Annotated in this window: 57 protein-coding genes and 1 tRNA gene (1 of these 58 only partly in view); 32 read left to right on the top strand and 26 right to left on the bottom strand. The window is 56.0% G+C overall.

Annotated elements, in window-relative coordinates; all coding sequences use genetic code 11:
• Positions 1–133: 133 nt before the first annotated feature.
• The 5 genes from cyoA to cyoE are packed head-to-tail and all read left to right on the top strand — an operon-like array spanning position 134 to position 4,982.
• Entirely contained in the window at positions 134–1,078 is a 945-nt protein-coding gene (cyoA, locus tag AC3ISI_RS23855; protein ID WP_489334087.1) for a ubiquinol oxidase subunit II, read from the top strand.
• A gap of 3 nt (positions 1,079–1,081) precedes the next feature.
• The gene (gene cyoB / locus AC3ISI_RS23850) at positions 1,082–3,112 is read left to right on the top strand and encodes a cytochrome o ubiquinol oxidase subunit I (protein WP_489334086.1); all 2,031 of its coding nucleotides are present in this window, start codon (positions 1,082–1,084) and stop codon (positions 3,110–3,112) included.
• Positions 3,113–3,115: 3 nt separating this feature from the next.
• Positions 3,116–3,742: a cytochrome o ubiquinol oxidase subunit III gene (locus tag AC3ISI_RS23845; protein ID WP_027922711.1), complete on the top strand. Its 627-nt coding sequence runs from the start codon at positions 3,116–3,118 to the stop codon at positions 3,740–3,742.
• Positions 3,742–4,083, top strand: a complete 342-nt coding sequence (cyoD, locus tag AC3ISI_RS23840) for a cytochrome o ubiquinol oxidase subunit IV (protein ID WP_027922712.1) — start codon at positions 3,742–3,744, stop codon at positions 4,081–4,083. Before AC3ISI_RS23845 ends, cyoD begins: the two co-directional genes overlap by 1 nt.
• 11 nt (positions 4,084–4,094) lie before the next feature.
• On the top strand, positions 4,095–4,982 hold the full coding sequence (cyoE, locus tag AC3ISI_RS23835) for a heme o synthase (RefSeq protein ID WP_477794725.1): 888 nt from the start codon (positions 4,095–4,097) through the stop codon (positions 4,980–4,982).
• A 195-nt stretch (positions 4,983–5,177) separates the two neighbouring features.
• Here cyoE and AC3ISI_RS23830 read toward each other — a convergent pair whose 3' ends face one another.
• A complete protein-coding gene (locus AC3ISI_RS23830) occupies positions 5,178–6,587 on the bottom strand; it encodes an aminotransferase-like domain-containing protein (RefSeq protein WP_489334085.1) in 1,410 nt (469 codons plus the stop codon).
• A gap of 122 nt (positions 6,588–6,709) precedes the next feature.
• Between AC3ISI_RS23830 and AC3ISI_RS23825 the strand changes: the two genes are divergently transcribed.
• The gene (locus tag AC3ISI_RS23825; protein WP_489334084.1) at positions 6,710–7,204 is read left to right on the top strand and encodes a RidA family protein; all 495 of its coding nucleotides are present in this window, start codon (positions 6,710–6,712) and stop codon (positions 7,202–7,204) included.
• A gap of 55 nt (positions 7,205–7,259) precedes the next feature.
• On the opposite strand, the gene AC3ISI_RS23820 is transcribed toward AC3ISI_RS23825, so the two are convergent.
• The 3 genes from AC3ISI_RS23820 to AC3ISI_RS23810 all read right to left on the bottom strand — a co-directional run bounded on the left by AC3ISI_RS23820 (position 7,260) and on the right by AC3ISI_RS23810 (position 10,362).
• Positions 7,260–7,964: a hypothetical protein gene (locus AC3ISI_RS23820; protein ID WP_489334083.1), complete on the bottom strand. Its 705-nt coding sequence runs from the start codon at positions 7,962–7,964 to the stop codon at positions 7,260–7,262.
• 167 nt (positions 7,965–8,131) lie between these two features.
• Complete coding sequence (locus AC3ISI_RS23815; RefSeq protein WP_489334082.1) at positions 8,132–9,649, bottom strand: sensor histidine kinase; 1,518 nt, start codon at positions 9,647–9,649, stop codon at positions 8,132–8,134.
• Positions 9,646–10,362 carry a response regulator transcription factor gene (locus AC3ISI_RS23810; protein WP_489334081.1) on the bottom strand — a complete coding sequence of 239 codons (717 nt, stop codon included), beginning with the start codon at positions 10,360–10,362 and terminating at the stop codon, positions 9,646–9,648. Before AC3ISI_RS23810 ends, AC3ISI_RS23815 begins: the two co-directional genes overlap by 4 nt.
• Before the next feature lie 152 nt (positions 10,363–10,514).
• On the opposite strand from AC3ISI_RS23810, the gene msrB reads away from it, so the two are divergent.
• Genes msrB through msrA form a run of 3 tightly spaced genes read left to right on the top strand, consistent with a single transcriptional unit; the run spans position 10,515 to position 13,577 of the window.
• On the top strand, positions 10,515–11,033 hold the full coding sequence (gene msrB, locus AC3ISI_RS23805; RefSeq protein ID WP_489334080.1) for a peptide-methionine (R)-S-oxide reductase MsrB: 519 nt from the start codon (positions 10,515–10,517) through the stop codon (positions 11,031–11,033).
• 44 nt (positions 11,034–11,077) lie between these two features.
• Entirely contained in the window at positions 11,078–12,841 is a 1,764-nt protein-coding gene (locus AC3ISI_RS23800; RefSeq protein WP_489334079.1) for a cytochrome c biogenesis protein DipZ, read from the top strand.
• A 31-nt stretch (positions 12,842–12,872) separates the two neighbouring features.
• Positions 12,873–13,577 carry a peptide-methionine (S)-S-oxide reductase MsrA gene (gene msrA, locus AC3ISI_RS23795; protein ID WP_489337779.1) on the top strand — a complete coding sequence of 235 codons (705 nt, stop codon included), beginning with the start codon at positions 12,873–12,875 and terminating at the stop codon, positions 13,575–13,577.
• Positions 13,578–13,601: 24 nt separating this feature from the next.
• On the opposite strand, the gene AC3ISI_RS23790 is transcribed toward msrA, so the two are convergent.
• Together AC3ISI_RS23790 and AC3ISI_RS23785 are read right to left on the bottom strand one after the other, a co-directional pair.
• The gene (locus AC3ISI_RS23790; RefSeq protein ID WP_489334078.1) at positions 13,602–14,615 is read right to left on the bottom strand and encodes a sensor domain-containing diguanylate cyclase; all 1,014 of its coding nucleotides are present in this window, start codon (positions 14,613–14,615) and stop codon (positions 13,602–13,604) included.
• 74 nt (positions 14,616–14,689) lie between these two features.
• Positions 14,690–15,595 (bottom strand): LysR family transcriptional regulator, encoded by a 906-nt coding sequence (locus tag AC3ISI_RS23785; RefSeq protein ID WP_489334077.1) that lies wholly within the window; start codon positions 15,593–15,595, stop codon positions 14,690–14,692.
• Positions 15,596–15,697: 102 nt separating this feature from the next.
• Here AC3ISI_RS23785 and AC3ISI_RS23780 point away from each other — a divergent pair, with 102 nt between their 5' ends.
• On the top strand, positions 15,698–16,873 hold the full coding sequence (locus AC3ISI_RS23780) for an aspartate aminotransferase family protein (protein WP_489334076.1): 1,176 nt from the start codon (positions 15,698–15,700) through the stop codon (positions 16,871–16,873).
• Positions 16,874–16,881: 8 nt separating this feature from the next.
• On the opposite strand, the gene AC3ISI_RS23775 is transcribed toward AC3ISI_RS23780, so the two are convergent.
• The 9 genes from AC3ISI_RS23775 to AC3ISI_RS23735 form a co-directional block, all read right to left on the bottom strand.
• The gene (locus AC3ISI_RS23775) at positions 16,882–17,136 is read right to left on the bottom strand and encodes a Txe/YoeB family addiction module toxin (RefSeq protein ID WP_489334075.1); all 255 of its coding nucleotides are present in this window, start codon (positions 17,134–17,136) and stop codon (positions 16,882–16,884) included.
• Positions 17,133–17,387: a type II toxin-antitoxin system prevent-host-death family antitoxin gene (locus AC3ISI_RS23770; RefSeq protein WP_489334073.1), complete on the bottom strand. Its 255-nt coding sequence runs from the start codon at positions 17,385–17,387 to the stop codon at positions 17,133–17,135. Before AC3ISI_RS23770 ends, AC3ISI_RS23775 begins: the two co-directional genes overlap by 4 nt.
• Before the next feature lie 182 nt (positions 17,388–17,569).
• A complete protein-coding gene (locus tag AC3ISI_RS23765; protein WP_489334072.1) occupies positions 17,570–17,986 on the bottom strand; it encodes a bleomycin resistance protein in 417 nt (138 codons plus the stop codon).
• 11 nt (positions 17,987–17,997) lie between these two features.
• Entirely contained in the window at positions 17,998–18,495 is a 498-nt protein-coding gene (locus AC3ISI_RS23760) for a P-loop NTPase family protein (protein WP_489334071.1), read from the bottom strand.
• A gap of 14 nt (positions 18,496–18,509) precedes the next feature.
• Entirely contained in the window at positions 18,510–20,432 is a 1,923-nt protein-coding gene (locus tag AC3ISI_RS23755; protein WP_489334070.1) for an alkaline phosphatase D family protein, read from the bottom strand.
• 115 nt (positions 20,433–20,547) lie between these two features.
• On the bottom strand, positions 20,548–20,769 hold the full coding sequence (locus tag AC3ISI_RS23750; RefSeq protein ID WP_489334069.1) for a formate dehydrogenase subunit delta: 222 nt from the start codon (positions 20,767–20,769) through the stop codon (positions 20,548–20,550).
• Entirely contained in the window at positions 20,766–23,654 is a 2,889-nt protein-coding gene (gene fdhF / locus AC3ISI_RS23745; RefSeq protein ID WP_489334068.1) for a formate dehydrogenase subunit alpha, read from the bottom strand. Before fdhF ends, AC3ISI_RS23750 begins: the two co-directional genes overlap by 4 nt.
• A complete protein-coding gene (locus AC3ISI_RS23740; protein ID WP_489334067.1) occupies positions 23,651–25,183 on the bottom strand; it encodes a formate dehydrogenase beta subunit in 1,533 nt (510 codons plus the stop codon). Before AC3ISI_RS23740 ends, fdhF begins: the two co-directional genes overlap by 4 nt.
• Positions 25,180–25,656, bottom strand: coding sequence for a formate dehydrogenase subunit gamma (locus tag AC3ISI_RS23735; protein ID WP_489334066.1), 477 nt, complete (start codon positions 25,654–25,656; stop codon positions 25,180–25,182). The genes AC3ISI_RS23740 and AC3ISI_RS23735 overlap by 4 nt, the downstream gene beginning before the upstream one ends.
• 331 nt (positions 25,657–25,987) lie before the next feature.
• Here AC3ISI_RS23735 and AC3ISI_RS23730 point away from each other — a divergent pair, with 331 nt between their 5' ends.
• Entirely contained in the window at positions 25,988–26,356 is a 369-nt protein-coding gene (locus AC3ISI_RS23730) for a PH domain-containing protein (RefSeq protein WP_310336493.1), read from the top strand.
• Positions 26,357–26,760: 404 nt separating this feature from the next.
• Here the strand turns inward: AC3ISI_RS23730 and AC3ISI_RS23725 are convergent, their stop codons facing one another.
• The 6 genes from AC3ISI_RS23725 to AC3ISI_RS23700 form a co-directional block, all read right to left on the bottom strand.
• Positions 26,761–26,991 carry a DUF7683 domain-containing protein gene (locus AC3ISI_RS23725; protein ID WP_150782434.1) on the bottom strand — a complete coding sequence of 77 codons (231 nt, stop codon included), beginning with the start codon at positions 26,989–26,991 and terminating at the stop codon, positions 26,761–26,763.
• A gap of 20 nt (positions 26,992–27,011) precedes the next feature.
• Entirely contained in the window at positions 27,012–28,133 is a 1,122-nt protein-coding gene (locus AC3ISI_RS23720) for an S-type pyocin domain-containing protein (protein ID WP_489334065.1), read from the bottom strand.
• 269 nt (positions 28,134–28,402) lie between these two features.
• A complete protein-coding gene (locus AC3ISI_RS23715) occupies positions 28,403–28,711 on the bottom strand; it encodes a DUF3077 domain-containing protein (RefSeq protein WP_483842887.1) in 309 nt (102 codons plus the stop codon).
• Positions 28,712–29,218: 507 nt separating this feature from the next.
• Complete coding sequence (locus AC3ISI_RS23710; RefSeq protein WP_489334064.1) at positions 29,219–30,370, bottom strand: PIN domain-containing protein; 1,152 nt, start codon at positions 30,368–30,370, stop codon at positions 29,219–29,221.
• Between the two features lie 124 nt (positions 30,371–30,494).
• Entirely contained in the window at positions 30,495–31,217 is a 723-nt protein-coding gene (locus AC3ISI_RS23705; RefSeq protein ID WP_489334063.1) for a hypothetical protein, read from the bottom strand.
• Positions 31,218–31,499: 282 nt separating this feature from the next.
• Positions 31,500–33,287 (bottom strand): AAA family ATPase, encoded by a 1,788-nt coding sequence (locus tag AC3ISI_RS23700; RefSeq protein ID WP_489334062.1) that lies wholly within the window; start codon positions 33,285–33,287, stop codon positions 31,500–31,502.
• A gap of 55 nt (positions 33,288–33,342) precedes the next feature.
• On the opposite strand from AC3ISI_RS23700, the gene tnpB reads away from it, so the two are divergent.
• Positions 33,343–33,702, top strand: coding sequence for an IS66 family insertion sequence element accessory protein TnpB (gene tnpB, locus AC3ISI_RS23695; RefSeq protein ID WP_489332793.1), 360 nt, complete (start codon positions 33,343–33,345; stop codon positions 33,700–33,702).
• A 17-nt stretch (positions 33,703–33,719) separates the two neighbouring features.
• Positions 33,720–35,273, top strand: a complete 1,554-nt coding sequence (gene tnpC / locus AC3ISI_RS23690; protein WP_489332794.1) for an IS66 family transposase — start codon at positions 33,720–33,722, stop codon at positions 35,271–35,273.
• A gap of 66 nt (positions 35,274–35,339) precedes the next feature.
• On the opposite strand, the gene AC3ISI_RS23685 is transcribed toward tnpC, so the two are convergent.
• The 4 genes from AC3ISI_RS23685 to AC3ISI_RS23670 all read right to left on the bottom strand — a co-directional run bounded on the left by AC3ISI_RS23685 (position 35,340) and on the right by AC3ISI_RS23670 (position 38,901).
• Entirely contained in the window at positions 35,340–35,819 is a 480-nt protein-coding gene (locus AC3ISI_RS23685; RefSeq protein WP_489334061.1) for a hypothetical protein, read from the bottom strand.
• Positions 35,816–37,006 carry a dsDNA nuclease domain-containing protein gene (locus tag AC3ISI_RS23680; protein ID WP_489334059.1) on the bottom strand — a complete coding sequence of 397 codons (1,191 nt, stop codon included), beginning with the start codon at positions 37,004–37,006 and terminating at the stop codon, positions 35,816–35,818. The genes AC3ISI_RS23685 and AC3ISI_RS23680 overlap by 4 nt, the downstream gene beginning before the upstream one ends.
• Before the next feature lie 1,316 nt (positions 37,007–38,322).
• Positions 38,323–38,652 (bottom strand): hypothetical protein, encoded by a 330-nt coding sequence (locus tag AC3ISI_RS23675; RefSeq protein ID WP_489334057.1) that lies wholly within the window; start codon positions 38,650–38,652, stop codon positions 38,323–38,325.
• A gap of 164 nt (positions 38,653–38,816) precedes the next feature.
• Positions 38,817–38,901, bottom strand: a tRNA-Leu gene (locus tag AC3ISI_RS23670).
• A gap of 105 nt (positions 38,902–39,006) precedes the next feature.
• On the opposite strand from AC3ISI_RS23670, the gene queA reads away from it, so the two are divergent.
• The 6 genes from queA (at position 39,007) to AC3ISI_RS23640 (ending at position 45,089) form a co-directional block, all read left to right on the top strand.
• Complete coding sequence (gene queA, locus AC3ISI_RS23665; protein WP_140668445.1) at positions 39,007–40,056, top strand: tRNA preQ1(34) S-adenosylmethionine ribosyltransferase-isomerase QueA; 1,050 nt, start codon at positions 39,007–39,009, stop codon at positions 40,054–40,056.
• A gap of 14 nt (positions 40,057–40,070) precedes the next feature.
• A complete protein-coding gene (gene tgt / locus AC3ISI_RS23660) occupies positions 40,071–41,186 on the top strand; it encodes a tRNA guanosine(34) transglycosylase Tgt (protein ID WP_489337777.1) in 1,116 nt (371 codons plus the stop codon).
• A 43-nt stretch (positions 41,187–41,229) separates the two neighbouring features.
• Complete coding sequence (gene yajC, locus AC3ISI_RS23655) at positions 41,230–41,565, top strand: preprotein translocase subunit YajC (protein WP_007982729.1); 336 nt, start codon at positions 41,230–41,232, stop codon at positions 41,563–41,565.
• 64 nt (positions 41,566–41,629) lie between these two features.
• Positions 41,630–43,498: a protein translocase subunit SecD gene (secD, locus tag AC3ISI_RS23650; RefSeq protein WP_489334055.1), complete on the top strand. Its 1,869-nt coding sequence runs from the start codon at positions 41,630–41,632 to the stop codon at positions 43,496–43,498.
• Between the two features lie 9 nt (positions 43,499–43,507).
• Positions 43,508–44,422 carry a protein translocase subunit SecF gene (gene secF, locus AC3ISI_RS23645; protein ID WP_489334054.1) on the top strand — a complete coding sequence of 305 codons (915 nt, stop codon included), beginning with the start codon at positions 43,508–43,510 and terminating at the stop codon, positions 44,420–44,422.
• Positions 44,423–44,540: 118 nt separating this feature from the next.
• The gene (locus AC3ISI_RS23640) at positions 44,541–45,089 is read left to right on the top strand and encodes a glycine zipper 2TM domain-containing protein (RefSeq protein WP_489334053.1); all 549 of its coding nucleotides are present in this window, start codon (positions 44,541–44,543) and stop codon (positions 45,087–45,089) included.
• A 252-nt stretch (positions 45,090–45,341) separates the two neighbouring features.
• Here the strand turns inward: AC3ISI_RS23640 and suhB are convergent, their stop codons facing one another.
• Entirely contained in the window at positions 45,342–46,160 is an 819-nt protein-coding gene (gene suhB / locus AC3ISI_RS23635; protein WP_007948182.1) for a type III secretion system regulator SuhB, read from the bottom strand.
• 145 nt (positions 46,161–46,305) lie between these two features.
• Here suhB and trmJ point away from each other — a divergent pair, with 145 nt between their 5' ends.
• From trmJ to pilW, 13 genes are all read left to right on the top strand, one after another.
• Positions 46,306–47,076 (top strand): tRNA (cytosine(32)/uridine(32)-2'-O)-methyltransferase TrmJ, encoded by a 771-nt coding sequence (gene trmJ / locus AC3ISI_RS23630; RefSeq protein WP_140668441.1) that lies wholly within the window; start codon positions 46,306–46,308, stop codon positions 47,074–47,076.
• 2 nt (positions 47,077–47,078) lie between these two features.
• Positions 47,079–47,855: a serine O-acetyltransferase gene (gene cysE / locus AC3ISI_RS23625; protein WP_007948179.1), complete on the top strand. Its 777-nt coding sequence runs from the start codon at positions 47,079–47,081 to the stop codon at positions 47,853–47,855.
• A gap of 238 nt (positions 47,856–48,093) precedes the next feature.
• Entirely contained in the window at positions 48,094–48,585 is a 492-nt protein-coding gene (iscR, locus tag AC3ISI_RS23620; protein WP_007948177.1) for a Fe-S cluster assembly transcriptional regulator IscR, read from the top strand.
• Between the two features lie 50 nt (positions 48,586–48,635).
• Complete coding sequence (locus AC3ISI_RS23615; RefSeq protein WP_489334052.1) at positions 48,636–49,850, top strand: IscS subfamily cysteine desulfurase; 1,215 nt, start codon at positions 48,636–48,638, stop codon at positions 49,848–49,850.
• 85 nt (positions 49,851–49,935) lie between these two features.
• The gene (gene iscU, locus AC3ISI_RS23610) at positions 49,936–50,322 is read left to right on the top strand and encodes a Fe-S cluster assembly scaffold IscU (RefSeq protein WP_003443374.1); all 387 of its coding nucleotides are present in this window, start codon (positions 49,936–49,938) and stop codon (positions 50,320–50,322) included.
• 34 nt (positions 50,323–50,356) lie between these two features.
• Complete coding sequence (iscA, locus tag AC3ISI_RS23605) at positions 50,357–50,680, top strand: iron-sulfur cluster assembly protein IscA (protein WP_027922750.1); 324 nt, start codon at positions 50,357–50,359, stop codon at positions 50,678–50,680.
• A gap of 8 nt (positions 50,681–50,688) precedes the next feature.
• Positions 50,689–51,210 (top strand): co-chaperone HscB, encoded by a 522-nt coding sequence (gene hscB / locus AC3ISI_RS23600; RefSeq protein ID WP_489334051.1) that lies wholly within the window; start codon positions 50,689–50,691, stop codon positions 51,208–51,210.
• A gap of 51 nt (positions 51,211–51,261) precedes the next feature.
• Entirely contained in the window at positions 51,262–53,124 is a 1,863-nt protein-coding gene (gene hscA / locus AC3ISI_RS23595) for a Fe-S protein assembly chaperone HscA (protein ID WP_489334050.1), read from the top strand.
• Positions 53,125–53,126: 2 nt separating this feature from the next.
• Complete coding sequence (gene fdx, locus AC3ISI_RS23590; protein ID WP_131059381.1) at positions 53,127–53,468, top strand: ISC system 2Fe-2S type ferredoxin; 342 nt, start codon at positions 53,127–53,129, stop codon at positions 53,466–53,468.
• A gap of 14 nt (positions 53,469–53,482) precedes the next feature.
• Positions 53,483–53,683 (top strand): Fe-S cluster assembly protein IscX, encoded by a 201-nt coding sequence (gene iscX, locus AC3ISI_RS23585; RefSeq protein WP_007903597.1) that lies wholly within the window; start codon positions 53,483–53,485, stop codon positions 53,681–53,683.
• 92 nt (positions 53,684–53,775) lie between these two features.
• Complete coding sequence (ndk, locus tag AC3ISI_RS23580; RefSeq protein ID WP_007916882.1) at positions 53,776–54,201, top strand: nucleoside-diphosphate kinase; 426 nt, start codon at positions 53,776–53,778, stop codon at positions 54,199–54,201.
• 27 nt (positions 54,202–54,228) lie between these two features.
• A complete protein-coding gene (gene rlmN / locus AC3ISI_RS23575; protein WP_489334049.1) occupies positions 54,229–55,371 on the top strand; it encodes a dual-specificity RNA methyltransferase RlmN in 1,143 nt (380 codons plus the stop codon).
• Positions 55,372–55,388: 17 nt separating this feature from the next.
• Positions 55,389–55,717 carry the 5' portion of a type IV pilus biogenesis/stability protein PilW gene (gene pilW / locus AC3ISI_RS23570; protein ID WP_489334048.1) on the top strand. 430 nt of this gene lie beyond the right edge of the window, so 329 of the gene's 759 nt are visible here — the first part of the coding sequence; the start codon lies at positions 55,389–55,391; its stop codon lies off the right edge, out of view.

The following is a 55,717-nucleotide window of genomic DNA, read 5'->3' as shown; positions in this document are numbered from 1 at the left end:
ATTTGTCGAGCAGCGTCTGACGCGCGACGGGCGGCCCCTTATTCAATCCAAGAAAAATGCCAACCCTTGGCAGGGTGAAGTGTTGGCGATCAAAACCCAACTGCATTGCGCAAGCTGCTTTAGAGGTCGTGAGATGAGTAAAAACAGGTACCCCAGACTACTAGGCTTATTGCCGCTGATTGGCACGTTGTTGCTGTCAGGCTGCAACATGACCTTGCTCGATCCCAAGGGCCAGGTTGGCCTGGACGAGCGAAACCTGATCATCACCGCAACGCTGCTGATGCTTCTTGTCGTGGTACCGGTCATCGTCATGACCTTCCTGTTCGCCTGGAAATATCGCGCCTCCAACACCAACGCCGTCTACACGCCGAAGTGGTCGCACTCCACCAAGATTGAAATCGCGGTGTGGTTGATTCCAGTGCTGATCATCATTGCCCTGGGTTATGTCACCTACAAGTCGACCCACGCGCTGGACCCGTACAAGCCCCTGGAATCCGACGTCAAGCCGGTCACCATTCAAGTGGTATCGATGGACTGGAAGTGGCTGTTCATCTACCCGGAACAAGGCATTGCCACGGTCAACAAGATCGTCTTCCCGGCCAACACGCCGATTAACTTCCAGATCACCTCCGACACCGTGATGAACTCGTTCTTCATTCCGGGTCTGGGCGGCCAGATCTATGCGATGGCGGGCATGCAGACCAAGCTGCACCTGATCGCCAACCAGAACGCTGAATTCGACGGGATCTCCGCCAACTACAGCGGCGCGGGTTTCACCGGCATGAAGTTCAAAGCAATCGCCACCTCTCAGGCGGACTTCGATGCCTGGGTCAGTGATGTCAAGAAGGCACCTAAACAGCTTGAAAAAGCTGAATACGAAGCCCTTTCCAAGCCAAGCCAGAACAATCCAGTAGAGCTCTACTCCTCGTTCACGCCGAACCTGTTCCAGACCATCGTCGACAAGTACGAAGGCATGAAACCGGGTCCGAAAGTGGACCACGAGAAGAAAGAGAAAGAAGTGGCCCAGATGGAAGGGATGGACATGAGTTCGCATTCAGCTGCCGGGGCAGAGGAGTAAACGATGTTTGGTAAATTAAGTTGGGAAGCGGTCCCGTTCCACGAGCCGATCGTGATGGTGACCATCGCCATGATCGCGCTCGGCGGTCTGGGCGTATTCGCTGCAATCACCTATTTCAAGAAGTGGACCTACCTGTGGTCCGAGTGGCTGACTTCGGTCGACCACAAGAAAATCGGCGTGATGTACATCATCGTCGCCATGGTCATGCTGCTGCGCGGTTTTGCCGACGCCATCATGATGCGTACCCAGTTGGCCATGTCCACTGAGGGTTCGCCTGGCTACCTGCCGCCTGAACACTATGACCAGATCTTCACCGCTCACGGTGTGATCATGATCATCTTCATGGCGATGCCATTCTTCACCGGCCTGATGAACCTTGCAGTGCCGCTGCAGATCGGCGCGCGTGACGTGGCCTATCCGTTCCTGAACTCCCTGAGCTTCTGGCTGCTGATGTCTGGCGTCGTGCTGGTCAACGTGTCCCTGGGTGTCGGCGAGTTCGCCCGTACTGGTTGGGTTGCGTATCCACCGCTGTCGGAACTTGGCTACAGCCCTGGCGTGGGTGTGGACTACTACATCTGGGCGCTACAGCTATCGGGTCTGGGTACGACGCTGACGGGGGTCAACTTCCTGGCCACCGTGCTGAAAATGCGTACACCGGGCATGAAACTGATGGACATGCCGATCTTCACCTGGACCTGTACCTGGGCCAACGTTCTGATCGTCGCTTCCTTCCCGATCCTGACTGCTACCCTGGCTCTGCTGACGCTTGACCGTTACATGGATTTCCACATTTTCACCAATGAACTTGGTGGCAATCCGATGATGTACGTCAACCTGTTCTGGGCCTGGGGTCACCCCGAGGTTTACATCCTGATTCTTCCGGCGTTCGGGATCTTCTCCGAAGTCATCTCGGCGTTCTCCGGCAAGAAGCTGTTCGGTCACCACTCGATGATCTACGCCTCGGGCGCGATCTCGATCCTGGGCTTCATGGTCTGGCTGCACCACTTCTTCACCATGGGTTCGGGTGCCAACGTCAACGCCTTCTTCGGTCTGGCGACGATGCTGATCTCGATCCCGACGGGGGTGAAGCTATTCAACTGGCTGTTCACCATCTACCAGGGCCGTCTGCGCATGACCAGCCAGGTTCTGTGGACCCTGGGCTTCATGGTGACCTTCGCCATCGGCGGCATGACCGGCGTACTGCTGGCCATTCCGGGTGCTGACTTTGTCCTGCACAACAGCCTGTTCGTCATTGCTCACTTCCACAACGTGATCATCGGCGGCGCCGTGTTCGGCTACATCGCCGGCTTCGGCTTCTACTTCCCTAAAGCGTTCGGCTTCAAGCTGCACGAAGGTTGGGGCAAGGCAGCGTTCTGGTTCTGGATCTCGGGCTTCTTCGTCGCGTTCATGCCGCTCTATGCACTGGGCTTCATGGGCATGACCCGTCGTCTGAACGCTACCACCAACCCTGAGTGGGTTCCGTACCTGTACGTTGCAATGTTCGGCGCGGTCATGATCGCGGTCGGTATTGCCTGCCAGTTGATCCAGCTCTACGTCAGTGTCCGTGACCGTAAGAAGCCGGAAAACATGTGCGAGCACGGCGACCCGTGGAATGCCCACACGCTGGAATGGTCGACCTCGTCGCCACCACCGTTCTACAACTTTGCCGTACTGCCAAAAGCCGACTGCATCGACCCGTTCACTGAAGCCAAGGAAGACGGTACTGCGTACCAGACTCCGGTCAAGTACGAGCCGATCCACATGCCAAACAACACCGCGACCGGCCTGGTCATGGGTGCTCTGTTGACCGTGTTCGGTTTCGCGATGATCTGGCACATCTGGTGGATGGCCATCTTCGGCCTCGCCGGCGCCGTGATCTACTTCGTGATCCACGCTGCCCGTGATGACCAGGGCTACATGGTGCCGGTCGACGTGATCGAGCGCACCGAAGCCGAGCAGCGCAAACGTCTGGTAGCCGCAGGGAAAATCCCGGCCACTGCCACCCGTGTTGAAACCTCGTTGGAACAGGCTTAAACCATGTCGAACTTAGTGACCAATGCTGGACACACCCATGTCGATGGACATGGGCACGATGACCATCACCACGACTCGGGCGAGATGACCGTATTCGGTTTCTGGCTCTACCTGATGACCGACTGCATTTTGTTTGCGTCGATCTTCGCGGTGTACGCGGTACTGGTTAACAACGTAGCGGGTGGCCCGTCGGGCCACGACATTTTCGAACTGCCATACGTGCTGGGCGAAACCGCCTGCCTGTTGTTCAGTTCGATCACCTACGGCTTCGCCATGCTGGCGTTGTTCAAAGGCAACAAGAAGGCGGTATTGGGCTGGTTGGCCATCACCTTCCTGTTCGGCCTGGGCTTCATCGGCATGGAGATCAACGAGTTCCACATGCTGATCTCCGAAGGCTACGGTCCTAACCGCAGCGGCTTCCTGTCCGGGTTCTTCACCCTGGTTGGTACCCACGGTCTGCACGTGACCAGCGGTCTGATCTGGATGGCGATCATGATGTATCAGGTGCAGAAAAACGGCCTGACGGCGACCAACAAGACCCGTCTGAGCTGCCTGAGCCTGTTCTGGCACTTCCTGGACGTGGTGTGGATCTGCGTATTCACCGTTGTTTACCTGATGGGGACCCTGTAATGGCTAATGCACACTCCCACGATGGCCACGGCCACGACGATAGCCACGGCAGCGTCAAGTCCTACGCCATCGGTTTCATCCTGTCGGTGATCCTGACGATCATTCCTTTTGGCCTGGTGATGTACCCGTCGCTGCCAAAAGCCATGACCCTGTGGATCGTACTGGCCTTCGCAGTGATCCAGGTGCTCGTGCACCTGGTGTACTTCCTCCACCTGGACCGCTCCGCTGCCCAGCGTAACAACGTGATTGCGTTTGTCTTCGCTGCATTGGTGATCGTTCTGTTGGTTGGCTTGTCGCTGTGGATCATGTTCAGCATCCACACCGTCATGATGGCGCACTGAGGAAAGTCCGGATGTCCTTTAAGCACTTTATCCAAATCACCAAACCGGGGATCATTTTCGGTAACGTGCTTTCTGTGGCGGGCGGATTTTTCCTGGCCTCGAAAGGGCATGTCGATCTGGCCATATTCCTGGCCGCGATGATCGGCACGTCTCTGGTGGTGGCTTCCGGTTGCGTGTTCAACAACTGCATCGACCGCGACATTGACCTGAAGATGGAACGCACCAAGAACCGGGTGCTGGTCCAGGGCTTGATCTCCCTGAAACTGGCCCTGGCCTTTGCGACCGTCCTGGGTGTTGCCGGCGTTGCGTTGTTGTACAAGGTGGCAAACCCGCTGGCCGCGCTGTTCGCGGTGATCGGTTTCGTCATCTACGTCGGCTTCTACAGCCTGTACCTCAAGCGCAAGTCGGTTCACGGCACGCTGGTGGGCAGTCTGTCAGGCGCCATGCCGCCGGTGATTGGCTACGTTGCTGTGACCAACAGCTTCGACATGGCCGCACTGACCTTGCTGGTGATGTTCAGCCTGTGGCAGATGCCGCATTCCTACGCCATCGCGATTTTCCGCTTCAACGATTATCTGGCTGCATCAATTCCGGTGCTGCCAGTGAAGCGCGGCATCGAAGTGGCCAAGAAGCACATCCTGCTCTACATTCTGGCGTTCCTCGTGGCGACCTTGATGCTGACCTTCAGCGGTTACGTCGGCATGAGCTACCTCGCCGTCGCTGCGGCCATGGGCATGTACTGGTTGTACATGGCCTGGACCGGTTACAAGGCAGTGGATGACACGGTCTGGGCACGCAAGCTGTTCGTGTTCTCGATCTTCACCATTACCGCGTTGAGCGTGATGATGTCCCTGGACTTCAAAGTGCCGACCGAGCTGCTGCTGACGTACGCGCCTTAAGCGTCGGATGCTGTAAACAAAAGCCCCGCCTTCGAGAGAAGTGCGGGGCTTTTTGTTGGGGGCTTTCTGGTGGACCGTGTGCCCCCTTCGCGAGCAGGCTCGCTCCCACATTGGACCGCATTTCTCCAGTTGGAATGCGGTCGAGTGTGGGAGCGAGCCTGCTCGCGAAGGCCGCACCTCGGTCTGTCAGGAGCCTCATCTATCAAGCAACCGGAAAAACCGCTCCCGCACCTGCGGATCATCGCTATGCGCGACATTGAAGCGCAGAAAGTTATTGGCGTCGGCAGCTTTACTCAACATGGTACCTGGCGTGAGCACTAGGTCATTTTTGAGGCCTTTGTCGGCGAGGGCTTCGGCGTGAAAACCGTTGGGCAAACGGGTCCAGATGAACAGACCTTCGCCCGGTACCGACGACACCGAGCACCCCGCCTCCACCAGCCAGCGCGCCACACGACTGTTCGATTCATACAAGCGATCCACCGTGCGCCGGATGTGTTTGGTGTAGCTGCCGTTGCTGAGCATCGTGCAGATGATCTGCTCCGCCAATTCCGAGGTCACGCCGCCGATGCTCATCTTCAGGCTGATCATTCGGGCGGCCAGTTGCGGTGACAGCACGGCGTAGCTGACCCGGCTGTTAGCCGTCAGGGTCTTGGAGAAACCGGACACGTAGCTGACCGTATCCAGCCCGCTCGCGGCCAAGCGTGGGGTGCGTCGTTGCTGGAGATCTCCGTACAGATCGTCTTCAACAATGTGGAAGCCGTATCGGTGACTCAACTCCAGCAGGCGATAAACTTGCGCTGCGGAAAACGAGTGCCCGGTCGGGTTATGCAGGGTGCTGTTGGTCATGTAGAGCACGGGGCGATGGGCGATCAGCAATTGCTCGAAAGCCTCCAGGTCCAGACCATTGCAATCGCGGGGTAGGGTGATAATCCTGGCACCGTGCAACGCCAGGTTGGTGTGCAGGTTGAAGTAGCACGGATCGTCGAGCAGCACCGTATCGCCGGGCTTTATCAACAGGCGCATCAGCTGGTCGATGGCCTGCATGGTGTTAGCGGTGGTGATGATTTGCTCCACCGGCACTTCGATACCGAAGCCCGACAACTTCACCCGCAACGCCTCACGCAGCGGCCGGTAACCACCGACCTCGCCGTATTCGCCCATGCGCAAAGACGTCGCACGAAGAGTACCGCGTACCGCTTTGAGCAGTTCTTCGGCGGGTAACCACGAGCCAGGCAAAAATCCGCAGCCGGGCCGCAGCGCGCCGTTGTCCAGCAGCACTGCACGGCGGACCCGGCTGAGGGTGTCTTGCGGTTGCAGATCCGGGCCAGCAGCGGCTGGGTTTTGCAGGCTCGCCCGGTGGACGTAATGCCCCGAGCCTTGGCGCGAGACCACCAATCCCTTGGCACGCAATCGGTCGAGAGCGTCGACCACGGTGGACTTACCGACGTTCATCAATTCAGAGAGTTCGCGAATCGGCGGCAACTTGGCCCCGTGCGGCAGGCCCCCCTGGCTGATCGCCACGGACAGCTGATCGACAATCTGCTGCACCAACGGTGCTCCCGGCTGGAACTCGATGGCGGCGATCACGGCGCGCTGAGCCTGCATTTTACTGGTCTCCCTGGCAGTAAACTTCGCTGGATTCTATACGAACTTGCCCTGATCAGGAGAAGCGTCTGTCTCTACCATCAAGGACGCAGTTCGCATGATGGATCAGGAGAGCTCAGTAGATGATTACGCAAATAACCCGCGACGAACGTTTTCTCGCGATGGCCAAAGAACTCGGCTTCGATATCTACGATGAAAACCCGGCTGGTGGGCATTACGCGCCGCTGCTTCGGCATGACGATGAGGTGTATCTCAGTGGCTTGGTGCCAAGAATGAACGGCAAAATCCAGTACCCCGGCCGAGTGGGGCTGGAACTCAATTTGGCGGACGCTCAAGAAGCCGCGAGCATCAGCGCCATACGCGGTCTGGCGCTGATCCGCGAGGCCATCGGTTCACTGGATAACGTCAAGGCACTGCTTCGCGTCACCGTGTACGTGAAATCCACCTTCGACTTCGTCGACCTCAGTGAGGTGGCCAACGGTGCGTCGGATGTCTTTACCCATGTGTTGGGCGACGCCGGTAAACATACGCGAACGACGGTTGGTGTTTATCAGTTGCCGAAAAACGCGCCGGTAGAAGTGGACATGATCGTGGCTCTGAATCCCTCGACGGTCTGATTCGTGCAGGCAATAAAAAGCCCCGCTGCAAGGGCGGGGCGTTCGGTGGTGCGTGTTACTGCGCGGCGATGCTGTAGCCGTCGAACGCGGTTTGTTGCTGCAGTGCGGTGATGATGTTCTTGCGGTTGACCGCTTGTTCGACGCCTGCGTTATCGAGGAACGTCTCGCTTTCAATCACTGCGTCATCGCCTTCGCCGACGAAGGCAAAGCCGAGGAACTCCAGCGCTTGGCGGTCAACGTTCAGGCTAGAACGCGGAGTGCGCAGCGGCAGGGTGACACTCATGCCGTCCTTGCTGATGGTGAACACTTCGAGATCTTTCTTGGCGCGAGCCACTTTGCTTTTGCCACTGCTCGGGTTGCTGATGGCTTGATGCGTCTGGTTCAGCACTTTCAGCGCCAGGCCGTAGACGATTTCCTGAAACGCCGGGTCATCCTTGAAGCTGGAGAGAATCCGGCCAATCGAGAATTTGCTGCTCAGGTCTTCCAGAGCCGCAATGTCGGCCGCTTCCGCGTCCTTGAGTTGCTTGAGTTCGCCCATCAGTTCATAGGCTTTATCGTCGTCGAAGCTGTCATGAGCCTGGCGAATCGCGGCGCGTAGCTCGCGGATCTGGTCGCTTTCCCGGGTGGATTGAAAAGCGTCCAGGACCATCTCGCTGATGATCTTGGCCTGAGGCACATGCTGTGAAAGATTGATGGAGTTTTCGTATTCCGCTTTGGACGACAAGGTGATTACGGATTCAGCGGTGTTGGAATCGGACATTGAAATTTCACTACTTCTTTTAACTTGAATTGAGGCGAGAAAGCACGGGGCCTTTTCAGGTCGCCTAATCTATTGGACCACGGCAGTGTTGTCACGGATGAACAGGCAGTTGGTCATGTTTTTTGCGAGTGGGTATTTGTGGGCATTGCCGGAACGTGTGCTGCGGGCTAATTCCCCATCGAATTCAGGTTCATCGAGTGAACCGCCCATTGTTCCGCCGTTTGCTGATCCACCGGCAAGGAGAAGCGAAAGGTCGCGCCCCGCCCCGGAAGATCGATCAGCTGGATCTCGCGACCATGCAATTGCAGGATCCGATGCACGATACGCAGTCCCAGTCCGCCATCGCGCCGTGCACCGCCAATGTTGAAGGGGCGCAGGAACAGACCTTCGCGCAACGGCGCAGCAATGCCTGGGCCGGTATCGCTGACAGTGACTTCGATAAACGGTCCTTGGGGGCGCAGGCTCAGTTCGATCTCTCCACCTTGAGGGGTATCACGCAGGGCATTGTCGAACAGGTTGGTCAACACCCGCTCGATCAGCCCCAGGTCGGCGCAGGCCGCAGAAACATTGGGGGCGAAGGTGGCTTTCAGCTCAATCTGGCGCGCTTCGGCGGTCAATTCGAATTTCTGAAAAATATCCTGCACCAGATCAGTCAGGGAGAAGCGTTCCAGCACCGGCTGGACGAAACCATGTTCCAGCCTGACCAGCTCCAGCAGCGATTGCGCCAACCCACCCACCTTGCGGCTTTGATCCAGGGCGATGCCCAGATAGCGACGCCGGTCGGCGGGGGATAGCGTGGCGTCCTTGAGCGACAGGGTTTCCAGGTACCCGTGCAGCGAGGCCAAGGGCGTTCGCAGGTCGTGGGAAATGTTCGCCACGAGTTCGCGACGCTCCTGGTCCTGACGCGTCAGCGAGCGCCACTGCTCATTGAGGCGGGTTTGCATCTGCCGGAAGGCGGCGTCCAGCACTGCAATTTCATCGTGACTGGCGGCTTTTTCTACCGGTTCCGAGGCCGGCGGTGTGGAGGGCATGCCATCGATGTCGAACTGACTGACCCTTTCGGTCAAGCGCCGCAACGGCCGGGTAATCAGGGCAAAGGCCGTGAGACCGGCGATCAGGCACAACAAGGCCACCAGACCGATGGATAACAGCGCGGTATTGAGCGCGGCGCTGGTGGCCCCGCGTTCGGCGAAGCGGTCGTGTTCTTCGCTGAGCAGTACTACGTAGAGATAACCGGCCGGCTGACCGTTGACCCGCAATGGCGCGGCGCTGAACACCTTGCGGCCATCGACGCTGCGCGGGTCATCGCCGAGAATCGGCAGGGCATCGCCTTTGAGCAAACGCTGGATGGGGGCCAGATCGATCCGCTCCCGGTGTATCCGGCCTTCCGGTGCGGCACTGCCGACAATCTTGCCCTCGGTGTCCAGCAGATAGACCTCAACGCTGGGATTGACCTGCATGAGTTTGCTGAACAATTCACGGATGGCATCGGGCATCAGGCCGCTGCTGTCCATCAGCACTGTGTCATGGGCGATGTGTTGCGCCAGATCGCGCGACAGCCCCTGAACCACTTCCAGTTCATGCATTTTGTTGGAGCGCACTTGCATCCATGCCGATGTGCCACAGCACACCAGCAATAGAATGGCGAACACCAGGGACAGGCGTTGTGTCAGGGTCAGCCTCATGGCTGCTCCTCCTTGACGGCGAATTTGTAACCCCGCCCCCACACCGTGAGGATGCGCACGGGTAGCGCCGGATCGGCTTCGATCTTGGCCCGCAGACGGTTGATGTGGGTGTTCACCGTGTGTTCGTAACCTTCATGGCTGTAACCCCAGACCGCGTTGAGCAAATCCATGCGCGAGAAAACTTTGCCGGGTTGGCGGACGAAGAAATACAGCAGGTCGAATTCCCGTGGCGTCAGGTCCAGGCGCCGACCGTCGAGCGAGACATCGCGGGTGATCGGGTCGATCGACAGGCCGTCCGTCATCAGGCTGCCCGAGTCCATCTTCAGATTGCGGGCCATGGCGTCGACCCGGCGCAGCAGGGCTTTGACCCGCGCGACCAGTTCCAGCATCGAAAAGGGTTTGGCGAGGTAATCGTCTGCGCCGAGTTCCAACCCAAGGATCCGGTGCATTTCGCTGGAGCGCGCACTGGTGATGATGATCGGGGTGTAGCGGGTCATCGCCCGCGCACGGCGGCAGATTTCCAGGCCGTCGACACCCGGCAGCATCAGGTCGAGGATCAAGGCGTCCCAGCTTCCTTGCTGCAACAGGCGCATGCCTTCATCACCGTCGGCGCAGTGCACCACCTCGAACTGCTCATCGCGAAGATGAAGGCAGATAAGGTCGGCGATGTGCAGGTCGTCCTCGACTACCAGGACGCGTTTGGTCTGTTCCATAAAGCTCAATCCTTTGTAGCGCAATGGGCACATTGTGCGGGTTTTCCTCAGTCCGAGTTATCACGAATTGTTTAACTGCTCGTGAGGATTTGGCGATCAACCCAAGCCTAGGCTGTGTTCCATATCAGGCACCTGGAATTTTGGAGAAGGCCATGTTTTCACGGCGACAGTTTCTTGTAGCGGGCGGCGGGCTGGGCGTTGCAGCCTTGGTGATTGGTGTGTTGCCAAAATTTGCCGCCAGTAGCGCACTGGTCAGTGACGCCGGCGCGGCGGAGGTGTTCGAGGTGACCCACAGCGACAGCGAATGGCACGCCATGCTCAGCGACGAACAGTACGAAATCCTGCGTGAAGAGGGCACGGAGCGGGCCTACAGTAGCCCGTTGAACAATGAACATCGCGCAGGTGTTTTCGCTTGTGCAGGGTGTGATTTGCCGCTGTTTTCATCCGACACCAAGTTTGACAGCCGCACCGGCTGGCCCAGCTTCTGGGCACCCCTGGACAAAGCGGTGGCCACTCGTCAGGACCGCTCCTATGGTGTGTTGCGTGAAGAAGTCCACTGCCGGCGATGTGGCGGTCATCTGGGCCATGTCTTCGACGATGGGCCCAAACCCACCGGTCTGCGTTACTGCATGAACGGTCTGGCGCTGAAGTTCGAGCCGCAGGCGGCTTGATCCATGGGGCATATCCTTTCACTCATTTGATGCAGGTCGACGCTATGTGGCTTTTGGTTCTCGCTTATCTCGGTGGTGTGCTGACGATTGTCAGCCCCTGCATTCTGCCGGTGCTGCCCTTTGTCTTCGCGCGAACCGGGCAGCCGTTTATGAAAAGTGGCTTGCCGCTGTTGGCGGGGATGGCGTTGACCTTCGCCCTGGTCGCCACGTTGGCGGCGGTGGGCGGCGGTTGGGTGGTGCAAGTCAATCAGTACGGTCGCTGGCTCGCGTTGCTGTTCGTTGCACTGTTCGGGCTGACGCTGTTGCTGCCTCGATTGGCCGAGCGACTGACGCGGCCATTAGTGGCGGCCGGCAGCCGATTGTCGGAAGCCGCTGGCGCCGATGCCCGGCCGCGTCCTGGCGCTTCGTTCCTGATCGGCGTTGCTACGGGCCTGCTCTGGGCACCGTGCGCCGGTCCGATTCTGGGCCTGTTGCTGACAGGGGCCGCGCTGCAAGGGGCAAGCATCGAAACCACGTTATTGCTGCTGGCTTACGCGGCAGGTGCCGCCACTTCGCTTGCCGTGGCGCTGCTGCTCGGCGGTAAAGTTTTCGCGGCGATGAAGCGTTCGATTGGCGCTGGCGAATGGGTCCGACGCGGTCTGGGGGCGGCGATGCTGGCGGGTGTCGCGGCGATTGCCCTGGGGCTGGATACGGGGATTCTGGCGCGGGTTTCGACCGCATCCACCGGCGGGATCGAGCAAGCCTTGGTGGGCCGGTTGGCCGGCAAGTCGCCGAACAACAGCGGGGCGATGATGACCGCGGGTGGCGCGATGAAAGCGAGTGACAAGGCATCGGGCGCGTTGCCGATTGAAGGCAATCTCCCACCGCTGGATGGCGCGGTGCAATGGCTCAATTCCCCACCTCTGACCGTGCAGGCCTTGAAGGGTAAAGTCGTGTTGGTGGATTTCTGGACTTACTCCTGCATCAACTGCCTGCGCACCTTGCCGTATGTGAAAGCCTGGGCTGAAAAGTATCGCGATCAGGGATTGGTGGTGATTGGCGTCCATGCACCCGAATTCGCCTTCGAACGGGATGTCGGCAATGTCACCAAAGCCATGAAAGACCTGGGCATCAACTACCCGGTGGCCATCGATAACGACTACAAAATCTGGCGTGCCTTCAACAATGAATACTGGCCGGCCCATTATTTTGCGGACGCACAGGGGCGCATTCGTTATCACCACTTTGGTGAGGGCGAGTACGCCGAATCGGAAAGGGTCATTCAGCAACTGCTGCATGAAGCAGGAGCGGTGAAGGTCGCGGATGGTCTGATCAGCGCTGATGCGACAGGGGTTCAACTTGCGCCGGACATGAACGAAGTGCAATCACCGGAAACCTATGTCGGCTTCCAGCGTGCCGAGCATTTCGTCCCCGAAACCGGCCTTGTGCCTGACAAAGTGGCCGCGTACAGCCCTCCCGCCGAACTGGCCCTCAACGATTGGAGCCTGGAGGGAAATTGGAATGTCGGTTCAGAGCGTGCGATTTCCAGCGCGCCCGCCAGTCGCATCCTCTATCGCTTCCATGCACGCGATTTGCACTTGGTGCTGGGTCCCGGTGCCGACGGTAAACCGGTGCGATTCAAAGTGCTCATTGACGGCAAAGCCCCTGGCGATGCCCATGGCACCGATGTGGCACCCGATGGCAGTGGCAGTGTGAACTCACAGCGTTTGTATCAATTGATACGACAGAGCGGCAGCGTGACGGACCGGACGTTCAGCATCGAGTTTCTCGATCCGGGTGTGTCTGCGTATGCGTTTACGTTTGGTTGAAATCATTCAATTGGTTGAGGAGTCTTACCTGATGAAAACCCTGTTCTCCTGGCGCCGTACCCTATTGGGAATGGCCGCTGCCGGCCTCATTGGTCAGTGCTGGGCATTCTCGTTCGGTACCGAAGACGCAGTCGTTATCCCGCCGCCGGCTCTGGATGAAACGACCCAGGCCCATAGCGAAAAAGTGGTGTTTGCCGGCGGATGTTTTTGGGGCGTCCAAGGTGTTTTTCAGCACGTTAAAGGCGTGAAAAAAGCGGTCTCCGGTTACGCCGGCGGTGCGGCCAACACTGCCCACTATGAACGGGTGAGCGAGGGCGATACCGGCCATGCGGAATCCGTCGAGGTCACTTACGATCCGGCTCAGGTCAGTTACGGGACGTTGCTGCAGATCTATTTTTCGGTGGCCCATAACCCCACTGAACTGAACCGACAGGGCCCCGACAGCGGCACTCAATACCGGTCGGCGATTTTCACTGAAAATACCGAGCAGCAACGTATAGCCCAGGCTTACATTGCCCAGCTTGACGCTGCTCATTCGTTCAATAAGCCGATTGTGACCAAGCTGGAAACCTATAACGGTTTCTACCCAGCGGAGGAGGAACACCAGGATTTTCTGACCGAGCATCCAAACTATCCGTACATCGTTATTAACGATCTACCGAAAGTGGCGCAGTTGAAGCGGTTGTATCCCGATCGGTATCAGGAGAAACCGGTGTTGGTGAAGGCTGGGATGTGAATGGCAGTTGATGGGGTGGTTTGTTCACCCTGAAATCAAATTCTTGCCGGCCACCTTCGATCGATACAGCGCCTGGTCGGCCCGGGCCAGCAATCCGGTCTGTTGTTCTTCTTCGAAGCGCTGGACCACGCCGAAACTCATGGTCACTTGAAACGCACCCACTGGTGGCAAGCTCAACAGACCATCGCGGATTTTTTTGGCGAGGAGCCTGGCATCAGCCAACGAGGTATCTGGGAGGATCATGATGAATTCGTCACCCCCCCATCGCGCGAGCAGATCACCTTCGCGCACAAACTGCTTCACGCCCTCGACCACCTGGACCAATGCCGCATCACCCAGGGCATGGCCATAGTGATCGTTGATGATCTTGAAGTCGTCGATGTCCATGGCGATCAGGGACAGGGGGCGTCGAAAGCGTTGGGCTCGTTCGCACTCCTGAGGCAGGTTTTTTTCCATCAGGTAGCGATTGGCGATGGAGGTGAGCGTATCGGTTTCCGCCAGTTTGCGGTTCTCTTCGAGTTGAGCCTGAAGCTGCTGGTTGACCCGGGACAACTCCCGAGTGCGCTCTTCAACGGTCGTTTCAAGGGAGTGAGTGCGCCGCTCCAACTCTTCGAGCAGACGTCGTTTATCGTCAATGCTGCGGTGCGCACCGACCATCCGCGCTACCGTTCCGTCGGCGTTGCGGGACAGCACATAGCCGCGGTCTTCGATCCAGGTGTAGCTGCCGTCCAGCATGCGGCAGCGATACTCGGCTTGATAGGTGGGTGCGCGCTGTTTCAGGTAGTCATCAAACACGGCCATGACGCCGGGGTAATCGTCAGGGTGGATAAGGTTTTCCCAAGTCAACGCGGTGTTGTCCAGGGAGTGAGGCTCGTAGCCGAGCATCTTGTACCAACCGGGGTTGCGGTAAACAAAACCTGTGTTGGCGTTCCAGTCCCAAATGCCATCGCTGACCAGTTCCAGAATGGTATGGAGCAGGTCTTCGCTAAAATCTGACACATTGAATTTCAACGGCGTGATATTTGACGCTTCCCCCATCACCACTCTCCCTGACGCACAGATATCAATTGATTCGCCTGGCGTCGAGATTAGTGCATGGCGCATTGCCACGGCTAGTGTTTGCCCCACAACTGCATGGCAAAGTCGACGAAGTGGCGTAATTTCGGCAGCCGGTAGCGGTCTTGGGCGTACACCAGGTGCATTGGCCGGCTCGGCAATTGATAGTTCTGCATTAACGCCACCAGTTTTCCGTTGAGCAGGTCCTGTTCGACAAGTGCATCGGGCAACATCACGATGCCCATTCCGGTTCGAGCAGCCTGATGCAATCCTGCCGAGCTATTGATCAGCATCGGACCACTGACAGCCACCATCACCTCGCCTTCCGGCCCGCTCAAACGCCATTGTTTTGCGACCGACTGCCAGTCATCCCCGACCGGGTAGGCAAAGGACAAGCAATCGTGATGTTGCAAGTCTTCGGGGTTTTCCGGCGTTGTGCGGCGTGCCAGGTACTCCGGTGATGCGCACATGGTCAGGGTGTAGTCGATCAGCGGGCGGGCGATCAGGTTGGACGGTTCAATGGTGCCCAATCGAAATGCCACATCGAGGCCGTTTTCGAGCAGATCGGGACGCCCGTTAGTGAGCACCACGTCCAATTTGACCTGCGGACATTGCAGGGAAAACTCGCTGAGTGCTGGCGCAAGCTTTTCGGTGCCGAAGGTCAGCGGTGCCGTGATGCGTAAGATTCCACTCGGCGCATCCTGACTCTGTTCCGCCAGTCGTTCAGAATCGGCCACCAACCCCAGCACTTCAAGGCAGCTCTGGTAATAGGCAGAACCAAATTCCGTCAGGCGCTGGCGCCGTGTCGTGCGGTTGAGCAAGCGCACACCCAGGCGTTGCTCCAGTGCGCGCAAGTGATTGCCGACCATGGTCGTGGACATTTCACACTGCTGCGCGGCGGCCGTCATGCTGCCGGCTTCCACCACACGTACGTAAACGGTCATTGCGTGGAATAAATCCATTATCAAGCTCTGCTTTAAGATGATTGAAGTATTACAGTGTTTATCCAGCCTGGGTGGCTAACCATACTGCAAAAACACCGACCATTGATGGAGCTTTATGCCATGACCGCCGCCTGCCTGATGAGCACTTACCAACCGTTGGCCCTGAGTTTCAGCAAAGGGTTGGGTACGCGCCTTTGGGACGAGGCGGGTCGTGAATACCTGGACGCGGTGGCGGGCGTGGCGGTGACCAACGTCGGCCACTCCCACCCTCGAATCGTCTCGGCGATCAGCGAACAGGCCGGTTTGCTGTTGCACACGTCCAACCTCTACAACATCGATTGGCAACAGCGGTTGGCGCAGAAGCTGACGCAATTGGCGGGTATGGAACGGGCGTTCTTCAACAACTCCGGTGCCGAAGCCAATGAAACCGCGCTGAAACTCGCACGGCTTTATGGTTGGCATAAAGGCGTCGAGCAACCGCTGGTGGTGGTCATGGAGAACGCTTTTCATGGGCGGACGCTGGGCACGTTATCTGCCAGCGATGGTCCGGCCGTGCGCCTGGGGTTCAATGAACTACCGGGGGATTTTGTCAAAGTACCGTTCGGTGACCTCAGTGCACTGGATACCGTGCAGCACGCCTACGGCCAACGAATCGTGGCGATCCTGATGGAACCGATCCAGGGCGAAAGCGGCGTCCAGCTGGCGCCTCCCGGCTATCTCAAAGCGGTGCGCGAACTGTGCAACAAGCGTTCGTGGTTGATGATGCTCGACGAAATCCAGACCGGCATCGGCCGTACCGGCCAATGGTTCGCTTTTCAGCACGAGGGCATTGTCCCGGACGTCATGACCCTGGCCAAAGGTCTGGGCAACGGCATCCCCATCGGCGCTAGTCTGGCCCGAGGCAAAGCCGCCGATCTGTTCACACCGGGCAGTCATGGCAGCACGTTCGGCGGTAATCCATTGGCCTGCCGTGTCGGTTGCACCGTGCTGGATATCATTGAAGAACAGGGCTTGCTGGAGAACGCCAGGCTTCAGGGCGAACGTCTGTTAGCCAGATTACGTAGTGAACTGGCGGACAATCCGAACGTCCTGGCAATCCGTGGCCAAGGCTTGATGATCGGCATCGAACTCAAGCAACCGATCCGCGACCTGACCCTGATCGCCGCGCGGGATCACGGTCTGTTGATCAACGTGACACGGGGCAAGACTATTCGCCTGCTGCCACCGCTGACGATTGATGAGGGGGAAGTGGAGATGATTGTCAGAGGGGTTGGTCGAATAGTGAGAGCGACCTGAAGGGAGGCTCAGTAGTGATACCTGCACATCACGACGCATATCGCACCTTCTTCGACCGCGTAGACCAATCGATGCTCAGCAGTAATTCGGCGTGACCAAAAACCGCTCAAATTGTGTTTGAGCGGTTCAGGTTTTCCGAGTCCGTCAAAGGGTTCACGTTGGATCGCCTCAATCACCAGGTTGATTCGTTTGAGCCCGGCCTTGTCGTTTTGTTGGAACCAAAGATAGTCGTCCCAACCTTCAGGGGTGAACTCGATATTCATTCTTCGAAGAGTTTCCTGGCTTTGGTTTTCCCTGCTCGCAGGCTGCCGATTGATTTGATCAGGCGCTCGGCGTTGGCAGGTGAACGCAGCAGATAGGCGGTCTCTTCGAGTGCGTTGTACTCCGCGAGAGACATCATCACAACGGGTTCGCCTTTTTGGCGGGTCACCAATAATGGAGCACGGTCTTCGTTGACCCTATCCATGGTTTCCGCCAGATGTGCCCGCGCGGTGGTGTAGTTAATGGTTTGCATGGCGTAGTCCTCGCTTGATGCAAAGAACGTACAGAAATGAGTACAGGATGGCAAGGTAATACCTCTGAGTGGTCGTTGCATAGACGCGGTCTCTGCGCTTGCACTCAGTATCGCCGAAGCTACTTCAAGACGTTTCGGTGAGCGATGTAGGCCCTGTCCGAATTACGTGTCATCCCTGCCTACTATCGCTCACCTAAACTTTCCACGAACCGAACCAGATATCCATCCGGATCCTGTACCAGAAATTCTCGTTGCCCGACTTCCACCGCATCAGCGCGATACCAGGCATCGGCGCACGGTCGAAACAGCGGCCATTCAACTTCCGACAATCGCTCAAGTATCGGATCGACGAGATCGACAGTGATCTGAAAGTTAATGCCTCGGCCAAACGGTGCTTCCAATGCGCCAGTCACCCACTGTCCGTCACCCGGAGCGTATTGCTCCAGCATGATCTGCACGCCGTTTTTGTCGAGGTAGGTGAAACCCGCTTCCGGGCGTTCGTAGGCAATCTTGAAACCGATTAATGTGGTCCAGAAATGAAGGCTGTTCTTGATGTCGGTGACGATCAGTTCGGGGACCAACTTGCTCCGTGCAAACATACATATCCTTGTTAAACAATGTGAGAGGAATCGGCGAAAGCGCTGATTTCACTTCGATCCATGAGTTTGATTTTTGAGCCGTTGAACGCTTCGAACAATTGCCGGTGTGCGGCAAATCCACTGGCGTCCTCGCGCATCCGATAACTGGCGGCCCATTCCAGCAACGCCATCAGCCACTCGTCATTGTCCGGTCTTTGTTCTCGCTGACGGATATTGGCAACACAGCTGTCGTCATCAACACACAACCAGATCAGCGCCGTTGCCCTGTGGATAAGTTCACTGACGATCCAGCCATAAACGCCTTCGATCACCCACTGTTCTTCATCGGCCGCAACCCGCGCTATGTCCAGTACTGCGGCATATGGGCGGGCGATGCTGTGTTCGTCCGAGATCCAGTGAATCTTGTCGAGATCGATCCATGGCACCTTGAGTTGTGCTGCCAATCGTTTAGCCAGCCAGCTTTTGCCTGAACCAGAGTTGCCGATGATCAGCGTGCGGGTGAGGTTCATGGTCATTCGCCGTTTCAGTCGTCATGTTCAGGCGCAACCATTCGGGTCTTGGGCGAGCCGTTTGAGTTGTGCTGATAAATGTCCTGGGGTTGTCCTTTCTCATTGAAGAATACCTGGCCGATGCCCGCCGAGTTCCATAGCCGCTCGCCGGCCTCGGCATGTTCGGGGATGTGCGGGACGATGCGCATGCGTCGGCGTTTGGTCAGCCAGTTCAGCGGCGAACGCGGTGAATAGAGCCAGCGATTGAGGCGGTCGAACCATTCGAGCAGCCTGGGCGGGAATTCGTTTTTGATGCCGCTGCTGGTGATCTGCCAGATTCTCGGGCCGCCTTTGCGGTGTCGGATAAACACTTCGTAGACGAAGGAATAATGCACATCACCGGACAGCACCACGTAGTTACCCGGTGTGCGCGAGTGTCGGAAAATGTTCAGGATCACTTGGGCTGCGCCGCGATGCGCCATCCAGTTTTCGGCGTCCACCAGCAGTGGATAACCGAACCAGCTGAAGACTTTCTGCACGGTTTCGATCAGTTTGACGCCGAAGATCGGTGCGGGGGAAACGATGATCGCCGACGGATGATCGAGCAGTTCCTGTTGCAGTTCGCTTAGGGCTTCCCAGTCCAGCAGTCCCGACGGTTGCTTGAGGTTCATCTCGCTGCGCCAGCGGCGGGTGCGGGTATCGATCACCACCAGTGCGGGCGTGGTGGGCAGCACGTAATGCCACTGTTGAAAGCTCAACAGCGCATCAATCAAATCATCCTGCACCGGACTGTCGAGGTAACGGTCGCCTCCGGTGGCGCTGAGCAAGCGGGTTTTTTCCAATACGTCGCCAAACGCATCCGGGTTGTTGCCCCAGCCCTGGCACAGCATGTAGGCGATCAAGGCGTTGCCGATGATGCGCTTGGAGAATGGATGGCCGTAGGCCGTTTCCTCCCACTGTGCCGACAGATTCCAGTCGTCAGTAATGTCGTGGTCGTCGAAGATCATCAGGCAGGGCAGATGCGCCATTGCCCGCGCGGCACCGCCCAGGCCTGAGATGAAGTCATCGATATGAGTTTGTTCAACGGCATACAGTTTGTGTCTGGCGAGCGTCAGCGCCGGCGGTTGCGGATTGATCAGTGTCCAGGGCGTCGGCGACCAGACCAGCAGGTACATGGCCATCACCTCGGCAAGGGTCATCAGGTGATTATCGGCATTGCTGCTGGTGAAAATCGGCTTGCTCGCGCCGCCGAAAAATCGATCACGCAGGGTTTCGTTGCTCTTGAGCGCCGGTAACAAATCCGCGCGGTGGTAGTAACTGGCCGGGTGTTCGTAGAGTTTGGCGCTGTCGCTGACCACGGCGCCTTCCAGGTGTTCTTCAAACAGACCCAGCCGTTCGATCAAGGCATGGATCGCCCGCAACATCGGGCCCGCGACATCGTCGGCGTAAATCTGATCACCGCTCATCATCAACAACGCTGGCCGCTGCGAGGCGTCCTGTTCCTCGGCCAACACGCGGTCGACACAGAGCAACCCATCGGTGGCCGGGTGATGTGGTTTACGGCAAGAGCCATGCAGTAATTGATCAATGCGCGAGCGCAGGACAAAGTTCGGGCAGCGCGTTTCACCGTAGAGCAAATGCGGGGCCCACTCGGCGATGCCCGTCATCGCGTCGTCGATCAACAGGTCGTATTCAATCACGGTGTCGCAGGGCAGGGCAGCCGCCAGCGGCACATCGATCAAGTGGATAAACGCGTGCGTGCCGATCGGGATGACGGTGCACTGTCCGGCATCCAGTCGGATGTCGTCGCAGTTTTGCAGGCGCAACGTCAGCGACAGCGCCCGGGATCCGACGAGCCATATGACCAGTCGTGCAGGTTCCAGCCGCCGCAACAGCGGGCCGACCAGCACCGGCGGCAGTGAGTTGCAATCGTCAGGCAATGGCAGAGATACGGACATCCGGGTTCAAGGCTCTTGGCACACAGGTCGGCGATGATAGCTCAAGTGGTCGCCTTTTCCTGTTAAGTGGGAGCCGCGATTCCTCACGACTCCACGCCCAAGGGTTCCTGTGACCCTACGCCTCCCAGCCCGCCCCACTAACGGCTGCCTGCGCCAGTGGGTGCAAGTCGGCCCCCTGATGCTCCGTCTGCCAGGCCAGCAACTCCTTGCGCATGCCGGGCGTCCAGTACATTTTCAGGTGATTACGCACGCCGAGCACGGCCTGTTGTTGGTCCGGTTCGCTGGCGAAGTACTGGGCGATCTGGTTGGCCATTTTGATCAGGTTTTCAGTGCTCATCGGCGCACCTCGGCGGTGGTTCCGGCGGTGCGCGCCTGACGGCGTTCGTCGAGCAGACGGTGTTGTTCGTCACTGAATGCCTGATAGCGTTTTTGCCACTCCGAAGGGTGGTAGACGCGGCTGACTTCCACGGCGGTGACCTTGTACTCCGGACAGTTGGTGGCCCAGTCGGAGTTGTCGGTGGTGATGACGTTGGCCCCCGATTCAGGGAAGTGGAAGGTGGTGTACACCACGCCAGGGGCGACCCGTTCGGTGACCCGTGCGCGCAGGACGGTCTGCCCGGCGCGGCTGCCGATGCCGACCCAGTCACCCTCGTTGATACCACGGCTCTCGGCGTCGGTCGGATGGATTTCCAGGCGGTCTTCATCGTGCCAGGCGACGTTTTCGGTACGTCGGGTCTGGGCGCCGACGTTGTACTGGCTGAGGATGCGCCCGGTGGTCAGCAGCAGGGGATAGCGATTGTTGACCTTTTCCTCGGTGGGCACGTAGCCGGTGAGCATGAAACGCCCCTTGCCGCGCACGAACTCCTCGATGTGCATGGTCGGCGTGCCGTCCGGTGCCTCGGCGTTGCATGGCCATTGCAGGCTGCCGTGGCGATCCAGTTCGGTGTAGCTGACGTTGGTGAAGGTCGGCGTCAGGCTGGCGATTTCATCCATGATTTCAGACGGGTGCTGGTAATTCATCGGGTAGCCCAGCGCGTTGGCCAAGGCCACGGTGCCTTCCCAGTCAGCCTTGCCGCCCAGCGGATCCATGACCTTGCGTACCCGCGAAATGCGGCGCTCGGCGTTGGTGAAAGTGCCGTCCTTCTCCAGGAACGAAGCGCCCGGCAGGAACACATGGGCGAACTTGGCCGTTTCGTTGAGGAAAATGTCCTGCACCACCACGCATTCCATGGCCGACAGGGCCGCGGTGACGTGCTGGGTATTCGGGTCGCTTTGAGCGATGTCCTCGCCTTGGCAATACAAGCCCTTGAAACTACCGGCCAGTGCAGATTCGAACATGTTCGGAATACGCAGGCCCGGATCGGGTTGCAGGGTGACGTTCCACGCCTGTTCGAATTGCGCTCGCACCACCTCGTTGGAGATGTGCCGGTAACCGGGCAGCTCGTGGGGGAAAGAGCCCATGTCGCAGGAGCCCTGAACGTTATTTTGCCCACGCAGCGGGTTCACGCCCACGCCTTCGCGGCCAATGTTGCCAGTGGCCATGGCCAGGTTGGCGATGCCCATGACTGCGGTGCTGCCCTGACTGTGTTCGGTGACGCCGAGGCCGTAGTAGATCGCCGCATTGCCGCCGGTGGCATACAGGCGGGCGGCGGCACGAATGTCGGCAGGGTCTACGCCGCAGATGGTGCCAAGCACTTCTGGCGAGTTTTCCGCGCGGCTGACGAACTCGCTCCAACGAGCGAAATCGCTGCCCTCGCAACGGGCGTCGATAAAGGCTTGATCGAGCAGCCCTTCGGTGACGATGACGTGGGCCAGGGCGTTAAGCATGGCGACGTTGGTGCCGGGGCGCAGGGCCAAATGAAATTCAGCACGGGCATGCACCGAGTCCACCAGATCAATGCGTCGTGGGTCGATGACAATCAGCCGCGCGCCTTCACGCAGGCGGCGTTTGAGCTGGGAGGCGAACACCGGGTGGGCATCGCTGGGGTTGGCGCCCATCACCAGGATTACGTCGGCCTGCATCACCGAGTCGAAACTCTGGGTGCCGGCGGACTCGCCCAGGGTTTGTTTCAGGCCATAGCCGGTCGGCGAGTGGCAGACCCGCGCACAGGTGTCGACGTTATTGTTGCCAAACGCGGCGCGCACCAGTTTTTGCACCAGGTAGGTTTCTTCGTTGGTGCAGCGGCTGGAGGTGATGCCACCAATAGAGTCGCGGCCATATTTTTGCTGCAAGCGGCGGAATTCGCTGGCGGCGTAGGTCACCGCCTCATCCCAGCTGACTTCCTGCCAAGGGTCGTTGATATGTTTGCGGATCATCGGTTTGGTGATGCGATCCGGGTGTGTCGCGTAGCCCCAGGCAAAGCGCCCTTTGACGCAGGAGTGGCCGTGGTTGGCCTGACCGTTCTTGTCCGGAACCATGCGCACCAGCTGGTCACCTTTCATCTCGGCGCGGAACGAGCAGCCCACGCCGCAATAGGCACAGGTGGTGATCACACTGCGTTCAGGCTGACCCAGTTCGACCACGCTTTTTTCCATCAGGGTCGCGGTCGGGCAGGCCTGCACACAGGCGCCGCAGGACACACATTCCGAGTCGAGGAAGTTATCGCCACCGGCAGCGGACACTCGGGATTCGAAGCCGCGCCCTGTAATGGTCAGGGCAAAGGTGCCCTGGGTTTCTTCGCAGGCGCGCACGCAGCGGTTGCAGACGATGCACTTGCTCGGGTCGTAGTCGAAGTAGGGGTTGGACGTGTCCTTCACATCGGCCAGATGGTTGTCGCCTTCGTAGCCGTAACGCACTTCCCGCAGACCGACCTGACCGGCGACGGTTTGCAGCTCGCAGTTGCCGTTGGCCGAGCATGTAAGACAGTCCAGCGGGTGATCGGAGATGTACAACTCCATGACGTTGCGCCGCAGTGTCGCGAGTTTCGGCGTCTGGGTATGCACGCTCATGCCTTCGCTGACCGGCGTGGTGCAGGACGCGGGGTAGCCGCGCATGCCGTCGATTTCCACCAGGCACATACGGCAAGAGCCGAAGGCTTCGAGGCTGTCGGTGGCGCACAGTTTCGGAATCGTGGTGCCCATCAGCGCGGCGGCGCGCATCACCGAAGTGCCTTCGGGCACGCTGATGCTGCGGCCGTCGATGTTCAAGGTGACTTGCACCTGACTGTTGCGGGCCGGGGTGCCTAAGTCGATATCGGTGTTCGGGTCGAAGAGAGTGATCATTGGTCGGCCTCCGAAGATTGCAGACCGAAGTCGGCGGGGAAGTGCTTGAGGGCGCTGGCGACCGGAAAGGAAACCATGCCGCCCAAGGCGCACAGCGAACCGTATTGCAGGGTGTCGCACAGGTCCTTGAGGATGATCACCTGCGCATCACGACCGTTCTGGTCCGGTGCGGCCAGCAAGCGGTCGATCACCTCCACGCCCCGGGTCGAGCCGATACGGCATGGCGTGCATTTGCCACAGGATTCTTCGGCGCAGAACTGCATGGCGAAGCGCGCCATGTGGGCCATGTCCAGCGTGTCATCAGCCACCACCACACCGCCGTGACCGAGCATCGCGCCGATGCCGGCGAAGGCTTCGTAATCCAGCGGCGTGTCGAATTGCGACGGCGGCACCCAGGCGCCGAGCGGGCCACCAACCTGGGCGGCTTTCAGCGGCCGGCCACTGGCGGTGCCGCCGCCGTAGTCCTCCACCAGTTCCCGTAGGGTCAGGCCGAAGGCCCGTTCCACCAGACCGCCATGACGAATATTGCCCGCCAACTGGAAAGGCATTGTGCCCAGGGAGCGGCCCATGCCGTAGTCGCGATAAAACTGCGCACCCTTGGCCAGAATCAACGGCACCGAAGCCAGGGTCAGCACGTTGTGCACCAGCGTCGGCAGGCCGAAAAGCCCCTTCAAGGCAGGAATTGGTGGCTTGGCGCGCACGATCCCGCGCTTGCCTTCGAGCGAGTCCAGCAGCGCGGTTTCTTCACCGCAGATGTAAGCGCCGGCCCCGACACGCACTTCCATATCGAAGGCCTGACCGCTGCCGCCGACATTGGCGCCGAGGTAACCGTTCGACCGGGCAATCTCCAGCGCCTCGTTTAACGTGGCGACGGCCTGTGGATATTCCGAGCGCACGTAGATGTAGCCGTAGCTGGCGCCGACGGTGATGCCGGCAATGGCCATGCCTTCGATCAGCAGGAAGGGGTCGCCTTCCATCAACATGCGATCGGCGAAGGTGCCGGAGTCGCCTTCGTCGGCGTTGCACACAATGTATTTCTGCGCCGCTTGAGTGGCGCGCACCGTGCGCCATTTGATCCCGGCCGGGAAAGCTGCGCCGCCACGGCCACGCAAGCCTGAATCGAACACCTCGGTAGCGGTCTGCTCGCCGCCAATGGCGACGGCCCTGTTTAAACCCTCGAAACCGCCATGGGCCCGGTAATCGTCCAGCGACAGCGGCCGGGTGATGCCGGCGCGGGCGAACAGCAAGCGTTGTTGAGACTTCAGATACGACAATTCTTCCACCAGGCCCAAGGCCAGTGGGTGCGAGGACGGGTCGCCTTGCAGCGCATCGAGCACCGACGGCACATCGGCAGCGGTCAGCGGGCCGAAGCCGATACGGCCTTGCGGGGTGTCCGCTTCCAGCAACGGTTCCAGCCAATACAGGCCGCGCGAGCTGGTGCGTTGCAGGTCCTGGCTGGCAAGGGCGGACGCCACCGCATCGGCACCCACGGCACGGGCCAGGGAATCACAGGACAGATAGAGGTTCATACGTCCTCCCGGCAAGCGTCGAGCAGAGCATCCAGACGCTCGGCACTGAGCCGCGCATGCACCTGACCATCCAGCTCAAGCGCCGGCGAACAAGCGCACGCGCCGAGGCAATACACCGGGCGCAAACTGATGCTGCCGTCGGCGCTGCTGCCGTGGTCATCCAATTGCAGGCGTTCGCGCAACTGCGCAGCAAGCTGCTCGGCGCCACGACTCTTGCAGGACTCCGCCCGACACAGCCGCAGGATATGCCGCGCCGGCGGCGCAGTGCGGAAGTCATGGTAGAAGCTGATCACGCCGCGAATCTCGGCCTGACTCTGATTGAGGGCGTGGGCAATCTCGGGGATGGCGGCATCGGGGATGTAACCGATGCCGGCCTGAATCTCATGAAGGATGGGCAACAGTGCGCCGGGGGTGCCCTTATGGCGCTCCAGCAGGCTGTTGACCATTGGCAGGTGCAACATCTCATCAGGCATACAGCATTCCTCACGGTCACGGACAAACCTGGCGGTCGTCGGTCGTCCGAAAGTGTCGGCTGCGGCATTCACACCACGTCACGGTATCGTGGCATTGTCAGGCCGTTGGCCAGGGCACCCTGAGCGGGCATCTTGTTGTGCCCGGCGCGGTCTTTGCCGCAGCTCTTAAAGGGCATTAAGGCAGCTTGCCACGCTGGTATTGATTCGCCTGCACCAAAGCGACGTGTTTGGTTCTTTCCACGACTACCCGTTAAGTCTAGACGAGGCCCAGCCCAAGGCGTCGTACGCAACTCGTACTCGGGACATACATTCAAAAAACAGGGAATAGCAGATGATTGATTTCAACAACAAAGGCTTCTTCAAACTCAAGCAAAATGAAGAATACGCCGAACGCGTCAGCGCGCTGCTGCTGGAAGGGGAACAGGTCATCGACGCCTACAAATCCATGCGCGACGGCGTGGTGTTCACCAACAAACGCATCATCGCCGTCAACGTGCAGGGCATCACCGGCAGCAAAAAAGACTTCACCTCGTTGCCGTACAAAAACATCGTGGCGTACTCGGTGGAAACGTCCGGCACCTTCGACCTGGACTCGGAGCTGGAGATCTACTTTTCGTCGCTGGGGAAAGTGAAGTTCGAATTCACCGGCAAGACATCGATGGTGGAAATCTCAAAACTGATCTCCCAACACGTCCTCTGACCCCAACACGAAAAAGCCCCGAAAAACTCGGGGCTCCAACTGACTAAATACACATCCAATTGTGGGAGCGAGCCTGCTCGCGATAGCGCCAGCCCAGCCAACATCAATGCTTAAAGCTAGCGCCTACCTCCCAGCCTTCGCCTCCACCCGCTTAGGTATCGGCACAAACCAGTTTTTATGTGGCGTCGACGTTGACATGGTGATCAGGCTTCGACAGCATCAGTCCCAATCGCGCCCGATCCTCTGGTGCTGGCTCAGTCCGGCATTACGTTCGGGCCTTCTTGTTTCTGGAACATGGATGTTGCCTATGCCAACTCTTCCAACGCTGTTCCAACCACCCTCTGCAGGGAACGAGCCTGTTCGCGAAAAACTCAAGGTAACCACCACTGCCGCTGAATGCCCAATCAGGCACTACAGGACAGTTGAAAGATGTAATCCGGACTGCTGAAGGCTTTTCCAGTCATGCTTTCAAGGCGCCTTATCTGATCTGGCGTTAAGTCGTATTCATAAATGGCGTCATCCGGCTCACTCCACGCCATAAGCTCTGCCAATTGATCGAACTGGTCGGCAGGGATTTCAATGCTGAACGCCAGCTCCTCAGTTCCCTTGTCGAATGCAAGAATCTCATGCAGCATTTTTCTGACTCCTATCAAAGTTACTTTGGCGTAGTGCGGCCTGGCTCGGCGTCCTTTGCTCGTTCGCCCGTGTCAGGGTTGAACTCTCCCAAATGCTTGCCTTGTTTGTCGTAGAGCTCAACCCTGCCATTCTCGTAATCCCATTCATAAATTCGTCCCTTGCGGTCTTTCCAGCGTTTTCGCTTATGTCCACCACCTTTGACAGAGCTCTTTGATGGACTGAGTACGGCATCTGGAAAGGCCGTCAATCCTTTGGGGGCGGGGTGATAGCTGTGGTCGCCGCCGATAGGTCGCGAAAACACCAAGTACAACGAACTCAGGCCGGAATCTGCCGGAAAGACCAGAATGCAGTCATCGGCCTCTATGCCGTCCTTTGTCGGATAGCCCTCGATCTGGGAATCTGTTCCTTCCGGGATCGGGTGTACGAGGATTGTGCCTTGGCTGTTGCTGGCGTCAGGGTGGACCATTGGCGGAATGCCTGATCGTCCTCTAGGTGTCCACAGGATAGTGGCGCCGTTTAGCTCGGCTTCTATCGCGGTTTTAGTGGCGTTCCACTTCGCCTGCACCGCGCGTACGGTGTCATCACCTGACGTGCTGGTATGGATGCCGTAAACCTGCAACGCGCCCTCAACATTGCGGCGAAACTGAAAGCGCACGCGGGTCGGAGCGCGGGTCATGGTGCGTAGCTGATCGTCGGTATAGAGCGTGCCGTCGCCCATTTTGGTCGGAAGCATGCCCAGCACAAACACGCCGGCAGGGCTTCCGCGCAATGCCCAAGTGAATCCCCTTTGCATAATACCGCCACCCGCCATGCGCCCCAGTACCGCGTTGAAGCCTAGAGCGAGTGCGGCAGCCTGTGCCGCCGACGGGACAAGCATCGACCCGGCCAGCATGACCTTGCCAAAGTCCGAGGCGGGCATGGTGTCGCTACCGGCGTGAGTGCTCCCCCAGTGTTCAGGTGTGCAGCACTTGGCAAAAACTAGGTCTGTACGCTCCTTGGGAATTGGCCATTCATCTTTGGGGATATATTCCGGCTCTGGCTTGGGGGGCGGATTCCAGCCGGCCCACGAGGCGCCACCGTTCGGACGTTTCCGGCTCCAAATGTCGTCGAAAGGATGTTTTTTCCGTGTGTCCATGGTCATGACAATCCCTGTGTGACTTCGTCTCGAGACAGGAGATTGTCGGTCAGCTCGCTTCCCAGTCAATTTGACTCGGTAACCTGAAGTTTCAGACTCTGCGAAGTACGCAAGATCCGCTGCGTGCTTCGTACGTATCAAGTTGTAAGCCAATAATCATGGACGCCATCACACGGTCCTTCTGCGGGAGCGAGCCTGCTCGCGAAAGCGCCAGCTCAGTCAATGCTGAACCGACTGCCGTCATCACAAGCAGTCCGCTCCCTATTTTTCAGCCGCTACTCTTCAGTCGTCGCCGTCCGCTCAGGTGTCGCCGCAGAACTGCGACCCCGCCCAAGCACCTTCACCGCATCATCAACCACCGCCTTACTCATCGCCGTCAAATAATGCGCAGCCCAGGCATGGCGGTCGGTGTCTGTGGCGTAGGCCGCATCTTCGTTCAGCTTCTTGGCGAGAAACAGAAAGTCAGAAGCCATGGCTAATGCATCGCCGAGAGGGACGCCGCGAGTGACGTGGAAGAGTGGTTGATCTGCGCAGTAAATTGCAGGTGTTAGGCCGATGGTTTTCAGCTCGGATTGATCGGTCATTGGCCACCTCCGATGACTGAGAGGCGGTGGGAGAGGGTGGACAGTGGGGCGTTACGCAACTGAGAGTCGCGTTGAGGGAAAAGCCAAGTTTTGTACGGATTGATGCTGCGCATTATCAGACTCCTTGATATATGGAGCTGCCATATCCGTTTCCACACGAATGGGTGACAGCTGTGCGCAGGGTGGAAAACCGGGAATCAAGGAAACCGGCACGCCCGAAGGCGTCCCACGCACAGCCGCCATAACTCTCGCTGCAGGCATAAAAAAAACGCCTGATGACGTGTCTGGGGCGCTGTTGCGCCTTGAATTACACGGGTTTCCACACCCGGTCGCTGAATTGGCAGCGACGGTGGGAGGGTAGCGCGCAGGCTCTGTCTGTGCAACCTTAGAAACAAGTTATTCTGCCTGAAACAATTAGAAGTTATATTGTTTGTGAAGTGGATGATGGATTTATAACCTGGTTTCTGTAGTTATAATCAGCGTGGTGTATCGCTGGGTTTTTTTAATCTAAATTAAACTGACAGTACCGGATACATACTCTATATCAAGTTTGCAATTGTCGTGACCGATGTAGCTCGAGTGAGCCAGTAGGGAGTCTGGCGTGAGTTCTTCTAAGAAATGAATTACTACCTGGCCAACTACCCTGGAGTTTTTTGATGTATAAAAGTCACAAACTCCATCGCCATCCATGGAATCATATTCAATCTTGGATTTTTGAATAATCGGAAGATGCACCCAGTCGAGATACGATCCCGCGAAGCTTAGGGTTGCAGTAGAACTAAACTCGATAGGTAAAATGTAGTGCTTGGGGCCGATACAAGTTATAGATCCATATGAAATGTTAGTTATCGTGCTAGGGTCCAAGCCTTCTATACGAAGCCCCCAGTGTGAGGGAATTGCTAGTAATTCAGAGTTTTCAATGTCTCCGTCATCCCAGTATGCGTATTCTAGATCGGAACCCTGTGCGCTTATGTATTGCATTATCGCTTGATGAAAATTATCGCTATCCATAACTGCTTTGAGGTTTTCAATGTTCGCATCAAGCGAATCTAGTTTAGATAGGATGCTTTGTACCTCTGAGGATGCAATAAATGCAGCTAGGTCATCATGTAGAACAAAGTCTTTAACATTCTGTAGGTGTCCTTTGAGTTGACTATCTTTGCAGATGATTGTTACTTTCTCATTTTTGAAGGCTTCAGTTATGCATAAGCCGATAACTGCATCAGGTATATCTTCTCTGTTTTTGGGTTTTCTAAAGGCGCCACATCCTAGGAAATAATCATCCCAAAGTTTTGAGGTTAGGTCAGATGATAGGTTGAGTTTGGATGTGCATAGGTTTTTATTCCAAATGTTTGTTGAATTCAGGATATCGGTTTCTACAGTTTTTTCAAAGTCAGATAGGTTTTTCTCAATTTCTTCAAGTTTGGTTATAGGTATCCCTGATTTTAGGTATTGTTTTTTTATGTCTTTAATGTTTTGTTGGATGCTTTGTGTTTTTGATGTTATTTCATGAACTCGTTTCGAGTCATGTTCACGCGCTACCAAATCGGCAATGTACACTTGTACTATGCCCGATTTTGCTAGGCGAGATAGCACTTGCATGCTTTGTGAATTAAAGCCTTCTTGATGAAGTATGTTGGTATCAAGTGAGATTTTCATATTGGCCTGTGACAAGGTTGTGTGTTTTGGTTTAAAGATGTGGTCTGTACTTTTTAAACAATTTTTACTTATTTAAATTTAAACTGACCCATATTACCTATTTCCCCTTAGAGTTTTTTATATATTAACGGTGCTGTTTGATTCCGTCCGATCTGGATAGGTATGATGCTAGACTTAAAATTACTAGGCTCAATGTTGTAAAAACTTGGATAAAAACCATGTTGATTTCGAAACCCATACCAGCTATCCCAAATGCTTGGCCTACGTTTGTTAATGTGCCAACGTTCATCGAAAGGCTTATCGCTGTCCATGCATCGTTGCACTTCGTAAAAATAAGGTAGGCAGGTGCAGCGTAGAGATATATCTCTACATAGCTCTTCATTGCTAAAATGATGCGTTCTTTGCTGGTGAGGCCAGTAGTCGACTCTGAGTCTTGAAATGCATCTGTGACAAAGGCGTAGGTGATTTCAAGACTACGAGATACAAAGCGTATGACCGCGAGCGATACCAAGAGGTGTGTGGTATATAAAGTGGGAAAGTGACTTGCAAAAATTAGTGTTGCTGCTCCAAATGTTAGGCTAAACCAAAAATTGTAGGTGTTACTGAGCGTGACGAATCTCTTAAGCTTTTCTTTCGAATGCTCCGCGCATAAGGCTTTTATGCGTGATTTAAAACGAATAGCCCACCAAAAATCGGGGCTTAAAATGAGGGCCCATTCACGTCCAGGTTCCCAGTCGAAAGATTGGCGTCGTTCAATTTTCAGATAGTTGTAAATTCTACGTTTGACGATGTACGCAAGCGATCCATATATAAAAATGGCGAAAAGAAAAACTCCAACACTCAGCATCGAAAATTTGTCCTTAATTGTTATTGGGGAAAGTGGGGTAATTGGACGCCCCCGAAAATAAATAAATCCGTTCCCATTTTTTCTAACAACCAAATGGAAAGAAAATGGGAGGGATATTCTTTTAACGGTTAAAAACTATACCTGCTCTCTGAGTTACGATACGAGCCATGATTCATCCTTTATTAAGGTAAGTCTCGATTCACCCCTTTGTGGTTGCAGTTCGGCAACCATTCAGGAAAGTTTGTTTACCAATAATTCTCGCGTGTGATATTCGCCTATTAGCTAGCTGCCGAGTTTGGAAACTCTAATCTCGTGAAGAAACATTTTCTGTTTTTTTCCTTGGAATTTAGGTTCCCAATCAATATCTCGACTATCTCCGCTGTAATGGTATTCAGTGCCGGAAATTATTATTTGAATACCCGTCGCGCTAGCAAACACTTTCAATGCATCTATGAATCGTCCTAAATCGACTCCATGCATATCCTGTTGTTTGGGAGTATCAAAAATGATGAAAGATATTTTTTGCTTGTTCATCATATGAAAACTTTCTAAAAGGGCCGCATGATAAGCAAGAATTACCCGTATGCGCGTGCTGCCGCCCAGTTGAGAAATTCTTTCCCCACCAAAAATTGGAGTGAAATCGTTTTGAAATGTAATATCACTTGAAACATTATTTGTGTCGAGAATGGACATCCATTTCAACATATTTATGTTTAGAGTAGTCCGGAATTTGATAATTGAAGGGTTGGTTTGTCCGCCGATCTCCAATTCCTCTTTGTTTGAAATCGCTTTTTCCTGATGGCTTAAAGCTTCTAAGTATTTTATAGATAGTGCTTCTAAATTTACTAACGACTGCTTCTCATGCTCTAGGCTAAAAATTTTTGAGCTGGTTTGTGCTACCGCTTCGACCAATGCTCTTATTTCTGATGTACCTGATAAAGCATTCCTTTTTTCAATCAAAGTAGAAACCTGAGCCTTGAGCTCTATCCTCCGCTTCAAAAGTTGTTCGGAACGTAATTTTCCAATGTTGACGTTTCGTTCTAAATCTTTGAGTTGGTCTTTTAGGTATAAGAGATTTTTTCCATAAGACTCTGAGCTGAAAGAAAATAATTGGCAGCCCGCTGAGCTGCAAATTTCTTCAAATGAAGTGAATACTCTTTTCGCCTCCTCATTAAGGCTGAGTGTGTTTACTTCAGTTTCTATTTCAGCATGGATTTGTTGAAAACTGCGATCTCTTTTTGCGATATCAGTCAACTCCCGATCTAGTGTTCTAATCGAGTCGTTGTTCATTCCAATAATTTCGTCTAATGCCTCTGTAGAGGAGTTTTTGTTTGCTGAGCTAGACTGCAATTCTTCGAGCCGCTGGTACAAAGCTTTCAATTCTTGATCAATTGTTTCTTTATTTCCTGCGCCGTGAATTTTATGAGCGGCTTCGTATTCTTTTTTTAAAGAGTAAACTTGCCTGTCATAAACTTCTAATTCGCGTCTTGCGTCAATAAGCTTCTTTTTTTTGTCGAAAGCATTCTTGGGGGGTAGTCCTAGCAATATACGTAGAACTTCTGAGGATTGATCTTTAAGAAACGCATGTGCGGGACTATAGAATTTTCGATATCCATCTTCTTGGTCAAGATAGAATATTGGGAGTAAAGAGGAGAAGTATGGATTTGCTGCCTTCTTTTCGTCAACAGATACCAGTGCTTGTATATCTAAGTTTAGTGCATTGAATAAGTATCTGGTGTAATCAAGTTCGTTATAGAAGCTTTGTGGTGGGGATCCAGGAGTGGATATTTCTATATCTACATTTTTCGTAAAGGCACGGCGCGCTGTAAATACTCTATCGTTGATGAGTATATCCAGTTCGGCTCTAAGGCAATGCTCATAGATATCGTCTCGAAAACTGCTTGGATAGCCGAGGCAGAACACTATTGATTTTATGATGGGCGATTTTCCGCAACCGTTTGGTCCAAAAAGTTGTGTAACATCAGCTCCAAATTCTAAGTTTTCTGAGGCCCAGCCAGTGCCTCCACGAGGCAGAACTCTTGTATCCGCTCCATGAACTCCACATTCCAAGCTGATAGTTGACGGCTGATGCTGTGCTCCCGATTTCCATCAGGAGCCCATCACCATGATGCGTCCAAATGCCAGCGTCGAAAAAGTGTACCTCTACCCGAAGCCTGTAGATTTTCGAAAGTCCATCGACGGCTTGGCTGCGTTGGTCGAACTGGACATCAAAGTTGCGGTGTTCGACCCCGTGCTTTTCGTCTTTCTAAATCGCCACCGCAACCGCGTCAAAGTGTTGTACTGGGAGCGCAACGGCTTCTGCCTTTGGCTCAAGCGCCTGGAGTCGGAACGTTTCAAAACATCGCCCGATGCCACCGACGAGGCCATCGTGTTAAGCGTCCAGGAGTTGAACTGGTTACTCGACGGTTTTGATCTGTGGCGTAACCGCCCCCATCAGGTTTTGACTCCAAGATTTGTCGCCTAAAGGTTATAATCCGCGGCATGATTTCCATGCCTGACAACCTTCCTGATGACCCCGTGCGTCTCAAACAGATGCTGCTTGAGACGTACGAAGCGCGTGCACGTGATCAGGAAGTCAAAGAGGCTTACCAGACCCATATCGTTGATCTGAAAGAGCAGATCAAGTTGCTGCGTGACCGTATATTTGGCTGTAAGTCCGAACAAACGGTCGAATCCAACACGCCGCAACTGGCGCTGTTCAATGAGCCCGAAAGTGAACCGATGCCCGCCGTCGAGGATGCCGATGAAGAAGTCGTTGCTCCAGCTCCACGCCGTGGTAAACGCAAGCCACTATCTGCTGATCTGCCGCGTATCGAAGTCATCCACGAATTGCCTGAGCACGAACTGACCTGTGCCTGCGGTTGCCGCAAGCATGTGATCAGCGAAGAAACCAGTGAGCAGCTGGATATCGTGCCGATGCAGATTCGGGTGATCAAACACATCCGTAAAGTCTACGGTTGCCGTGGTTGTGAAACCGCTCCGGTCACTGCTGACAAACCCGCCCAGTTGATCGAAAAGAGCATGGCCAGTCCGAGCGTCTTGGCGATGCTGCTAACCACCAAGTATGTCGACGGATTACCGCTGCATCGTTTTGAAACGGTGCTGAGCCGACACGGTATCGATATCCCGCGTCAAACCTTGGCGCGCTGGATCATCCAATGCGGCGAGCACTTGCAACCGTTGCTGAATCTGATGCGTGATCGATTGCTGGAAAGTCCGGTCATCCACTGCGATGAAACCCGCGTCCAGGTACTCAAAGAGCCAGGTCGAGACCCGACCAGTCAATCCTGGATGTGGGTGCAAGCCAGTGGGCCGCCAGATCGAAAAGTCGTGCTGTTCGACTACACCTCCAGCCGTGCGCAGGAAGTACCGTTGCGCCTGCTGGAAAGTTATCGCGGCTACGTGATGACCGACGACTACGCGGGTTACAACGCATTGGCGTTGCAGCCCGGTGTCGAGCGGTTGGCGTGCATGGCCCATGCGCGACGCAAGTTCGTGGACGCGCAAAAAGTGCAGCCCAAGGGCAAGACGGGACGTGCCGATATCGCGCTGACGATGATCAACAAGCTGTATGGCATCGAGCGTGAACTCAAGGACGTCAGCGATGAACAGCGCTTTATGAATCGTCAGGAAAAGAGCCTGCCGATCCTGGCGCAGTTGAAAAGCTGGCTGGATAAAACGCAGTCGCAGGTGACACCGCAAAGTGTTTTGGGCAAGGCCGTTAATTATCTTGCCAGTAACTGGAGCCGACTGGAGCGCTACGTGGAGGCTGGGTTTTTACCCATCGACAACAACCCGGCAGAGCGTGCAATAAAACCATTTGTAATCGGTCGCAAGGCTTGGCTGTTCAGCGACACGCCCAAAGGCGCGACTGCCAGCGCGCAGATCTACAGTCTGGTCGAGACCGCCAAGGTCAACGGCCAAGAGCCCTATACGTGGCTGCGCCACGTACTGGAACGACTGCCGCATGCGCAGTCGGTGGCCGACTACGAAGCACTATTGCCATGGAACTGCTCGCCAGAGATGCCACGGTAAACGAGGCGGTAGTCTGGCGGTAGGTGTAGTTCATGGATCGGATACGAACTCTTAGTCGTAACAGTCTCATAATAACTCCATGTCTAATTGCCGATTCACACAGACGTTTCTATAAGCACGCCTTATCATAGATAGGTTGTAAGAAAGGTCGTCGTCGTTTGAAAGAGCTCGCTCTATAACTTTCTGTCCTAAAGCGGTAGCTATCATCCGGTTATCATTTTTTCGGATTGAAACTAGTCCAGAACGCTCAAGAAAGCTAATTGCCTTTACCGTACGAATTCGCAGTATCGCAGACCAGCCTATGTGTTGCGAAGATCCCTTGAAGCCGACCATCGCACTTTCGATCGACTCTCCTACTAACTGTCCAATCTCTGTAATCGCAGGTTTTCGTTTTTCTTTCGATAATAATAATACAACTATTGCTATCAGTGGGAGTTGGAATAAGGCTTCGTTGTTAAGATGATATTTTTTCTGGACTTCTTCGTTCGTGAACGATATTTCTATGTTTCGTCTGCTAACACTTTCGAAAAATTGGTCATAATTCATGATTTGCACCTCACTAAAGCGGAAAAGAAACCTCCGAGTAGCAGATTTGGATTGAGGTCGAAGATTATTCCTTGCTCCGTAAGACGACTTTCTAGCTGATGTATTTTGGGGTTTGCATCTGATAGCTTTAAACTTTTTCCGGCTTTGAATATACTATTGAATGCTTCATCTATATAGGAGGTTATTGAAATTATATCGAAATCAGACAGGCGGTTACGATTCTCTCTCAGCCATATATCCCAGCTAGTCTTGCATCTTGATGCGTATTCAATTTCTTCATTACTAGCGCCGGCAGAAGAAAGCGCTCTTTGAATTACAGATGCTGACTTTACGGCTCTTGGATCGTCACCTTGTAATAATGCCTTGTAGGCTTCTCTAGAAATACTCAAAAGGTCTAATAGATCGTTTATTTCTATTGAGGCGTTTTCGTTAATAGTTGCTTCGCTCAGATTAGCGATTTTTCCTGAGGATTTTTTTGATGTTAGATCTAACAAGCCTATTATGATTTGCTTGGACTCGTTATGGTCGAGATCAATTTCACTAAAATTATATATCGAGCTTCGCGCGAGTGCTTCGAAGTTATGGTTTTTTTCTTTTATGTACTGAACGTCAGTTTCAAATCTCAGTTTTGCCATTTTTACCAAGGCGTCACTCTCACAAATCTTGGTGGGACTGTCTTGGTTAAAACACTCGTTGAATTTTTCAGACAGAAATTTGACGTATTCGTTTGTTGAGTCTTTTGCGGTTATGCACTCAGCGATCGATTCTACTAAGTCATCTAGGTGTGAGTTAGTCATGAAAACTATTTCGGCGCAGGTTTCTGGAAACAATACTGTATGCTGCAATAGTTTTCCGCCAAAACTTTCCTTCACGGTCTTAGGGTCTTGCGTGGCCTTCTTGGTTTTAGTTGATTTTTTTAATCCGAATATTTCACTTATCGTCCAATTTTTGTTTGCTTTGCCTCTTGTTTTAACTTGTACGAATAAATAGTTTGCCCTGCCTGATTTCATTTTTCTAATTACAAAGTCATCATGATAGTCGCAATATATTCTGTCGGTTTCTCCACCTTCTAATATAGCCAGCGCTGCTAAACTGGCGGCTCGCACTTGCGCTTCGTAGCGTGCAAACGTGTCGCGGCCCACTTGTTCTCTTGGCTTGGCGGAATAAAATTCGTCATCAACATCCATGATTGGTCCATAAATTATGATTGCATCGAATCCAGGTGGGCGTACTGGCGGATTGCCCTGCCAGCTAGAATTGACCAAGCGGGCCACTCTCGCAAGCCTATTTGAACATCTTATTCGGCTCTGCCCTTTCTTCTCGACAAGATTGCATGGCATCAATCGAGTATTCCCTTTTTTTCGGCTTTTTTGTACTGGGTATGCCTCCAGTGGGTGGAGATTTCTATATTTGTCGAGACGAGCATCGATCTCGTGCAGAAGTGTAAATAAAGACGGACATCTCTGTGAAAAACTTAGCCGAAGAAAAAACTGCGAATTCGATGGCCCGTGTAGGGAGCCTCCCTCTAGGAGGATCCGTAAAATTCTGCCGGGTCGGGTGTCCCGTGTGAGCCGATTGAGACGGCACTTCGAATGCTCCAGAGCTATATGCGGCGTTGGTTTCCGCTGAGGGTTCACTCCGTGAAAAGGGGCGAGGGGAATGCTAATACGCTGGTGTGAAAAATTGAGGTGTTCCATGTGTTCCAGGTTCGCTGGAGACCACGTGCTAAAAGGCTTTTAGAAGTGGAACACTAAGTATGAAAAACCGGAACACAGTTGCGCGGAACACGTTTGGTTTTCCGCGAATGCTATTCCGGTTAGAGGGGAGGGCATCACTGCGTTTGGCAGTGATGCAGGCAGGTTATGCAGAAAGCAGTTACTCGATGGAGAAAGCGTCTGCCTTTCACGAATTTCGCTTTGACTAATGTGTCTTCGGCCCATGGGGGCCTGCAGTGGCAGGTAAAGATCCTGCAGCTAGCTGCAACGGCCCAACGCTTTGTCTGCGGCGGACAACTGCGCTGCAGCTTCTGTAAAGTTCTGAGCCGTTTTGTCCAGGCGTCGGCCCAGAGGTAGCGAGCTGCTCGTAGCTGATCTTGGAGCAGATCGGTCAATTACTGTTTGGTGGCCGCGATTGTTTCGTCGAGCTTTACGACTTCCGCCGTTAAGGCATTCACGATGGTGGCCACTCCTCGCTTAGCTAGTGTCAACGCCCCCGACACGTGCTTGAGAAGCTTCTCTGCTCGTTGTTCGTCCGTATTGTCTCCGTCACTCAATGCCAATGCATAACCGGCTGCTGCCTGTTGTCACGCAGATAGAGTCTGCTCAACTTCGGTGCGTTTTTTCGTTCTCCAGTTTCTGGAGTTTGGTTGAATCTTCGTACTCTCATCCGGCAGTTTTCTTAGATCCGTCTGCTGCATGAACAGTGGCAAATTTATTTTCGCCAAGACTAATCGGCTAGTGCGGTCCATGAATCACATGCTCCCCTCTTCGGGCAGCCTCATTATTCACTGAATATCTTTCAGGTAATCCCTAAGCGCGATGAGCGGCTCTGCAAGCTGCTCCATCGTCCGCACATCGCTGAAATCAGCAGACAACCGATGCAGCTCACGCCCTAGCGGCGTATCAACACCACCTATAGCCTCCAGCGCCAAACCCACACAGTGCGACACTCTAAACTGGATCGAGTCAACATCGCCCCTGCGCACGAGCAAGCCGAACACCTCCCGCTCATAATCACTCATGATCGGATCATCCCGCAGAATCGGACTTTCACCCTCCGACTCATAAGCCAGCTTGAGGGCGAAAAGGGCAACGGTTTCCAGTGGCAATTCCATTGTGTGAATCCTTGACTCGTTAGCCCGGCGGTTCGGGTTGTGGTGCCTCAAAAGCAGCGTTCAAAGCTCTTAGCCTTCGGCAGCAGCTTCACGACAGCCATGAGCAAGCTCACTTTCCTACAGACGAAAAAAAAGGCCTTGCTAAGCAAGACCTTTCTTAATTTTGGTGCCCCGAGGGAGACTCGAACTCCCACTCCTTTCGAAAACGGATTTTGAATCCGCCGCGTCTACCAATTCCGCCATCAGGGCAATGGCCGCGGAGTATAGAGATGAGATAACCGTTGGTCAATCAGGTACATGGAGAATTTTTGATATTTCCGCTAGACTTCCCGGCCCTGCTAGACGAACCCCATCATGCGCGTTGCTGACTTTACCTTCGAGCTCCCAGATTCGCTGATCGCCCGCCACCCTTTGGCCGAGCGTCGCAACAGTCGCCTGTTGACCCTTGATGGGGTCAGCGGCGCCCTGGCACACCGTCAATTCACCGATTTGCTCGAGCATTTGCGCCCGGGCGATTTGATGGTGTTCAACAATACCCGGGTGATTCCGGCGCGGCTGTTTGGCCAGAAGGCTTCCGGCGGCAAGCTGGAAATTCTGGTCGAGCGGGTGCTCGACAGTCATCGCGTGCTGGCCCATGTGCGTTCCAGCAAGTCGCCGAAGCCTGGGTCGAAGATCCTGATCGATGGCGGTGGCGAAGCCGAGATGTTGGCGCGTCACGATGCGTTGTTTGAGCTGGGGTTCGCCGAAGAGGTGTTGCCGCTGCTCGACCGCGTCGGGCATATGCCGTTGCCGCCTTATATAGACCGCCCGGATGAAGGCTCGGACCGTGAGCGTTATCAGACGGTCTACGCCGAGCGTCTGGGCGCTGTGGCGGCACCGACGGCGGGGCTGCATTTCGATCAGCCGCTGATGGAAGCGATTGCCGCCAAGGGCGTCGAGACGGCGTTCGTGACCTTGCACGTCGGCGCCGGTACGTTCCAGCCGGTGCGCGTCGAGAAGATCGAAGACCACCACATGCACAGCGAATGGCTGGAAGTCGGCCAGGACGTGGTGGATGCGGTGGCGGCTTGTCGCGCTCGCGGTGGTCGCGTGGTGGCCGTGGGGACCACCAGCGTGCGTTCGCTGGAAAGTGCCGCGCGCGATGGCGTGCTGAAGCCGTTCAGTGGCGACACCGATATCTTTATCTACCCGGGCCGACCGTTTCATGTGGTCGATGCCCTGGTCACCAACTTCCATTTGCCTGAATCCACGCTGTTGATGCTGGTTTCGGCGTTCGCCGGTTATCCCGAAGCCATGGCTGCTTATAAAGCCGCCGTCGAGCATGGATACCGCTTTTTCAGCTACGGTGATGCGATGTTTATCACCCGTAACCCCGCACCACGTGGCCCTGAGGACAAAGAATGAGTCGCCAAAGTCGTATGTCGTTTGAGTTGCTTGCTACTGACGGCAAGGCTCGTCGCGGTCGTTTGACCTTTCCACGCGGCACCGTAGAAACCCCGGCGTTCATGCCGGTGGGCACCTACGGCACCGTCAAGGGCATGCTGCCGCGGGATATCACCGCCACCGGCGCAGAAATCATTCTGGGTAACACCTTCCACTTGTGGCTGCGTCCTGGCACTGAAGTGATCAAGAAGCACGGCGACCTGCACGATTTCATGCAGTGGAAAGGCCCGATTCTGACCGACTCCGGTGGTTTTCAGGTGTTCAGCCTGGGCGCCATGCGCAAGATCAAGGAAGAGGGCGTGACCTTCGCTTCTCCGGTCGACGGCGCCAAAGTGTTCATGGGCCCGGAAGAGTCGATGCAGGTTCAGCGTGACCTGGGCTCGGACATCGTGATGATCTTCGACGAATGCACGCCGTACCCGGCTGACGAAGACGTCGCTCGCGTGTCGATGGAGCTGTCGTTGCGTTGGGCCAGGCGCTCGAAAGAAGCCCATGGCGACAACACGGCGGCGCTGTTTGGCATCGTCCAGGGCGGCATGCACCAGGACTTGCGCATGCGCTCCCTGGAAGGCCTCGACCAGATCGGCTTTGATGGCCTGGCCATTGGCGGTCTGTCGGTGGGCGAGCCCAAGCACGAAATGATCAAGGTGCTGGATTACCTGCCGGGTCAGATGCCGGCTGACAAACCTCGTTACCTTATGGGCGTTGGCAAACCGGAAGATCTGGTTGAGGGTGTGCGCCGCGGTGTGGACATGTTCGATTGCGTGATGCCAACCCGTAATGCCCGCAACGGGCATCTGTTCATTGACACCGGCGTGCTGAAGATCCGTAACGCGTTCCATCGCCATGATGATTCGCCGCTCGATCCGACCTGCGATTGCTATACCTGCCAGAACTTCTCCCGTGCTTATCTGCATCACCTGGACAAGTGCGGCGAAATGCTGGGGAGCATGCTCAATACCATCCATAACTTGCGTCATTATCAAGTGCTTATGGCTGGTTTGCGCGAGGCTATTCAACAGGGTACATTGGCCGCCTTTGTCGATGCCTTCTACGCCAAACGCGGGTTACCTGTTCCGCCTTTGGACTGAGTTTTCTGACCCCAAGATTCAACATTTGCAACTGGAGTGCTAAATGAGCTTTTTTATCTCTAATGCCATGGCTGACGCTGCTGCACCTGCGGCAGGCCCAATGGGTGGCGGCTTTGAGTGGATTTTCCTGGTCGGTTTCCTGGTCATCTTCTACCTGATGATCTGGCGTCCACAGGCCAAGCGCGCCAAAGAGCAGAAAAACCTGCTGAGCAGCCTGCAAAAAGGCGATGAAGTTGTGACCACCGGTGGTATCGCCGGCAAGATCACTAAAGTGGCAGACGATTTCGTTGTTCTGGAAGTTTCCGACACTGTCGAAATGAAGTTCCAGAAAGGCGCTATTGCCGCCACGCTGCCAAAAGGCACGCTGAAAGCGATCTAAGTTTCAACTTCATATTCAATCGACGGGGCGCGCAAGGCGCCCCGCGTCATAAACGGGCGGCGTGATGCTGAACAAATACCCTCTGTGGAAATACATTCTGATCCTGGCGGTGCTGGCGGTCGGTCTGATTTATTCCGCTCCCAATCTATATCCTGATGACCCGGCCATTCAGGTCAGCGGTGCTAGTACTGCGCTGCTCGTCAATCAGGCTGATCTGGATCGCGTGAGCGCTGCGCTCAAGGAATCCGGGATCAACGTCAAGGCTGCAACGCTGTCGGCGAACGGCAAGGGCGGTCTGATTCGTTTGACCAAGGCTGAAGATCAGCTGCCTGCCAAAGACGTCGTGCGCAAGGCGTTGGGTGATGACTACGTCGTTGCACTGAACCTGGCACAAACCACGCCGCAATGGCTGCGCAGCCTTGGCGCGCACCCGATGAAGCTGGGTCTGGACTTGTCTGGTGGTGTGCACTTCCTGCTGGAAGTGGACATGGACAAGGCAATCGACGCACGCTTGAAAGTGTACGAAGGCGATGTGAAGAGCCTGTTGCGTAAAGATAAAGTGCGCTATCGCAGCCTGCCGCAATTCAACGGTGCCATTCAGTTGGGCTTCACTGATGAAGCAGCCCGCGAAGAAGCCCGTGCGCTGATCCGCAAGAACTTCAACGATTTCGACATTGTTCCGGCTGACCTCAATGGTCAACCGGTGCTGCGTCTGGCGATGACCCCGGCCAAGCTGGCGGAAATCCGCGAATACTCCATCAAGCAAAACTTGACCACGGTACGTAACCGCGTCAACGAGCTGGGTGTTGCCGAACCGATCGTTCAGCGTCAAGGCGCCAACCGCATCGTGGTTGAGCTGCCAGGCGTTCAGGACACCGCGGAAGCCAAGCGTATCCTTGGCAAGACGGCCAACCTTGAGTTCCGTCTGGCCGCTGAGCCGGGTGCGTCGAAAGCCACCTCCGAAACTTTCGAGTTCCGTGAAGGCAAGCGTCCGCCGGCACAGATCGAGCGTGGCCTGATCATCACTGGTGACCAGGTGACTGACGCCAAGGCTGGCTTCGGCGAGCACGGCACGCCAGAAGTGAACATCCGTCTGGATGGCCACGGTGGCGAGCTGATGAGTCGTGCGACTCGCAGCAATGTCGGTCGCAGCATGGCGGTGATCTTCATCGAACAGCGTCCAGTGACCACTTACGTCAAGCAAATGGTCAACGGCGTCGAGAAAGACGTCGCGGTTCAAACGTTTAAAGAAGAGAAGAAGATCATCAGCCTGGCGACCATTCAGTCGCCGCTGGGTGCTCAGTTCCGCATCACTGGTCTGAACGGTCAGGGCGAGTCGTCCGAACTGGCGCTGCTGCTGCGTGCCGGTGGTCTGGCTGCACCGATGTACTTCGCTGAAGAGCGCACCATTGGTCCAAGCCTGGGTGCCGACAACATCACCAAAGGTATCGATGCATCGCTGTGGGGCATGCTGTTTGTCTCGCTGTTTATCATCGCCATCTACCGCTTCTTCGGCATCATCGCCACCGTCGCATTGGCGGTGAACATGGTGCTGTTGCTGGCCTTGATGTCTTTGCTGGGTGCAACGCTGACCCTGCCAGGTATCGCCGGTATCGTGTTGACCATGGGTATGGCGGTCGACGCCAACGTACTGATCTTCTCGCGGATACGTGAAGAGATCGCGGCGGGCATGACCGTACAACGGGCAATCAACGAAGGCTTCGGCCGGGCATTCACCGCGATTCTCGACGCCAACCTGACAACATTGCTGGTCGGCGGGATTCTCTTTGCGATGGGCACAGGTCCCGTCAAAGGCTTCGCAGTGACCATGTCCCTCGGGATCTTTACCTCGATGTTCACGGCCATCATGGTGACCCGCGCGATGGTCAACCTGATCTTCGGCGGTCGTGACTTCAAGAAGTTGTGGATTTAAGGGGCTGCCATGTTACGTACAATCAACTTCATGGGCGTTCGCAACTTTGCGTTCGGCGTCACATTGTTCCTTACGGCGCTGGCCATTTTCAGCGTCTTCCACAAGGGCATGAACTGGGGTCTGGACTTCACCGGCGGTACGCTCATTGAGCTGACCTACGAACGTCCGGCCGACGTCACCAAGGTGCGTGAGCAGTTGGTGACAGCGGGTTATCACGAGGCCATCGTGCAAAGCTTTGGTGCAACTACCGACTTGCTGGTGCGTATGCCGGGTGAAGATCCGCAACTGGGTCACCAGGTGGCTGATGCCTTGCAAAAGGTCGGTGGCGATAACCCGGCACAGGTCAAGCGCGTCGAGTTCGTCGGCCCGCAGGTCGGTGAAGAGCTGCGCGACCAGGGCGGCCTCGGCATGCTGATGGCGCTGGGCGGCATCCTGATCTACCTGGCGTTCCGCTTTCAGTGGAAGTTTGCGGTCGGTGCGATTGTTTCGTTGATCCACGACGTGATCGTGACCATCGGTATCCTGTCGTTCTTCCAGATCACCTTCGATCTGACGGTATTGGCGGCGGTGCTGGCGATCATTGGTTACTCGCTCAACGACACCATCGTGGTATTCGACCGGGTTCGTGAGAACTTCCGTGTGCTGCGCAAGGCATCGCTGATCGAGAACATCAACATCTCGACCACGCAAACCCTGCTGCGGACCATGGCGACGTCGATCTCGACGTTGCTGGCGATTTCGGCCTTGCTGTTCTTCGGTGGCGACAACCTGTTCGGCTTCTCCATTGCCCTGTTCATCGGTGTTCTGGCGGGTACTTACTCGTCGATCTACATCGCGAACGTGGTACTGATCTGGCTGAACCTCAACAGCGAGGATTTGATTCCTCCTGCGGCGACCGAGAAGGAAGTCGACGACCGTCCATAACGGTTATCGCTTTCCAGCTGTCTGCCAAAAAAGGCGCGAGTTGAACTCGCGCCTTTTTTTGTGCTCCAAGGCTGGGAGAAGCGCGGGTTTTCCCGCATGTGATGGTCAGGAGGTTCATGTGAACAAGTCGATGCTGGTTGGTGCGGTTTTGGGTGCTGTCGGTGTAACTGCCGGGGGTGCTGTTGCCACCTACAGCTTGGTTAAAAGCGGCCCTCAGTATGCGCAAGTACTAGCCGTTGAACCGGTCAAGACACAGATCAAGACGCCACGTGAAGTTTGCAAGGACGTTACCGTGACTCGGCAGGCGCCGGTCAAAGATCAGCATCAGATCGCCGGTACGGTGGTCGGTGCATTAGCGGGTGGCTTGCTGGGTAATCAGATCGGCGGCGGCACCGGCAAGAAAATTGCTACGGTCGCGGGCGCGGTTGGTGGTGGTTACGCGGGTAACAAGGTTCAAGAAGGCATGCAAGAGCGTGACACCTACACCACGACTCAAACTCGTTGCAATACCGTGAATGACATCAGCGACAAGGTTGTTGGTTACGATGTTCGGTATTCGCTGGATGGCAAGGAAGGCAAAGTGCGGATGGATCGCGATCCGGGTAACCAGATTCCGGTCGATAAGGAAGGCAAGCTGATCCTGTCGCAGAATGACGAGAACCGCTAAATACTCCGGTTTGAGAGTCAAAAAAAAGCACCTTTCGAGGTGCTTTTTTTGTGCCTGGAATACAGCTGCGGGAACACCTGAAACCCTGTGGGAGCCGGGCTTGCCCGCGATGGCGGTTTCACCTGCACTATTCATGGTGGTTGACACAACGCTATCGCGGGCAAGCCCGGCTCCCACAGGGGGTGGGGGTGATAAACAAATCATGGGCATAAAAAAAGCACCCCGAAGGGTGCTTTCTCTGTCGCTGGGCGCTTAGCGCTTCAGCGAAGGCGGCAGGTGCGGCTGGATCGCCGTCAACACTGCTTTGAAGCACTTGGTGTTACCGGCAACGACGTGGCCTTTTTCAAGGAAGTCGTGACCGCCGGTGAAGTCGCTGATCAAACCACCGGCTTCCTGGATCAGCAGGGCGCCTGCGGCCATGTCCCACTCGGACAGGCCCGACTCCCAGAACGCGTCGAAACGACCGGCAGCCACATAGGCCAGGTCCAGGCTCGCCGAGCCGGCGCGGCGGATGCCGGCGGTCTGGCCAACCAGGGCGCGGAACATGCCCAGGTAATTTTCAAGGTTGTCCATCTGATCGTCACGGAACGGGAAGCCGGTACCCAGCAGGGCGCCGTCCAGGCTGGTGCGACCGCTGACGCGCAGGCGACGACCGTTCAGTTGGGCGCCGCGACCACGGCTGGCGGTGAATTCTTCCTGACGAACCGGGTCCAGAACAACAGCGTGTTCCAGGCGACCACGGTATTTGCAGGCGATGCTGACAGCGAAGTGAGGAATGCCACGCAGGAAGTTGGTGGTGCCGTCCAGCGGATCAATGATCCACAGGTACTCTTCGCCTTCGATGCCGTTGCCGGCGTGCATGCCGGTTTCTTCACCCAGGATCGAGTGATTCGGGTAAGCCTTGCGCAGTGCATCGATGATTTTCTGTTCGGCGGCGCGATCCACCTCGGATACGTAATCCTTGGCGTCTTTTTCGTCGACCTTGATGGTATCCAGGCGCTCGATGGAGCGGAAAATCAATTCACTGGCGCTGCGGGCGGCGCGCAGCGCGATATTCAGCATGGGCTGCATGGATGTGTCACCTAAGGTTGTTAAAGAAAGCCGGGCATTCTATCAGAACTTTTCTACAGGTGAAGGTCGGTGTTCGCTTTCATAGCTTAACGGTAGTAGTAACTGTAAGATTCGGCTCCCTAATTCTGTGTTTGAGAGCGCCTCCGTGCTGCATAACATTCGTGTCGTCCTGGTCAATACCAGCCATCCCGGCAACATCGGCGGGGCTGCGCGTGCCATGAAGAACATGGGCCTGTCGCGGCTGGTGCTGGTCGAACCGCGGTTGTTCCCGCATCACGAAGCCGATGCCCGTGCTTCCGGTGCCGGGGATATTCTTGAAAACGCGCAAGTCGTCGCCACTTTGGAAGATGCCTTGGTCGGCTGCAATCTGGTGCTCGGCACCAGTGCGCGTGACCGTCGCATTCCCTGGCCGTTGCTCGATCCCCGCGAATGCGGTGTGAAAGTGGTAGAAGAGGCTGGGCAGGGCGCCGAGATTGCCTTGGTATTTGGTCGTGAAGATTCCGGCCTGACCAATGAAGAGCTGCAGCGATGTCATTATCACGTGCACATTCCATCAGACCCTGAGTTCAGTTCACTGAACCTTGGGGCGGCGGTGCAGGTGCTGGGCTATGAAGTGCGCATGTCCTGGCTCGCGGCCCAAGGGCAGCCGAGCAAGGTCGAGAAGGATGAAGTGGCGTCCACCAAAAGTGGTGAGCTGGCGACCATGGATGAGCTGGAGCGATTCTATGAGCACCTGGAGCAAACCCTGGTGGCCATCGAATTCCTCGATCCGGAAAAACCCCGGCACTTGATGGCGCGCCTACGCCGGTTGTACGGACGTAGCTCGGTCAGTCGGGCGGAAATGAATATATTGCGTGGCATCCTCACGGAAACCCAAAAAGCGGCCCGTGGCGAGCTTCTAAAGCGGAAGGATTAAAAATGTTCGAGCGTTTGCGTGAAGATATCCAGAGTGTTTTCCATCGTGACCCGGCAGCGCGCAACGCCTTTGAAGTTCTGACGTGCTACCCGGGTATGCATGCCATCTGGATTCACCGTCTGTCGGCGGCCTTGTGGCGCGCAGAGCTGAAATGGCTGGCGCGGCTGGTGTCGAACTTCGGTCGCTGGTTGACCGGGATCGAGATCCATCCAGGTGCCAAGGTGGGTCGTCGCTTCTTTATTGACCATGGTATGGGCATCGTCATTGGTGAAACCGCCGAGATCGGCAACGACGTCACCCTTTATCAAGGTGTGACGCTGGGCGGGACCAGCTGGAACAAGGGCAAGCGTCACCCGACCCTTGAAGATGGCGTGGTTGTCGGTGCGGGCGCCAAAGTACTTGGCCCGTTTACCGTCGGCGCGGGTGCCAAAGTCGGTTCCAATGCTGTAGTGACCAAAGCGGTTCCTCCGGGGGCTACGGTGGTGGGAATTCCGGGGCGGATCATCGTCAAGTCCGATGACGAGCAGGATGCCAAGCGTAAAGCCATGGCCGAGAAGATCGGCTTCGATGCCTACGGTGTCGGCGAAGACATGCCGGACCCGGTAGCGCGTGCCATTGGTCAGTTGCTGGACCACTTGCAGGCGGTCGATGGGCGTCTGGAGGGGATGTGTGGCGCACTGAAGGATCTGGGTAGTAATTACTGTGCGAAAGAACTGCCTGAACTGCGCGAAGAAGACTTCGCCTGTGTGAAGGACAAGGATCAGAGTCAGGCCAGCTAAACCACGCTGACCCCATCGCGAGCAGGCTCGCTCCCACAATTGAAATGCGATTCCCTGTGGGAGCGAGCCTGCTCGCGATGAACGATAACGCGCAATTGCTGGCTGTAACCGCCCAGCCTTTGCTATGATGCGGCCGCTCTTTTGTGGGTAAACCTGACTAAAGTACTAGGTCTTATAGTTGACTTAAATACTCGGGAATTGCATACTCGGCCCATTCTGAACTCCGTGGTAATTGTCCATGCGACTGACTACAAAAGGCCGATACGCCGTGACCGCCATGCTCGATCTGGCGTTGCACGCGCAGCACGGGCCGGTGTCCCTGGCCGATATCTCCGAGCGCCAAGGCATCTCTCTGTCCTACCTCGAACAGCTTTTCGCCAAGTTGCGCCGCAGCAATCTGGTGTCCAGCGTCCGTGGTCCGGGCGGCGGCTACCAGTTGTCCCGCGACATGCAGGGCATTCAGGTGGCTCAGGTGATCGATGCAGTGAACGAATCGGTCGATGCAACCAAATGCCAGGGTCAAGGCGATTGCCATTCAGGCGATACCTGTCTGACACATCACTTGTGGTGCGACCTGAGCCTGCAGATTCACGAATTTCTGAGCGGTATCAGCTTGGCTGACCTTGTGACTCGCCGTGAGGTACAAGATATAGCCCAGCGTCAGGACCAGCGCCGTTGCAACAGCAAGGCGCCACGCCTGGACAAGATTGAAGCGTCCGCCGTCGAATGACAGCCAAAGAGCTAACGGCACGCCAGCCAGCCTGATTTAGGAGATAGTCCATGAAATTGCCGATTTACCTTGATTACTCTGCGACCACCCCGGTTGATCCGCGTGTTGCGCAAAAAATGAGCGAATGCCTGCTGGTCGACGGAAACTTCGGTAACCCGGCGTCCCGTTCCCATGTGTTCGGTTGGAAAGCTGAAGAGTCCGTCGAAAACGCCCGCCGTCAGGTCGCCGACCTGGTCAACGCCGATCCGCGTGAAATCGTCTGGACCTCCGGTGCCACCGAATCCGACAACCTGGCAATCAAGGGTGCGGCGCATTTCTATGCGACCAAAGGCAAACACTTGATCACCACCAAGATTGAGCACAAGGCTGTCCTCGACACCATGCGCCAATTGGAGCGTGAAGGCTTCGAAGTGACCTACCTCGAGCCTCAGACTGATGGTCTGGTAACGCCGGCCATGATCGAAGCGGCACTGCGTGACGACACGATCCTGGTCTCGGTCATGCACGTAAACAACGAAATCGGCACCATCAACGACATCGCCGCCATCGGCGAATTGACCCGTTCCAAGGGCATCCTGTTCCACGTCGATGCCGCTCAGTCCACCGGCAAGGTCGATATCGACCTGTCGAAGCTGAAAGTCGACCTGATGTCGTTCTCTGCCCACAAAACCTATGGTCCTAAAGGCATCGGCGCGCTGTACGTCAGCCGCAAGCCGCGTGTTCGCATCGAAGCGACCATGCACGGCGGCGGTCACGAGCGTGGCATGCGTTCCGGTACCCTGGCGACCCACCAGATCGTCGGTATGGGTGAAGCTTTCCGTGTGGCCAAAGAAGACATGGCTGCCGAAAACGTCCGTATCAAAGCCCTGAGTGACCGCTTCTTCAAACAGGTCGAAGGCCTGGAAGAGCTGTACATCAACGGCAGCATGACCGCTCGCGTACCGCACAACCTGAACCTGAGCTTCAACTACGTTGAAGGCGAGTCGCTGATCATGGCGCTCAAGGATCTGGCAGTGTCGTCCGGTTCGGCTTGCACCTCCGCATCACTGGAGCCTTCGTACGTACTGCGCGCCCTGGGCCGCAACGACGAACTGGCACACAGCTCGATTCGCTTCACCTTCGGCCGTTTCACTACCGAAGAAGAAATCGACTACGCCGCGCAGAAAGTCTGCGAGGCCGTTACCAAGCTGCGCACTCTGTCGCCGCTGTGGGACATGTACAAAGACGGTGTCGACATTTCGAAAATCGAGTGGGCGGCACACTGATTTCAAGTCGCCGCGAACCGGCCCTGTCAAACCAAATTTTGCAGGGCTTAAAGAGCGACTCTCTGATGAGTGAGGAATAAGCATCATGGCTTACAGCGAAAAGGTCATCGACCACTACGAAAACCCGCGCAACGTCGGCAAGATGGACGCGGAAGATCCTGATGTCGGCACCGGCATGGTCGGCGCTCCGGCATGCGGCGACGTTATGCGCCTGCAAATCAAGGTCAACGAGCAAGGCATCATCGAAGACGCCAAGTTCAAGACTTATGGTTGCGGTTCGGCTATCGCCTCCAGCTCCCTGGCGACCGAGTGGATGAAAGGCAAGACTCTGGATGAAGCAGAGACCATCAAGAACACTCAGCTGGCTGAAGAACTGGCCCTGCCGCCAGTGAAAATTCACTGCTCCGTACTCGCTGAAGACGCTATCAAAGCGGCCGTTCGCGACTACAAGCAGAAGAAAGGCTTGATCTGACTTTCAGGTTTTGGCGACGAGTAAGGAGTCACCGATGGCTATCAGCATGACAGAAGCGGCTGCTCGACACGTGCGGCGCTCCCTCGACGGGCGCGGCAAAGGTGAAGGGATTCGTCTGGGTGTTCGCACCACAGGCTGTTCCGGCCTTGCCTACGTGCTGGAGTTTGTCGACGAGGTGGTTGAAGAGGATCAGGTGTTCGAAAGTCACGGTGAAAAAGTGATTATCGACCCGAAAAGCCTGGCCTACCTGGACGGCACCGAGCTCGATTTCGTCAAGGAAGGGTTGAACGAAGGCTTCAAGTTCAACAACCCCAACGTACGCGGTGAATGTGGCTGCGGCGAAAGCTTCAACATCTGAGGCTTGTCGTGGGTACTCCTTGTCATTTCGCTTTATTTGAGCTGCAACCGAGTTTCAATCTGGACCTCGATCAGCTGGCTACGCGCTACCGTGAGTTGGCGCGCAGTGTTCATCCGGACCGCTTTGCTGATGCTTCCGAGCGTGAGCAGCGGTTGGCGCTAGAGCAATCCGCGAGCCTCAACGAGGCCTACCAGACGCTCAAAAGTCCCCCAAAGCGTGCGCGTTACTTGCTTGCTTTGAATTGTGGCGAGCTGCCGCTGGAGGTCACGGTGCATGATCCGGAGTTTCTTCTGCAGCAGATGGCGCTGCGTGAAGAGCTTGAAGACCTGCAAGACAGTGCCGATATGGCGGGTGTTGCAGCGTTCAAGCGTCGGCTGAAAACCGCTCAGGATGTACTGAACCAAAGCTTCGCGGCTTGTTGGAATGACGCGGCGCACCGTGAACAGGCCGAACGCCTGATGCGGCGCATGCAGTTCCTCGACAAGCTCACCTACGAAGTGCGCCAGTTAGAAGAGCGCCTCGACGATTAACCCAGTGCCGCTCCGGTCGCACGCCTGATATACAGATAAGTCCTGATACCAATGGCCCTACTGCAGATCGCCGAACCCGGCCAAAGTCCTCAACCGCACCAGCGTCGTCTGGCTGTGGGGATCGACTTGGGCACTACCAATTCGCTGGTCGCTGCGTTGCGCAGTGGTCTTTCCGAGCCTCTTGCCGATGCTGATGGGCGGGTCATTCTGCCGTCTGCCGTGCGTTATCACGCCGATCGCGTCGAAGTCGGCGAGTCAGCCAAGCTGGCTGCCGCTACCGATCCGTTGAACACGGTGCTGTCGGTCAAGCGCTTGATGGGTCGTGGTTTGTCCGACGTCAAGCAATTGGGCGATCAACTGCCGTACCGCTTTGTCGGTGGCGAATCGCACATGCCGTTCATAGACACCATCCAGGGGCCGAAAAGCCCGGTCGAAGTCTCCGCCGACATCCTCAAAGTGCTGCGTCAGCGCGCCGAAGCGACGTTGGGTGGTGAGCTGGTCGGAGCCGTGATCACCGTTCCGGCCTATTTCGATGATGCGCAGCGTCAAGCCACCAAGGATGCGGCCAAACTGGCTGGTCTGAACGTGCTGCGCTTGCTCAATGAGCCAACTGCTGCGGCGGTCGCTTACGGGCTGGATCAACACGCTGAAGGCCTGGTCGCCATTTATGACTTGGGCGGCGGCACCTTCGATATTTCGATTCTGCGCCTGACCGGCGGTGTGTTTGAAGTGTTGGCTACCGGCGGCGACAGCGCGCTGGGCGGCGATGACTTCGATCACGCGATTGCTGGCTGGATCATCGAGAGCGCCGGTTTGTCCGCCGACCTCGATCCGGGCGCGCAGCGTCAACTGCTACAAACGGCCTGTGCGGCCAAAGAAGCGCTGACCAATGCCTCGTCGGTTGAAGTGGCTCACGGCGACTGGAAAGCCGAGCTGACCCGCGAAGCCTTTGATGCGCTGATCGAACCGATGGTCGCTCGCAGCCTGAAAGCCTGCCGCCGTGCGGTGCGTGATTCCGGTGTCGAGTTGGACGAAGTTCATGCGGTGGTCATGGTTGGCGGCTCGACTCGCGTGCCGCGCGTTCGCGAGGCGGTCGCTGAAGCCTTTGGTCGTCAGCCGCTGACTGAAATCGATCCGGATCAAGTGGTGGCCATCGGTGCTGCGATCCAGGCTGATACGCTGGCTGGTAACAAGCGCGATGGCGATGAACTGCTGTTGCTTGACGTGATTCCGTTGTCCCTGGGGTTGGAAACCATGGGCGGACTGATGGAGAAGGTGATTCCGCGCAACACCACCATCCCCGTCGCTCGTGCTCAGGACTTCACCACCTACAAAGACGGCCAGTCGGCCATGGCGATTCATGTGTTGCAAGGCGAGCGCGAGCTGATCAGCGACTGCCGCTCCCTGGCGCGCTTTGAATTGCGCGGCATTCCGGCGATGGTGGCCGGTGCGGCGAAGATTCGCGTGACCTTCCAGGTCGATGCCGACGGTCTGCTCAGCGTCTCGGCTCGTGAATTGGGTTCGGGCGTTGAAGCGAGCATTCAGGTCAAGCCGTCCTACGGTCTGACCGACGGCGAAATCGCCAAGATGCTCAAGGATTCGTTCCAGCACGCCAATGACGACAAGGTCGCCCGTGTGCTGCGTGAGCAGCAGGTCGACGCACAACGCCTGATTGAAGCGGTGCAGGCGGCTCTGGAGGCTGATGGCGAGCGTTTGCTCGACGCCGAAGAGCGTCTGGTCATCGACATGCAGGTGCAGGAACTGACCGAACTGATGAAAGGTACTGATGGTTACGCCATCGAGCAGCAGACCAAGCGTCTGTCGCAAGTGACCGACGCCTTTGCTGCCCGCCGCCTGGATTCGACGGTGAAAGCCGCGCTGGCGGGGCGCAACCTGAATGAGATTGAGGAATAACGATGCCGCAGGTCATTTTTCTGCCACACGAGAAGTTTTGCCCGGATGGCATGGTTGTTGAAGCTGAGACCGGTACGTCCATCCTCGAACTGGCGCATGAGCACCATATCGAGATGGAAAGTGCCTGTGGCGGCGTCTGTGCCTGCACCACCTGTCACTGCCTGATTCGTGAAGGCTTTGACTCGCTGGAAGAGGCTGACGAGCTGGAAGAAGACTATCTTGATAAGGCTTGGGGGCTGGAAGCTCAGTCCCGCCTGGCCTGTCAGGCCAAAGTCGGGACTGAAGACCTGACCGTTGAAATTCCGAAATATTCGCTCAACCATGCGGCTGAAGCGCCGCACTGATTCAAGGAAGCGACATGAGTCTGAAATGGGTTGATGTGCTGGAAATCGCGATCCAGTTGGCTGAGTCCAGGCCGGAAGTGGATCCGCGTTATGTGAACTTCGTCGATCTGCACCAATGGGTGCTGGCATTGCCGGAATTCAGTGATGATCCGACCCGCGGTGGCGAGAAGGTGCTTGAAGCCATTCAGGCCGCCTGGATCGAAGAAGCAGACTGAGTCTGCGCCGTACGCAGTTAGGCAATACCCAATAACCCGCGTATAATTCGCGGGTTTAATTTTTCACAAATTACCGTTTCTGGAGTTACACCATGGCTGTTCAACGTACTTTCTCCATCATCAAGCCCGACGCTGTTGCAAAAAACGTCATCGGCGAGATCACCACTCGTTTCGAAAAAGCAGGCCTGCGCGTTGTAGCTTCGAAACTGAAGCAACTGTCCAAAGCTGAAGCTGAAGGCTTCTACGCTGAGCACAGCGCTCGTGGTTTCTTCGGCGACCTGGTTGCTTTCATGATCTCCGGCCCGGTTGTTGTTCAGGTACTGGAAGGCGAAAACGCTATCGCTCTGAACCGTGAGCTGATGGGCGCTACCAACCCTAAAGAAGCTGCTGCCGGCACCATCCGCGCTGACTTCGCTGATTCCATCGATGCCAACGCTGTACACGGTTCGGACTCCGAAGCCGCTGCTGCTCGCGAAATCTCGTACTTCTTCGCAGCTACTGAAGTAACCACTCGCTAAGCATTGCTTAAGAGTGAAGGTGAATCCATGACTACATCGACTGTAAAAACCAACCTGCTGGGTCTGACTCAACAGGAAATGGAAAAATTCTTCGACTCAATCGGGGAGAAGCGTTTCCGTGCCGGTCAGGTAATGAAATGGATTCACCACCTTGGCGTCGATGATTTCGACGCCATGACGAACGTCAGCAAGGCCTTGCGCGACAAGCTCAAGGTTATTGCCGAAGTTCGCGGTCCTGAAGTGGTCAGCGAGGACATTTCCACCGACGGCACCCGTAAGTGGGTGGTGCGCGTGGCGTCCGGCAGCTGCGTCGAGACTGTGTACATTCCCCAAGGCAAGCGCGGCACTCTGTGCGTTTCGTCCCAGGCAGGCTGTGCCCTGGATTGCAGTTTCTGCTCCACCGGCAAGCAAGGTTTCAACAGCAACCTCACCGCCGCCGAAGTCATCGGTCAGGTGTGGATTGCCAATAAATCGTTCGGCAGCATCCCGGCGACCGCCGACCGTGCCATCACCAACGTGGTGATGATGGGCATGGGCGAGCCGCTGCTGAACTTCGACAACGTCGTTGCGGCCATGCATCTGATGATGGACGACCTGGGTTACGGCATTTCCAAGCGCCGTGTGACCCTGTCGACCTCCGGCGTGGTGCCGATGATTGATGAGCTGTCCAAGCACATCGACGTCTCCCTGGCGTTGTCGCTGCACGCACCGAATGACGCATTGCGTAACCAATTGGTGCCGATCAACAAGAAGTATCCGCTTAAGATGCTGCTCGAGTCGTGCCAGCGCTATATGTCGTCCCTGGGCGAAAAGCGCGTGCTGACCATCGAGTACACCTTGCTCAAGGACATCAACGACAAGGTTGAACATGCCGTTGAAATGATCGAGTTGCTCAAGAACATCCCGTGCAAGATCAACCTGATTCCGTTCAACCCGTTCCCGCATTCCGGTTACGAGCGCCCGAGCAACAACGCGATTCGCCGGTTTCAGGATCAGCTTCACCATGCAGGCTTCAATGTCACCGTACGCACCACCCGCGGTGAAGACATCGATGCCGCGTGTGGCCAATTGGTAGGGCAGGTGCTGGATCGCACCCGTCGCAGCGAACGTTATATCGCCGTGCGCGAGTTGAGCGCCGAAAACGATATGGCCAAAAACGCCGCGAAATAATTCAAGAGAGGATCTCTATGTCCCTGCGCTTCGCGCTGCTTTTGCTGTGGGCCAGCCTGTGTGCTGGTTGTGTCCTGTCGGGCGATTTCAACCCGATGAAGACCAGCAAGGGCCGTGATGAGGCGCGAGTTGCTTACGTGCAACTGGGCTTGGGCTACTTGCAACAAGGCATGACCGAACGCGCTAAAATCCCGCTGAAAAAGGCATTGGAGCTGGATGACTCGGACCCGGATGCCAATGCGGCACTCGGGTTGGTGTTTCAGGCTGAAATGGAGCCTGAATTGGCAGACCAGCATTTTCGCAAGGCGCTGTCTTCCCGCCCCGACGATGCGCGAATCTTGAACAA

It is taken from the genome of Pseudomonas sp. GL_139_B (assembly GCF_057834475.1).
This window is presented reverse-complemented; position numbering and strand designations above follow the sequence as displayed.

What these genes read in the sequence shown, in the direction of transcription:
- cyoA (WP_489334087.1), top strand. Translation starts at nt 134, where the DNA reads ATGAGTAAAAACAGGTACCCCAGACTACTAGGCTTATTGCCGCTGATT.
- cyoB (WP_489334086.1), top strand. Translation starts at nt 1,082, where the DNA reads ATGTTTGGTAAATTAAGTTGGGAAGCGGTCCCGTTCCACGAGCCGATC.
- AC3ISI_RS23845 (WP_027922711.1), top strand. Translation starts at nt 3,116, where the DNA reads ATGTCGAACTTAGTGACCAATGCTGGACACACCCATGTCGATGGACAT.
- cyoD (WP_027922712.1), top strand. Translation starts at nt 3,742, where the DNA reads ATGGCTAATGCACACTCCCACGATGGCCACGGCCACGACGATAGCCAC.
- cyoE (WP_477794725.1), top strand. Translation starts at nt 4,095, where the DNA reads ATGTCCTTTAAGCACTTTATCCAAATCACCAAACCGGGGATCATTTTC.
- AC3ISI_RS23830 (WP_489334085.1), bottom strand. Translation starts at nt 6,587, where the DNA reads ATGCAGGCTCAGCGCGCCGTGATCGCCGCCATCGAGTTCCAGCCGGGA.
- AC3ISI_RS23825 (WP_489334084.1), top strand. Translation starts at nt 6,710, where the DNA reads ATGATTACGCAAATAACCCGCGACGAACGTTTTCTCGCGATGGCCAAA.
- AC3ISI_RS23820 (WP_489334083.1), bottom strand. Translation starts at nt 7,964, where the DNA reads ATGTCCGATTCCAACACCGCTGAATCCGTAATCACCTTGTCGTCCAAA.
- AC3ISI_RS23815 (WP_489334082.1), bottom strand. Translation starts at nt 9,649, where the DNA reads ATGAGGCTGACCCTGACACAACGCCTGTCCCTGGTGTTCGCCATTCTA.
- AC3ISI_RS23810 (WP_489334081.1), bottom strand. Translation starts at nt 10,362, where the DNA reads ATGGAACAGACCAAACGCGTCCTGGTAGTCGAGGACGACCTGCACATC.
- msrB (WP_489334080.1), top strand. Translation starts at nt 10,515, where the DNA reads ATGTTTTCACGGCGACAGTTTCTTGTAGCGGGCGGCGGGCTGGGCGTT.
- AC3ISI_RS23800 (WP_489334079.1), top strand. Translation starts at nt 11,078, where the DNA reads ATGTGGCTTTTGGTTCTCGCTTATCTCGGTGGTGTGCTGACGATTGTC.
- msrA (WP_489337779.1), top strand. Translation starts at nt 12,873, where the DNA reads ATGAAAACCCTGTTCTCCTGGCGCCGTACCCTATTGGGAATGGCCGCT.
- AC3ISI_RS23790 (WP_489334078.1), bottom strand. Translation starts at nt 14,615, where the DNA reads ATGGGGGAAGCGTCAAATATCACGCCGTTGAAATTCAATGTGTCAGAT.
- AC3ISI_RS23785 (WP_489334077.1), bottom strand. Translation starts at nt 15,595, where the DNA reads ATGGATTTATTCCACGCAATGACCGTTTACGTACGTGTGGTGGAAGCC.
- AC3ISI_RS23780 (WP_489334076.1), top strand. Translation starts at nt 15,698, where the DNA reads ATGACCGCCGCCTGCCTGATGAGCACTTACCAACCGTTGGCCCTGAGT.
- AC3ISI_RS23775 (WP_489334075.1), bottom strand. Translation starts at nt 17,136, where the DNA reads ATGAATATCGAGTTCACCCCTGAAGGTTGGGACGACTATCTTTGGTTC.
- AC3ISI_RS23770 (WP_489334073.1), bottom strand. Translation starts at nt 17,387, where the DNA reads ATGCAAACCATTAACTACACCACCGCGCGGGCACATCTGGCGGAAACC.
- AC3ISI_RS23765 (WP_489334072.1), bottom strand. Translation starts at nt 17,986, where the DNA reads ATGTTTGCACGGAGCAAGTTGGTCCCCGAACTGATCGTCACCGACATC.
- AC3ISI_RS23760 (WP_489334071.1), bottom strand. Translation starts at nt 18,495, where the DNA reads ATGAACCTCACCCGCACGCTGATCATCGGCAACTCTGGTTCAGGCAAA.
- AC3ISI_RS23755 (WP_489334070.1), bottom strand. Translation starts at nt 20,432, where the DNA reads ATGTCCGTATCTCTGCCATTGCCTGACGATTGCAACTCACTGCCGCCG.
- AC3ISI_RS23750 (WP_489334069.1), bottom strand. Translation starts at nt 20,769, where the DNA reads ATGAGCACTGAAAACCTGATCAAAATGGCCAACCAGATCGCCCAGTAC.
- fdhF (WP_489334068.1), bottom strand. Translation starts at nt 23,654, where the DNA reads ATGATCACTCTCTTCGACCCGAACACCGATATCGACTTAGGCACCCCG.
- AC3ISI_RS23740 (WP_489334067.1), bottom strand. Translation starts at nt 25,183, where the DNA reads ATGAACCTCTATCTGTCCTGTGATTCCCTGGCCCGTGCCGTGGGTGCC.
- AC3ISI_RS23735 (WP_489334066.1), bottom strand. Translation starts at nt 25,656, where the DNA reads ATGCCTGATGAGATGTTGCACCTGCCAATGGTCAACAGCCTGCTGGAG.
- AC3ISI_RS23730 (WP_310336493.1), top strand. Translation starts at nt 25,988, where the DNA reads ATGATTGATTTCAACAACAAAGGCTTCTTCAAACTCAAGCAAAATGAA.
- AC3ISI_RS23725 (WP_150782434.1), bottom strand. Translation starts at nt 26,991, where the DNA reads ATGCTGCATGAGATTCTTGCATTCGACAAGGGAACTGAGGAGCTGGCG.
- AC3ISI_RS23720 (WP_489334065.1), bottom strand. Translation starts at nt 28,133, where the DNA reads ATGACCATGGACACACGGAAAAAACATCCTTTCGACGACATTTGGAGC.
- AC3ISI_RS23715 (WP_483842887.1), bottom strand. Translation starts at nt 28,711, where the DNA reads ATGACCGATCAATCCGAGCTGAAAACCATCGGCCTAACACCTGCAATT.
- AC3ISI_RS23710 (WP_489334064.1), bottom strand. Translation starts at nt 30,370, where the DNA reads ATGAAAATCTCACTTGATACCAACATACTTCATCAAGAAGGCTTTAAT.
- AC3ISI_RS23705 (WP_489334063.1), bottom strand. Translation starts at nt 31,217, where the DNA reads ATGCTGAGTGTTGGAGTTTTTCTTTTCGCCATTTTTATATATGGATCG.
- tnpB (WP_489332793.1), top strand. Translation starts at nt 33,343, where the DNA reads ATGATGCGTCCAAATGCCAGCGTCGAAAAAGTGTACCTCTACCCGAAG.
- tnpC (WP_489332794.1), top strand. Translation starts at nt 33,720, where the DNA reads ATGATTTCCATGCCTGACAACCTTCCTGATGACCCCGTGCGTCTCAAA.
- AC3ISI_RS23685 (WP_489334061.1), bottom strand. Translation starts at nt 35,819, where the DNA reads ATGAATTATGACCAATTTTTCGAAAGTGTTAGCAGACGAAACATAGAA.
- AC3ISI_RS23680 (WP_489334059.1), bottom strand. Translation starts at nt 37,006, where the DNA reads ATGGATGTTGATGACGAATTTTATTCCGCCAAGCCAAGAGAACAAGTG.
- AC3ISI_RS23675 (WP_489334057.1), bottom strand. Translation starts at nt 38,652, where the DNA reads ATGGAATTGCCACTGGAAACCGTTGCCCTTTTCGCCCTCAAGCTGGCT.
- queA (WP_140668445.1), top strand. Translation starts at nt 39,007, where the DNA reads ATGCGCGTTGCTGACTTTACCTTCGAGCTCCCAGATTCGCTGATCGCC.
- tgt (WP_489337777.1), top strand. Translation starts at nt 40,071, where the DNA reads ATGTCGTTTGAGTTGCTTGCTACTGACGGCAAGGCTCGTCGCGGTCGT.
- yajC (WP_007982729.1), top strand. Translation starts at nt 41,230, where the DNA reads ATGAGCTTTTTTATCTCTAATGCCATGGCTGACGCTGCTGCACCTGCG.
- secD (WP_489334055.1), top strand. Translation starts at nt 41,630, where the DNA reads ATGCTGAACAAATACCCTCTGTGGAAATACATTCTGATCCTGGCGGTG.
- secF (WP_489334054.1), top strand. Translation starts at nt 43,508, where the DNA reads ATGTTACGTACAATCAACTTCATGGGCGTTCGCAACTTTGCGTTCGGC.
- suhB (WP_007948182.1), bottom strand. Translation starts at nt 46,160, where the DNA reads ATGCAGCCCATGCTGAATATCGCGCTGCGCGCCGCCCGCAGCGCCAGT.
- cysE (WP_007948179.1), top strand. Translation starts at nt 47,079, where the DNA reads ATGTTCGAGCGTTTGCGTGAAGATATCCAGAGTGTTTTCCATCGTGAC.
- iscR (WP_007948177.1), top strand. Translation starts at nt 48,094, where the DNA reads ATGCGACTGACTACAAAAGGCCGATACGCCGTGACCGCCATGCTCGAT.
- AC3ISI_RS23615 (WP_489334052.1), top strand. Translation starts at nt 48,636, where the DNA reads ATGAAATTGCCGATTTACCTTGATTACTCTGCGACCACCCCGGTTGAT.
- iscU (WP_003443374.1), top strand. Translation starts at nt 49,936, where the DNA reads ATGGCTTACAGCGAAAAGGTCATCGACCACTACGAAAACCCGCGCAAC.
- iscA (WP_027922750.1), top strand. Translation starts at nt 50,357, where the DNA reads ATGGCTATCAGCATGACAGAAGCGGCTGCTCGACACGTGCGGCGCTCC.
- hscA (WP_489334050.1), top strand. Translation starts at nt 51,262, where the DNA reads ATGGCCCTACTGCAGATCGCCGAACCCGGCCAAAGTCCTCAACCGCAC.
- fdx (WP_131059381.1), top strand. Translation starts at nt 53,127, where the DNA reads ATGCCGCAGGTCATTTTTCTGCCACACGAGAAGTTTTGCCCGGATGGC.
- iscX (WP_007903597.1), top strand. Translation starts at nt 53,483, where the DNA reads ATGAGTCTGAAATGGGTTGATGTGCTGGAAATCGCGATCCAGTTGGCT.
- ndk (WP_007916882.1), top strand. Translation starts at nt 53,776, where the DNA reads ATGGCTGTTCAACGTACTTTCTCCATCATCAAGCCCGACGCTGTTGCA.
- rlmN (WP_489334049.1), top strand. Translation starts at nt 54,229, where the DNA reads ATGACTACATCGACTGTAAAAACCAACCTGCTGGGTCTGACTCAACAG.